At 71.6% G+C, this 55,458-nt stretch carries 53 protein-coding genes and 4 tRNA genes (2 of these 57 running past the window's edge); 23 read left to right on the top strand and 34 right to left on the bottom strand.

Translation table 11 applies throughout. The features are described 5' to 3' along the window. Together HDA43_RS36435 and HDA43_RS18010 are read left to right on the top strand one after the other, a co-directional pair. Positions 1 to 1,507 carry the 3' portion of a helix-turn-helix transcriptional regulator gene (locus tag HDA43_RS36435; protein ID WP_179822287.1) on the top strand. Its footprint begins 1,190 nt before the window's first position, so only the last 1,507 of its 2,697 coding nucleotides appear in the window; its start codon lies off the left edge, out of view; it ends in the stop codon at positions 1,505 to 1,507. Positions 1,508 to 1,510: 3 nt separating this feature from the next. Next, positions 1,511 to 2,389 carry an alpha/beta hydrolase gene (locus HDA43_RS18010; protein ID WP_179822289.1) on the top strand — a complete coding sequence of 293 codons (879 nt, stop codon included), beginning with the start codon at positions 1,511 to 1,513 and terminating at the stop codon, positions 2,387 to 2,389. Positions 2,390 to 2,469: 80 nt separating this feature from the next. On the opposite strand, the gene HDA43_RS18015 is transcribed toward HDA43_RS18010, so the two are convergent. Continuing rightward, positions 2,470 to 3,780, bottom strand: coding sequence for an MFS transporter (locus HDA43_RS18015; protein WP_179822292.1), 1,311 nt, complete (start codon positions 3,778 to 3,780; stop codon positions 2,470 to 2,472). 152 nt (positions 3,781 to 3,932) lie between these two features. Here HDA43_RS18015 and HDA43_RS18020 point away from each other — a divergent pair, with 152 nt between their 5' ends. Genes HDA43_RS18020 through HDA43_RS18030 form a run of 3 tightly spaced genes read left to right on the top strand, consistent with a single transcriptional unit; the run spans position 3,933 to position 6,239 of the window. Beyond that, entirely contained in the window at positions 3,933 to 4,850 is a 918-nt protein-coding gene (locus HDA43_RS18020) for a DUF6772 family protein (protein ID WP_179822294.1), read from the top strand. After that, positions 4,850 to 5,185 (top strand): hypothetical protein, encoded by a 336-nt coding sequence (locus HDA43_RS18025; RefSeq protein WP_218911765.1) that lies wholly within the window; start codon positions 4,850 to 4,852, stop codon positions 5,183 to 5,185. The genes HDA43_RS18020 and HDA43_RS18025 overlap by 1 nt, the downstream gene beginning before the upstream one ends. 16 nt (positions 5,186 to 5,201) lie before the next feature. Beyond that, positions 5,202 to 6,239 (top strand): LacI family DNA-binding transcriptional regulator, encoded by a 1,038-nt coding sequence (locus HDA43_RS18030; RefSeq protein ID WP_179822297.1) that lies wholly within the window; start codon positions 5,202 to 5,204, stop codon positions 6,237 to 6,239. 135 nt (positions 6,240 to 6,374) lie between these two features. On the opposite strand, the gene HDA43_RS18035 is transcribed toward HDA43_RS18030, so the two are convergent. The 4 genes from HDA43_RS18035 to HDA43_RS18050 all read right to left on the bottom strand — a co-directional run bounded on the left by HDA43_RS18035 (position 6,375) and on the right by HDA43_RS18050 (position 11,693). Continuing rightward, on the bottom strand, positions 6,375 to 6,527 hold the full coding sequence (locus tag HDA43_RS18035) for a hypothetical protein (protein ID WP_179822299.1): 153 nt from the start codon (positions 6,525 to 6,527) through the stop codon (positions 6,375 to 6,377). A 1-nt stretch (position 6,528) separates the two neighbouring features. Next, the gene (locus tag HDA43_RS18040) at positions 6,529 to 9,744 is read right to left on the bottom strand and encodes a DUF7824 domain-containing protein (RefSeq protein ID WP_179822301.1); all 3,216 of its coding nucleotides are present in this window, start codon (positions 9,742 to 9,744) and stop codon (positions 6,529 to 6,531) included. Then, positions 9,741 to 11,069: an SWIM zinc finger family protein gene (locus HDA43_RS18045; protein ID WP_179822304.1), complete on the bottom strand. Its 1,329-nt coding sequence runs from the start codon at positions 11,067 to 11,069 to the stop codon at positions 9,741 to 9,743. The genes HDA43_RS18040 and HDA43_RS18045 overlap by 4 nt, the downstream gene beginning before the upstream one ends. A gap of 258 nt (positions 11,070 to 11,327) precedes the next feature. Next, positions 11,328 to 11,693: a DUF5997 family protein gene (locus HDA43_RS18050; protein ID WP_179822306.1), complete on the bottom strand. Its 366-nt coding sequence runs from the start codon at positions 11,691 to 11,693 to the stop codon at positions 11,328 to 11,330. Positions 11,694 to 11,747: 54 nt separating this feature from the next. Here HDA43_RS18050 and HDA43_RS18055 point away from each other — a divergent pair, with 54 nt between their 5' ends. Continuing rightward, positions 11,748 to 12,461, top strand: coding sequence for a LysR family substrate-binding domain-containing protein (locus HDA43_RS18055; protein ID WP_312873360.1), 714 nt, complete (start codon positions 11,748 to 11,750; stop codon positions 12,459 to 12,461). Between the two features lie 94 nt (positions 12,462 to 12,555). Here HDA43_RS18055 and HDA43_RS18060 read toward each other — a convergent pair whose 3' ends face one another. The 10 genes from HDA43_RS18060 to HDA43_RS18105 form a co-directional block, all read right to left on the bottom strand. Next, on the bottom strand, positions 12,556 to 13,242 hold the full coding sequence (locus tag HDA43_RS18060) for a hypothetical protein (protein WP_179822308.1): 687 nt from the start codon (positions 13,240 to 13,242) through the stop codon (positions 12,556 to 12,558). Positions 13,243 to 13,370: 128 nt separating this feature from the next. Continuing rightward, entirely contained in the window at positions 13,371 to 13,562 is a 192-nt protein-coding gene (locus HDA43_RS18065) for a hypothetical protein (RefSeq protein ID WP_179822311.1), read from the bottom strand. Between the two features lie 52 nt (positions 13,563 to 13,614). Then, the gene (locus HDA43_RS18070; RefSeq protein ID WP_179822313.1) at positions 13,615 to 14,526 is read right to left on the bottom strand and encodes a D-alanyl-D-alanine carboxypeptidase family protein; all 912 of its coding nucleotides are present in this window, start codon (positions 14,524 to 14,526) and stop codon (positions 13,615 to 13,617) included. Positions 14,527 to 14,607: 81 nt separating this feature from the next. Further along, a complete protein-coding gene (locus HDA43_RS18075) occupies positions 14,608 to 15,876 on the bottom strand; it encodes a sensor histidine kinase (RefSeq protein ID WP_179822316.1) in 1,269 nt (422 codons plus the stop codon). Next, on the bottom strand, positions 15,873 to 16,571 hold the full coding sequence (gene cseB, locus HDA43_RS18080) for a two-component system response regulator CseB (RefSeq protein WP_179822319.1): 699 nt from the start codon (positions 16,569 to 16,571) through the stop codon (positions 15,873 to 15,875). Before cseB ends, HDA43_RS18075 begins: the two co-directional genes overlap by 4 nt. 15 nt (positions 16,572 to 16,586) lie before the next feature. Beyond that, on the bottom strand, positions 16,587 to 17,762 hold the full coding sequence (locus tag HDA43_RS18085; RefSeq protein ID WP_179822321.1) for an ABC transporter permease: 1,176 nt from the start codon (positions 17,760 to 17,762) through the stop codon (positions 16,587 to 16,589). 2 nt (positions 17,763 to 17,764) lie between these two features. Continuing rightward, complete coding sequence (locus tag HDA43_RS18090) at positions 17,765 to 18,439, bottom strand: ABC transporter ATP-binding protein (RefSeq protein WP_179822324.1); 675 nt, start codon at positions 18,437 to 18,439, stop codon at positions 17,765 to 17,767. After that, positions 18,432 to 20,162, bottom strand: coding sequence for a peptidoglycan-binding protein (locus HDA43_RS18095; RefSeq protein WP_218911766.1), 1,731 nt, complete (start codon positions 20,160 to 20,162; stop codon positions 18,432 to 18,434). The genes HDA43_RS18090 and HDA43_RS18095 overlap by 8 nt, the downstream gene beginning before the upstream one ends. Beyond that, the gene (locus tag HDA43_RS18100; protein ID WP_179822327.1) at positions 20,162 to 20,947 is read right to left on the bottom strand and encodes a hypothetical protein; all 786 of its coding nucleotides are present in this window, start codon (positions 20,945 to 20,947) and stop codon (positions 20,162 to 20,164) included. The genes HDA43_RS18095 and HDA43_RS18100 overlap by 1 nt, the downstream gene beginning before the upstream one ends. 446 nt (positions 20,948 to 21,393) lie before the next feature. Beyond that, entirely contained in the window at positions 21,394 to 21,858 is a 465-nt protein-coding gene (locus HDA43_RS18105) for a MarR family winged helix-turn-helix transcriptional regulator (RefSeq protein WP_179822330.1), read from the bottom strand. A gap of 30 nt (positions 21,859 to 21,888) precedes the next feature. Between HDA43_RS18105 and HDA43_RS18110 the strand changes: the two genes are divergently transcribed. Next, positions 21,889 to 22,995, top strand: coding sequence for a bifunctional NAD(P)H-dependent oxidoreductase/GNAT family N-acetyltransferase (locus tag HDA43_RS18110; RefSeq protein WP_218911767.1), 1,107 nt, complete (start codon positions 21,889 to 21,891; stop codon positions 22,993 to 22,995). Between the two features lie 447 nt (positions 22,996 to 23,442). Here the strand turns inward: HDA43_RS18110 and HDA43_RS18115 are convergent, their stop codons facing one another. Then, complete coding sequence (locus HDA43_RS18115) at positions 23,443 to 24,939, bottom strand: FAD-dependent oxidoreductase (RefSeq protein WP_179822332.1); 1,497 nt, start codon at positions 24,937 to 24,939, stop codon at positions 23,443 to 23,445. A gap of 502 nt (positions 24,940 to 25,441) precedes the next feature. On the opposite strand from HDA43_RS18115, the gene HDA43_RS18120 reads away from it, so the two are divergent. Continuing rightward, positions 25,442 to 25,930, top strand: coding sequence for a MarR family winged helix-turn-helix transcriptional regulator (locus HDA43_RS18120; RefSeq protein ID WP_179822335.1), 489 nt, complete (start codon positions 25,442 to 25,444; stop codon positions 25,928 to 25,930). 184 nt (positions 25,931 to 26,114) lie between these two features. Here the strand turns inward: HDA43_RS18120 and HDA43_RS18125 are convergent, their stop codons facing one another. After that, positions 26,115 to 26,489 carry a hypothetical protein gene (locus HDA43_RS18125; RefSeq protein ID WP_179822337.1) on the bottom strand — a complete coding sequence of 125 codons (375 nt, stop codon included), beginning with the start codon at positions 26,487 to 26,489 and terminating at the stop codon, positions 26,115 to 26,117. 79 nt (positions 26,490 to 26,568) lie between these two features. Between HDA43_RS18125 and HDA43_RS18130 the strand changes: the two genes are divergently transcribed. The 3 genes from HDA43_RS18130 (at position 26,569) to HDA43_RS36865 (ending at position 28,244) form a co-directional block, all read left to right on the top strand. Then, positions 26,569 to 27,072 (top strand): hypothetical protein, encoded by a 504-nt coding sequence (locus tag HDA43_RS18130; protein ID WP_179822340.1) that lies wholly within the window; start codon positions 26,569 to 26,571, stop codon positions 27,070 to 27,072. 504 nt (positions 27,073 to 27,576) lie between these two features. Beyond that, a complete protein-coding gene (locus HDA43_RS18135) occupies positions 27,577 to 28,062 on the top strand; it encodes a site-specific integrase (protein WP_179822342.1) in 486 nt (161 codons plus the stop codon). Beyond that, entirely contained in the window at positions 27,951 to 28,244 is a 294-nt protein-coding gene (locus tag HDA43_RS36865; protein WP_179822345.1) for a tyrosine-type recombinase/integrase, read from the top strand. Before HDA43_RS18135 ends, HDA43_RS36865 begins: the two co-directional genes overlap by 112 nt. A 106-nt stretch (positions 28,245 to 28,350) precedes the next feature. Here HDA43_RS36865 and HDA43_RS18145 read toward each other — a convergent pair. Further along, positions 28,351 to 28,426, bottom strand: a tRNA-Lys gene (locus tag HDA43_RS18145). 116 nt (positions 28,427 to 28,542) lie between these two features. Between HDA43_RS18145 and HDA43_RS18150 the strand changes: the two genes are divergently transcribed. Continuing rightward, the gene (locus tag HDA43_RS18150; RefSeq protein WP_179822347.1) at positions 28,543 to 29,169 is read left to right on the top strand and encodes a 3'-5' exonuclease; all 627 of its coding nucleotides are present in this window, start codon (positions 28,543 to 28,545) and stop codon (positions 29,167 to 29,169) included. A gap of 281 nt (positions 29,170 to 29,450) precedes the next feature. Here the strand turns inward: HDA43_RS18150 and HDA43_RS18155 are convergent, their stop codons facing one another. Beyond that, positions 29,451 to 30,608, bottom strand: coding sequence for an acyl-CoA dehydrogenase family protein (locus tag HDA43_RS18155; protein ID WP_179822349.1), 1,158 nt, complete (start codon positions 30,606 to 30,608; stop codon positions 29,451 to 29,453). 133 nt (positions 30,609 to 30,741) lie between these two features. Here HDA43_RS18155 and HDA43_RS34415 point away from each other — a divergent pair, with 133 nt between their 5' ends. Further along, positions 30,742 to 31,248: a PspC domain-containing protein gene (locus tag HDA43_RS34415; RefSeq protein ID WP_218911768.1), complete on the top strand. Its 507-nt coding sequence runs from the start codon at positions 30,742 to 30,744 to the stop codon at positions 31,246 to 31,248. 1 nt (position 31,249) lies between these two features. On the opposite strand, the gene HDA43_RS18165 is transcribed toward HDA43_RS34415, so the two are convergent. Both HDA43_RS18165 and HDA43_RS18170 read right to left on the bottom strand, forming a co-directional pair. Then, on the bottom strand, positions 31,250 to 32,545 hold the full coding sequence (locus HDA43_RS18165) for an MFS transporter (protein WP_179822350.1): 1,296 nt from the start codon (positions 32,543 to 32,545) through the stop codon (positions 31,250 to 31,252). A 190-nt stretch (positions 32,546 to 32,735) separates the two neighbouring features. Continuing rightward, positions 32,736 to 33,086 carry a metallopeptidase family protein gene (locus HDA43_RS18170; protein WP_218911769.1) on the bottom strand — a complete coding sequence of 117 codons (351 nt, stop codon included), beginning with the start codon at positions 33,084 to 33,086 and terminating at the stop codon, positions 32,736 to 32,738. Between the two features lie 32 nt (positions 33,087 to 33,118). Between HDA43_RS18170 and HDA43_RS18175 the strand changes: the two genes are divergently transcribed. The 5 genes from HDA43_RS18175 to lgt all read left to right on the top strand — a co-directional run bounded on the left by HDA43_RS18175 (position 33,119) and on the right by lgt (position 36,153). Beyond that, the gene (locus tag HDA43_RS18175) at positions 33,119 to 34,621 is read left to right on the top strand and encodes a metallophosphoesterase family protein (RefSeq protein ID WP_246424024.1); all 1,503 of its coding nucleotides are present in this window, start codon (positions 33,119 to 33,121) and stop codon (positions 34,619 to 34,621) included. 103 nt (positions 34,622 to 34,724) lie between these two features. After that, positions 34,725 to 34,797, top strand: a tRNA-Glu gene (locus HDA43_RS18180). A 106-nt stretch (positions 34,798 to 34,903) separates the two neighbouring features. Beyond that, positions 34,904 to 34,978: transfer RNA gene (locus HDA43_RS18185), tRNA-Asp, on the top strand. Between the two features lie 27 nt (positions 34,979 to 35,005). Further along, positions 35,006 to 35,082, top strand: a tRNA-Phe gene (locus HDA43_RS18190). Between the two features lie 189 nt (positions 35,083 to 35,271). After that, positions 35,272 to 36,153: a prolipoprotein diacylglyceryl transferase gene (gene lgt / locus HDA43_RS18195; RefSeq protein WP_179822355.1), complete on the top strand. Its 882-nt coding sequence runs from the start codon at positions 35,272 to 35,274 to the stop codon at positions 36,151 to 36,153. 162 nt (positions 36,154 to 36,315) lie between these two features. On the opposite strand, the gene HDA43_RS18200 is transcribed toward lgt, so the two are convergent. From HDA43_RS18200 to HDA43_RS18235, 8 genes are all read right to left on the bottom strand, one after another. Next, entirely contained in the window at positions 36,316 to 37,182 is an 867-nt protein-coding gene (locus tag HDA43_RS18200) for a GNAT family N-acetyltransferase (protein ID WP_179822358.1), read from the bottom strand. A gap of 73 nt (positions 37,183 to 37,255) precedes the next feature. Beyond that, positions 37,256 to 38,398 carry a serine hydrolase domain-containing protein gene (locus tag HDA43_RS18205; RefSeq protein ID WP_179822359.1) on the bottom strand — a complete coding sequence of 381 codons (1,143 nt, stop codon included), beginning with the start codon at positions 38,396 to 38,398 and terminating at the stop codon, positions 37,256 to 37,258. A 122-nt stretch (positions 38,399 to 38,520) separates the two neighbouring features. Next, on the bottom strand, positions 38,521 to 39,165 hold the full coding sequence (locus tag HDA43_RS18210; protein WP_179822362.1) for a response regulator: 645 nt from the start codon (positions 39,163 to 39,165) through the stop codon (positions 38,521 to 38,523). Continuing rightward, positions 39,156 to 40,241, bottom strand: coding sequence for a sensor histidine kinase (locus tag HDA43_RS18215; RefSeq protein WP_179822364.1), 1,086 nt, complete (start codon positions 40,239 to 40,241; stop codon positions 39,156 to 39,158). Before HDA43_RS18215 ends, HDA43_RS18210 begins: the two co-directional genes overlap by 10 nt. Then, on the bottom strand, positions 40,225 to 40,842 hold the full coding sequence (locus tag HDA43_RS18220) for a DedA family protein (protein ID WP_179822367.1): 618 nt from the start codon (positions 40,840 to 40,842) through the stop codon (positions 40,225 to 40,227). The genes HDA43_RS18215 and HDA43_RS18220 overlap by 17 nt, the downstream gene beginning before the upstream one ends. Positions 40,843 to 41,036: 194 nt before the next feature. Then, on the bottom strand, positions 41,037 to 41,795 hold the full coding sequence (locus HDA43_RS18225) for an iron ABC transporter ATP-binding protein (protein WP_179822370.1): 759 nt from the start codon (positions 41,793 to 41,795) through the stop codon (positions 41,037 to 41,039). Next, positions 41,792 to 42,724 (bottom strand): iron chelate uptake ABC transporter family permease subunit, encoded by a 933-nt coding sequence (locus HDA43_RS18230; RefSeq protein ID WP_312873362.1) that lies wholly within the window; start codon positions 42,722 to 42,724, stop codon positions 41,792 to 41,794. Before HDA43_RS18230 ends, HDA43_RS18225 begins: the two co-directional genes overlap by 4 nt. A gap of 131 nt (positions 42,725 to 42,855) precedes the next feature. Beyond that, positions 42,856 to 43,533 (bottom strand): iron chelate uptake ABC transporter family permease subunit, encoded by a 678-nt coding sequence (locus HDA43_RS18235; RefSeq protein WP_312873406.1) that lies wholly within the window; start codon positions 43,531 to 43,533, stop codon positions 42,856 to 42,858. Positions 43,534 to 43,839: 306 nt separating this feature from the next. Between HDA43_RS18235 and HDA43_RS18240 the strand changes: the two genes are divergently transcribed. Then, positions 43,840 to 45,912 carry a serine/threonine-protein kinase gene (locus tag HDA43_RS18240; RefSeq protein ID WP_179822375.1) on the top strand — a complete coding sequence of 691 codons (2,073 nt, stop codon included), beginning with the start codon at positions 43,840 to 43,842 and terminating at the stop codon, positions 45,910 to 45,912. A 142-nt stretch (positions 45,913 to 46,054) separates the two neighbouring features. Here HDA43_RS18240 and HDA43_RS18245 read toward each other — a convergent pair whose 3' ends face one another. Together HDA43_RS18245 and HDA43_RS18250 are read right to left on the bottom strand one after the other, a co-directional pair. Then, on the bottom strand, positions 46,055 to 47,026 hold the full coding sequence (locus HDA43_RS18245) for a TIGR03557 family F420-dependent LLM class oxidoreductase (protein WP_179822377.1): 972 nt from the start codon (positions 47,024 to 47,026) through the stop codon (positions 46,055 to 46,057). A 254-nt stretch (positions 47,027 to 47,280) separates the two neighbouring features. Then, on the bottom strand, positions 47,281 to 48,627 hold the full coding sequence (locus tag HDA43_RS18250) for a PAS domain-containing protein (protein WP_246424026.1): 1,347 nt from the start codon (positions 48,625 to 48,627) through the stop codon (positions 47,281 to 47,283). Between the two features lie 409 nt (positions 48,628 to 49,036). Between HDA43_RS18250 and HDA43_RS18255 the strand changes: the two genes are divergently transcribed. Then, positions 49,037 to 49,858: an NmrA family NAD(P)-binding protein gene (locus HDA43_RS18255; protein ID WP_179822382.1), complete on the top strand. Its 822-nt coding sequence runs from the start codon at positions 49,037 to 49,039 to the stop codon at positions 49,856 to 49,858. Positions 49,859 to 49,946: 88 nt separating this feature from the next. On the opposite strand, the gene HDA43_RS18260 is transcribed toward HDA43_RS18255, so the two are convergent. Next, on the bottom strand, positions 49,947 to 50,564 hold the full coding sequence (locus tag HDA43_RS18260) for a TIGR03086 family metal-binding protein (protein WP_312873363.1): 618 nt from the start codon (positions 50,562 to 50,564) through the stop codon (positions 49,947 to 49,949). A 77-nt stretch (positions 50,565 to 50,641) separates the two neighbouring features. Here HDA43_RS18260 and HDA43_RS18265 point away from each other — a divergent pair, with 77 nt between their 5' ends. Continuing rightward, on the top strand, positions 50,642 to 51,100 hold the full coding sequence (locus HDA43_RS18265) for a MarR family winged helix-turn-helix transcriptional regulator (protein WP_312873364.1): 459 nt from the start codon (positions 50,642 to 50,644) through the stop codon (positions 51,098 to 51,100). Positions 51,101 to 51,148: 48 nt separating this feature from the next. Here the strand turns inward: HDA43_RS18265 and HDA43_RS18270 are convergent, their stop codons facing one another. Next, positions 51,149 to 51,994, bottom strand: coding sequence for a dioxygenase family protein (locus HDA43_RS18270; protein WP_312873365.1), 846 nt, complete (start codon positions 51,992 to 51,994; stop codon positions 51,149 to 51,151). A 435-nt stretch (positions 51,995 to 52,429) separates the two neighbouring features. Between HDA43_RS18270 and HDA43_RS35995 the strand changes: the two genes are divergently transcribed. Together HDA43_RS35995 and HDA43_RS18280 are read left to right on the top strand one after the other, a co-directional pair. Continuing rightward, a complete protein-coding gene (locus tag HDA43_RS35995; protein WP_179822386.1) occupies positions 52,430 to 52,804 on the top strand; it encodes a DUF2267 domain-containing protein in 375 nt (124 codons plus the stop codon). 275 nt (positions 52,805 to 53,079) lie between these two features. Then, positions 53,080 to 55,002 carry a glycoside hydrolase family 15 protein gene (locus tag HDA43_RS18280; RefSeq protein WP_179822389.1) on the top strand — a complete coding sequence of 641 codons (1,923 nt, stop codon included), beginning with the start codon at positions 53,080 to 53,082 and terminating at the stop codon, positions 55,000 to 55,002. Here HDA43_RS18280 and HDA43_RS18285 read toward each other — a convergent pair. Then, positions 54,959 to 55,458 carry the 3' portion of a universal stress protein gene (locus HDA43_RS18285; RefSeq protein WP_179822391.1) on the bottom strand. It continues 346 nt past the right edge of the window, so the window shows 500 of its 846 coding nt (coding positions 347–846); its start codon lies beyond the right edge, outside the window — the gene reads right to left on this strand; the stop codon is at positions 54,959 to 54,961. The genes HDA43_RS18280 and HDA43_RS18285 overlap by 44 nt on opposite strands.

Consider the following 55,458-nt stretch of genomic DNA (forward strand, 5'->3'; position numbering starts at 1 on the left):
GCCGCGCGCCCGCGCCGTCCGCCTGAAGGACGCCGCCGTCGCGGCCTGGCTCGGCGGCCGTCCGGGACAGGCGCAGTCGCTGCTGGCCGAGGCGCGCGAACGGGCCGGTGAGGACGCCGCCCTCGCCATGGAGATCGCCCAGCTCCGGGGCCGGTTCGAGCTGAACTCGGGCGACGCCGCCGAGGCCGTACGGATCCTGGCGGCGGGCGACGGCCTTGACATGCTGGCCGATGCCATGGAGGCGGCCTCGTACGTCGGCGACACGGCGGCCGTCGCCGAGCTCGGCCGGCGGGCGGTGGCGTACCCCGAGGGGTTCCTGCGGGACACGGTGGCCGGGATCGGCCTGACGATGGACGGTGACGCCGCGGGGCCGGGCCTGCTGCGCCGGGCGCTGGCGCGGGCCGACGAGCAGGAGGACGCGACGGGATACCTGTGGGTGACGGCCGCGGCCAGCGCCCTGGGCGAGCCGGATCTGGCCGCCGAGATGGCCGAGCGGGCCGGGCGGGTGGCCAGGGTGTCCGGGATGACCGGTCAGCTCCCCGTCGTGCTGGAGTTCGTGGCGACCGCCGAGCGCATCGCCGGGCGGCTGGCACGCAGCCAGGCCGTCTCCGAGGAGGGCCTGGCGCTGGCCCGGGAGGCCGGGTACGAGAACACGGTGGCCGCGCACCTGGCCAACCTGGCGGTGCTGGCGGCGCTGCGCGGTGAGGAGGAGTCGTGCGAGCGGCAGGCCCGCGAGGCGCTGGCAATCGCGATCCCGCACCGGGTGGGACTGCGCGCGGGAGTGGCAGCGTACGCGCTGGCGATGCTCGACCTGTGCCTGGGCCGCCACGCGGCGGCGCGCGACCGTTTCACGGCGATCGCCGCGGCGGGACCGGGCGCCGGGCATCCGACCGTGGTGTGGCGGTCCGCGCCGGACCACGTCGAGGCCGCCCTGGGCGCGGGTGACGAGGCGGGCGCGAGGGCGGCGCTGGCCGCGTACGAGCGGTGGTCGGCGCACGCCGCGACGCCCGAGTCGCGCGCGCTGCTGGCCCGCTGCCGGGGCCTGGTCGACGCCTCCGAGGACGCCTTCGACGAGGCGCTGCGGCTGCACACCAACCCGTTCGAGGCGGCCAGGACGGCCCTGCTGCTGGGTGAGCGCCTGCGCCGCGCGCAGCGGCCGGGCGAGGCGCGGGCGCATCTGCGGACGGCGTGGGAGACGTTCGAGCGGGCCGGCGCGCGGCCGTGGGCGCGGCGCGCGCAGGACGAGCTGCGGGCGGCGGGCGAGAGCGGGCAGGCCCCGCCCGCGACCGCGCTCGACGCGCTGACCCCGCAGGAGCTGCGCATCGCGGGCCTGGTCGCCGACGGACTGTCGAGCAAGCAGATCGCCGCCAAGCTCTTCCTGAGCCCGCGCACGGTCGAGTACCACCTGTACAAGATCTATCCGAAGCTGGGCATCGGCTCACGTACGGACCTGGCGCGACTGGTAGTTCTACAGAAGGCGCCCATGACCGGGGACGGCATGCTGTGAGGCATGCAGAACGTGAACATCTGGAGTGAAGAGTTCGGCGCCGAGACCGACGCGCCGATCCTGCTGATCATGGGTTCGATGTCGCAGGGCGTCCTGTGGCCGGACGAGTTCGTCGGCCGCCTGACCGCCGGAGGCCGCCGGGTGATCCGGTACGACCACCGCGACACCGGCATGTCCGGCACCGTCGACTTCGAGGCGGAGCCGTACACGTGGGACGACATCAAGGACGACGTCTACCGCGTGATGGACGCCCACGGCCTGGAGAGCGCGCACCTGGTCTGCCACTCGGCGGGCGGGCTGCTCGGCCAGCTCATCGCCGTGGAGCGGCCGGAGCGGGTGCGCTCGCTGACCGTCATCGCCTCCTCGCCGCTCGGCGGCGGCGAGGGCGAGGTGCTCGTGCGGGCCCTGACGGGGCAGCCGCAGTCCGAGGACGCCCTGCCGGAGCCGACGCCGGAGTTCGTGGCCTTCTACCGCGCGCTGATGGCCGCCCCGCCGCCGCAGGACCGGCGCGCGGTGATCGACGGAATGATCGCCGAGCAGCGCGTGCTGCACGGCACCGGCCTGCCGTTCGACGAGGACGCGGCGCGCCGGCTGCAGGAGCGGATCCACGAGCGGGCCCGCGACCTGTCGGCGGTGGCCAACCACCGGCTGGCCGCCATGGCCAAGCCCGACTTCGAGCCGGTGGGCGTGCTGCACCGGGTGAAGGCGCCCACACTGGTCATCGAGGGCAGCCACGAGCCGGTCAAGCCGGGCCACGGCGCGGTCATCGCCGAGCGGATCCCGGGGGCGCGGCTCATGATCGTGGAGGGCATGGGGCACACGCTGCCGCCGGAGGCGCACGAGGAGCTGGCCGCCGCCATCCTCGCGCACACGGCAGGGTGACGATCACCCGGCGGGCGGAACACGATCCGCGAGGAGCCTCGCCGGTACGGCACGCCCGCGCCTCCGGGCCGGCGAGCGGGCTATACGATCGCGCCGCCGCTGCGCGCCGTCACCGGTGAGGGCTCCCGCAGGTGGGCGGGTTCGCTGATGAACCGGGTGCCGACCGCCGAGAGCAGGCACAGCAGGGCGGACACCGCCACGATGGGCCAGGTCTGGCCACCGGACCAGCCGTCGAGCCAGGCGGCCACGAAGGGGATGCAGCCGCCGACGACGGCGCCGGCGATCTCCCGGGTGAAGGTGACGCCGGTGTAGCGGTACCGGACGTCGAACAGCTCCGACATCATCGTGGCCTGCGAGGCGAGCGTCAGGTCGTTGCAGAGCGTGAAGATCATCACGAAGGCGGCCCAGATCACGACGGGCGTGCCGGTGTCGAGCATGAAGAAGAAGGGGTAGAACAGCACCGCCGCCGCGACCGATCCGGCGACCATCACCGGTCGCCGCCCGAACCGGTCGCACAGCCAGCCCGCGGTCGGCACGGTGACGATCTTGACGAAGTTGGCGATCACCACGCCGGTCAGGCCGATCCACGACTCGGCGTGCACATGCGTGGTCAGGTAGGTCAGGGCGTAGACGGACGGCAGGTAGCTGATCACGTTCGGCGCGACGCTGATGAGCATGCCGGGAATGATCTTGTGGCGGGAGGAGGCGAACAACGCCCGCAGCGGCGCCTGCACGCTGCCGCCGCTGTCCCGCGCCTCACGGAACTCGGGGCTGTCGGAGACCTTCAGTCGCACGATCACGCCGGCCACGCCCACCAGGACGCTGAGCAGGAATGGGATGCGCCAGCCGTAGGCGATGAACGCGTCGTGCGACATGACCGAGGAGACGAGGAAGAAGACGCCCGTCGCGACCAGCGAGCCGATCGCGTTGCCGAGGGTCGGCGTGCTGGCGTTCAGCCCGCGCGCCCGGGTCTCGGAGTGCTCGGCGGACATCAGCATGGCCCCCGCGTACTCGCCGCCCGCGCCGAGCCCCTGCACCACGCGCAGTGCCACGAGCATGATCGGCGCGGCCGGGCCGACGGCGGCGTAGGAGGGCAGCAGGCCGATCAGCGTGGAGGCCACCGCCATCAGAAGCAGGGTGACGAACAGCATCGTGCGGCGGCCGATGCGGTCGCCGAGGACGCCGATGATGATGCCGCCGACGGGCCGGGCGAAGAACCCGACGGCGAAGGTGCCGAGTGATGACAAGGTCGCCGCCACCGGGTCGCCGGCGGGGAAGAACACGAGTGGCAGCACCAGCGCGGCGGCGGTGCCGTACAGCGAGAAGTCGTACCACTCGAGCGCGGTGCCGACGGTGGAAGCGATCGTGGCCCGGCTGAGCCGCAGTGTCATCGTTGACTCCCTCATCACAGCTTGTCGATTGCGCCTCTGCATTCGAACCATTAACGTTAATGTGGCCGCAACATTACGAGTGGCCTGCTCCGCAGGTCAAGGGTTTCGGCTACTGAGCTGTTCACATGAGCGTTAATGAGAGAGGGCCGCACATGGGACCCACAGCGCCGGTCATCGACGCCGGCCTGTCGAAGTACGATCCGCTCGGCCGGATCCTGTGCTTCGACCGGTTCGACTCGACCACCCACGGCTGGACCGAGCTGATCGGCAACTACAACGGCCGGGGTGATCTCAGTACGGTCGACGAGCACATGCGCGACTTCCGGCCGCCGCAGCTCTCCTCCTGCTCCTTCTTCGATGTCGGCACGCACGGCACGCTCAGTGGGAACTACGCGCTGAAGCTCGCCACCCGCGCCCGCCGGGGGCACACGGCCACCGGCATCCGCCGGCTCACCATGGCGGGCCGGGGCCTGGTGCGCATCGAGGCGTACTTCGCGTTCAAGGCCGAGGCGACCGTCGGCCGCGAACTGCCCGCCAGCGTCGCCTGGGACGGCAACCGGCACCCGTCGGAGGCGCAGTTCGGCGCGTTCACCGTGGCCACCGACATCTGCGCGGACAACGGCGTGCGCTACCACAACGTGATCCGCTACCAGAACACGAACCTCGCCGGCGAGATGACCCAGCAGTGGATGTACCCGGTGGTGCCCGAGCCGACGCCGCGCGACCACCAGGAGGGCAAGTTCGCCCTGCCGTACGCGGCCGACTTCACCGCGCCCGACCCGGACGACTGGCGGTACTTCGACAAGCCGCTGGAGCTGTGCGTCAACGAGGTGCCCACCAAGATCAACTGGCACTACCTGCGCTGGGACATCGACACCCGCACGCGGTCGAACGTGGAGCTCCGGCTCAACGACCGGGTCATGGACATGAGGGACGTCCCGGTGCCGGTCTACCCCGACCGCTACAGCACCCTGGACAACCTGCTCAACTTCTACTTCTCCGTCCGGACTCACGCCGACATCCGCAACTTCCTCTTCCTCGACTCCGTGCTCATCTCGGTGGATTGGTGATGACGATGCGATCGACCATGACCGCGGTGCTGGAGCGCGCCGCACTGGTGAACGACGAACTCGCCACCGAGCCGTACGAGCTACCGTGGGCACAGGAGGCGCGCTTCTTCGTCCAGGCGCACGAGCTGACCGGGACGCTGGAGCTGACCACGGAGATCTCGCCGGACGGCCTGACCTGGTGCCCGGCCGACGTGCCGCAGGTTCGCGTCGAGACGCCCGGGATGACGAGCTGGCTGGTCACCGGCTTCGGCCAGTGGCTGAGGGTACGCTGCCGGGTTTCCGGCGACGAGACTCCGGCTGCCAGACTTCGCATCTACTTGGTCGGCAAGAGCTGAGCCGGAGGATGACGGGATGGCACGTTCGCAACGGGTGACGCTACGCGATGTGGCCGACCGGCTGGGCCTGTCGGCGAACACCGTGTCCCGGGCGCTGACCGGCAAGGACCAGGTCAGCGAGAGCACCAGGGCCCTGATCGTCGCCGAGGCCAAGCGGCTCGGGTACGTCCCGAACAGTCACGCCCGTTCGCTGGTGTCCGGCCGGACCATGGTCGTCGGCCTGGTCATCACCAACCCGTCGAACCCGTTCTACGCCGCGCTGATCTCCGCGGTCGAACGGCAGTGCCGCGCGGCCGGCTACTCTGTGCTGCTCCTCGTGACCGAGGACTCCGACGAGAACGAGGAGCGCGCGGTCCAGCAGCTCCTGCGGTTCGGCGTGGACGGCGTGCTGGGCGTCGCCACCCAGTCCAGGAGCGACGTGTGGGACGGGCTGAGCGAGGCGAACATCCCGGTGGTGCAGATCAGCCGCGACATCCCCGGCCGCGGGCTGGACTTCGTCGGCATCGACGTGGAGTCGGCCATCGCCGACGCGGTGGTCCGGGTGGCCCGTCCCGGCGTCCGGCGGATCTGGCTGCTGGAGGAGGACCTCCGCGTCAGCACGGTCGCCGCCAGGATCGCGGGTTTCCGGCGCGCGCTCGACGAACTGGGCGTCGCCCACGAGCAATCACTCGTGCTGAAGGTGCCCACCCGCCGTACGAGCGGCGCCAGCCTGCCCTGGCGTCCCGACGACGCGTACGCCCTGGCCGCCAACCTGATCACCCCGGACAACCACCCGGACCTGATGATCACCGCGAACGACTACTTCGCGCTGGGCGTCTACCGGGCCGTCCGGGAGTGCGGCCTGGCCGTACCCGAAGACGTGCGCGTACTCGGATACGGTGACCACCCGTTCGCCGCGTACCTCCAGCCGGCCCTGACCACGATCCGGCTGCCGGCCGATGAGGCGGGCACGGCCGCGGTCGACCTGCTGCTGCGCCGGATCGCCGACCCGGACCGCCCCCGGACCAGCACCCGGCTCCCCGCCGAACTGATCGAACGCCGGTCGACGGGGTGAGCGGATCCACGCCGGACCGCGTGGATCCGCTCACCACCGGCGCGGAGATCCACGATCGCCTGCCCGATCAGCCTGTCCTGACCACGGGAAGCACGGGGGCCGGCCTCCCGACGGCCGGAGCCCGGGCCGTGTCCGTCACCCCCGAGCAGGCGGCCCGGGTTCACCCGAGCCGCCGGCGACGGCGGTCCGCCCGACGCCGGCGAACCCGGGCGACCGCGACGCCGGACCCTCGGCGTCGCGGTCGAGCACGAGATCCCCGATCGCGGTACGGACATCGTCAGAGGTCATGTCATGATGCGGCCCCGGTGAGCTGGGTGTGGAGGCGCCTGCACTCGTGGACGAAGCGGATCGTCCGGCGGCTGCGCGCGAACTCGGCGACGACCGGGATCTCCCCGCGCGCGCCGACCCAGCGGGCCACGTCGGCGGCGAAGGCGACGAGTTCGGCATGGATCACGGTGATGCGCCGCCCCTCGCCCGGCAGCATCCCGGGCAGCAGAGCGCGCAGGATGCGCCATACCTCGTGGTGGCCGCCGGCGTCGGCCAGCTCGGTCAGGGCCGCGATGGCGGGGCGGGTCTCCCACCAGGTGCGGCGCAGCACCAGCGCGAGCTGGCGGCCTATCGCCTCGGCGGGCAGCTCGCCCCTGGCGGCCACGCCCAGGAACAGCGGGATGATGCCGGGCACACTGCCGGCCAGGAGATAAGCGAGGATCACCGCCGCGGACTCGCCCATCGGGCCCTGGGCGATCTCCAGACCGGTGATCTCTGTGGACGACACCCACGTGCCCCAGTAGTAGCCGCCCAGTAGGAAGGGCAGGAAGTTGACGGCCACGACCTCGCGATGCGAGGGCAGCATGGCGGGCCACGCCCGGAGCGTGTTGCCGGACTCGTCGACCGTCCAGTCGAACGGCTGACGCAGCAGCACCTCGTCGATCAGCCGATGGCCGGTCGGGGCCGTCACCCGCACCACCGGCTGCAGCCTGACCTCGGTGAAGTGCTCCGGTTCGCCGTCGCCGAACTCGACCATGGAAGCGTCCACCATGTGGCGCCACACGTGGCCGCACTCGGGGTCGGCCATGCCGTCACCGGCGAGCCAGCGGGCGGCCGAGCGTGCCGCCTCCGAGTCGACCTTGGCGGCCCGGTCGGCCGCGGCCTGGTGGCTGCCCCGGGGCAACCGCAGCAGCGCCTGCGCCAGGTCGGCCGGGGGCGGCTCCACCCCGGCGGCGGCGCAGGTCTCCAGTCGGTCGACCAGCACGTCGGGGTCGAGGTGGCCGCTCATCCAGGTCGGCGTGGCCAGCAGCACGGGCGGCAGGGCGCCGTTTCGGAGGGCTTCGGCGAGTTCCGCGTAGCGGTGCAGCAGGAAGTCATGGAGCGGGGAGACGCCGTTCGGGTGGGGCAGGTGGTTGCGCCGCCGCCACTCGTCGTGCTCGGACAACTCCTCGGGCATGAAGGAACGCAGCCGGGGCGGGACGAAGACGACGGTCACCTCCGCGAGCGGCTCGCCGGGGCCCGGCGGGGGCACCCGCCGCCCCGCCCGCATCGCCGCGATCCGGGCGGGGTCCACCCCGAGCTCGGCCATGCGCTCGTAGGCGAGGTCGAGGATGGAGGACGGCATCGCCTCCACGGAGTCGTCGTACAGGACACCGGGCCTCGTCCGCACCGGACGGAGGCGATCCGGCGGTCCGCCGTCGTAGTTCTCCGCGTCCGCGTCCTCGTCGGCGCCGGAATGCCCCGGTTGCTCGACGTCGGTGAGCGAGCCGTACAGGTGGATCCGGCCCCCGGCGAAGGGGATCCGCTGGTCGCCCTCGTGGGCCACCGCCCCGTCCGGGCCGTCGTCGCTGTTCCAGGTGATGAAGAAGGCGCGCAGCGGGGCGTCGTCGTCGAGATAGCGGCCGGGCCGGTAGAAGCCGCCCACCATGATCCGCCGGGGTCCCGGCTCCGGGTCGGGCTCCCCGCCACGGGGGAGGACGCGTACTCCCACGGAGTGGTTCGCGCTGTCCCAGAACCTCTCCGGTTCGATCGGCGGCGGCTCCGGCACGCTCCCGGGAGTGACGAGCTCGGCGGACAGTGCCGACTGCCAGTCGTCGGGGTCGACGCGCACCTCCCTGGTCCGCCAGTGGCCCCGGTTCCGCTCGACGTGGGGCTTGAGCTTGCGGCGCAGTTTCGCCCGGTCGTCGGCGATCCCGGCGACGAAGGCCGCCAGCCAGCGCTCCTGGCCGACCCAGCGCTCGCGGTGGTCAGGGAAGATCGACGGCTCGGGGAACCGCCGCGCCTCCGGCACCTCGGGCAGCGGCGGGAACTCCTTCTGCTCCAGCAGTTCATCGACCGGGGTCTCCCCGCCGAACCGCTCGGCCAGCTTCGCGCCCAGGTCGGCGGGGAGGTGGCGGACGCCGTCGAGGATCGCCCCGGTGTGGTCGGCGAACAGGTCGGCGTATTTCAAGGTCAGCTCGGTCGCGCGGTTGCGCACGTCGAAGGACTTGTGCGCGTACGCCGTGGTCAGCGCGGTCACGAAATCGGCGGCCGTCTCGGGCGTGGCCCGGATCGCCTGGTCGAGCCAGCGCAGGCCGGTGGCGGCGAGCTTGGCCTCGTCCCGGAAGGTGAGCGCGTCGACCGCCTCGACCAGGTCGGCGTGGTCGAGCGGCATCGCCCCGCGCACCTGCCCGGCGGCCAGCTCGGCGACCGTGCCCGGAGCCGACGGCAACAACCGCAGGTAGTCGCGCAGGCGGGGCGCGGACTCCGCGGGCGTGGGGTCGAGGAGTGTGTGCAGCCGGACGAAGAACCGCAGGTCCTGCGCCTCGCCGCCGCGCAGGAAACGGCTCACGCAACCGTCGAGCGCCTGCTCCCTGGGCAGCTCGCGGGCGGCGGCGGCCAGCCAGCGGGTCGGCCGGGGATCCAGCCGCTCGTCACGGAGGGCGCGGCCCGCGCCGTCGGCGTCGAAGACACGAGGCAGCAGCACGGGGGTCAGCGGGTCATCGGCCACGCTCGGCGCGGCCAGCCAGGCGGCCACCAGCGGGTCGTGGTCGGGCGGCGCGGCGCCGGACTCACGCAGCAGCGCCACGGCCAGCGGCGCGATGCGGTCGGCGGGACGGCGCACCCGCCGGGCCAGCCGGACCGCGACATCACGACGCCATTCCCGGGGGCGGGCGGCCGCCACCCGGCACACCTGGGCGACGTCGGGGTCATCGGCCCAGCGGCGGTTGACGTCGCGGCCGGCCATCCACGTCACCGCGGCCGCCGGGCCGGTGATGACGCCGACACCGGTCAGCAGCAGCGCGCCGGCCAGTTCGTCGAGCAGGTCACCGACCTCCCAGGAGGCCATCTCCTCGAAGTCGCCGGGATGACGGGCGCGCACCTGCTCGGTGCGGACACGGCGCAGCTCCTTGACGAGGCCGGGCAACCGCCCGCCCAGCTCGGCGCGCTCCTCCTCGGTGAGCGTGACCAGCCGATCGGCCAGGCGGTGGACCTGGTTGCGAGCGACCAGGTCGCGGATCTCCGTCCAGAGGGTCATCGGGAGACCTCCACGGCGGCGCGGGCGACGATCCGGGCGGCCAGCACGTGTTTGCACGGCCCACGGGAACCGCGATGGTCCCACCACCACTCGCAGGTGCAGGATCCGTCGGCCAGCGAGACCCGGCGCGCGCCGCCCGAGGTGTGGACGGTGGCCGACTCGCCTTCGAGGCGCACGGCGCCCGCGTCGACGAGCTTGCGCGCCTTGGCCAGCCGCGGGTTGAGCAGGATCACGTTGTCCTTGACATAGGGCAGCTCACGGTGGAAGTGGGCGGCCTCCGCCAGGTCGTAGCCGACCCGGCCGGCGACGCCGAGCTGCGTCAGCGCGGCCCGCACCCGGTCGGCGGGCATGCCCGCGCGGTCGGCCAGCAGGCCGATCTCGACCTCGGGCTCGAAGTTGAGCAGCATGCCCACCACGTCGGCGTCGTTCTCGGCCTCGTCGGTGGCCAGGTCGTCGAGCACCGCGCCCTCGCCGGAGAAGCCGCGCCAGCGCTCGGGCGAGAGGGTGAGCGTGTAGCGCATGCCCGGCAGCTCCAGCTCCCAGGCGCTGGAGGCGGCGTCGGCCGGGCCGTACAGCCGGAGGGACTTCGCGAAGCGCAGCAGCGGCAGGAGGGTGCCGAGCCGGTTGGGGCCGTCGAGCTGGACCGAGCCCGGAACCTGGCGGTCGAAGACCTTCAGCTCCCGCCCCGCCTGCGCCACCCACACCGTGCCCTTCCTGGGCAGCCCGCGCAGGAACCGTACCGCCGCCATTCCGGTCAGCTCACCGCGCTGGTCCATGCCCGAGGCGATGACCTGCACCTCGGCGAAGCCGCGTAGCCAGCGCTCGGGCAGCGGCACCTTCTTCTCCACCACCGCGCCGTCCATCGTGGTCACGACCAGCTCGTCGAGGCCCACTCCCAGGTGCAACGGGTCACGCGCGCCGATGCGCGCCAGCGCCTCCCGGAGCGGCGCGTTCACGTCGACGTTGGTGGTGCCCCGGTCGAACACCTCGCCGTCGAGCGCGCCGCTCAGCAGATCAAGCCGGGCGTACACGCCGCCGCAGGCCGAGAACGACTCGAACCGCAGCCGGTCTCCGTTGCACGTCACCACCGGGTCGCGCACCCAGCCGGGCCGCGCCTGCGGCTGGTGGTAGCGGGCCAGCGCCACATCGGCGACGCCGAGCAGGGCCGCCGCGGCGGGGGCCGCCTGGGTCACCACGCCGCTGAAGAACCGGGGGGCCACGGCCGGGCCGGACAGGGCCCGGCCGCCGGAGGTCGCCAATCCGAGACGGCCGTCGACGAGGGAGGAGGGCGCGGCGTACGTGTACGCCTGCGTCGCTGAAGTCATGGCCGGGACGTTAGATCGACGCACCGACAAATCGGCGCCGTCTTCCGCGCATGCCCTGTGTGGGTTTGAGATGTTCCACAACGAACACCGGCCACACCGGACTCAGCCGCTCATGCGCAGGGCCACGCCGGAAAGACTCGACGGCCGACCCGAACGGCGACGGACCGGATCACGCGCAGGGCCGCGCCGGAAAGACTCGGTGGCAGGCCCGAACGGCGACGGACCGAACCGGGCCGGAACGCCGCGTCCAGCGGCCGGCTAGCGCTGCTTGAGGCGCTGCGCCTCCTTGCGCACCTCGGCCTGAACCGACCGCTCACGCTGCAGCCACTCGGGGTTCTCCGCCTTGATGGCGTCGATCTCGGCGGTGGTGAGCGGCCCGGTGATGCCGCCCCTGGCCAGGCCCGAGTTGGAGACGCCCAGCTTCACGGCGACGACCTGCCTGGGGTGCGGCCCGTTGCGCCGCAGATCGGCCAGCCACGCCGGCGGATCGGCCTGCAGCGCGTTCAGCTCATCCCGGGAGACGACTCCCTCCTGGAACTCGGCGGGAGTGGCCGAGAGGAGCACACCCAGCTTCTTGGCCGCGGTCGCGGGCTTCATCGTCTGAGTGGTCTTGAGCTTGGTCATGATGTCAAGGGTATGGCGTGAAGCCGCTTCCCCTGACACCGGTACCGTGAGGAGGTGACTGACAGGGAGTTCCGGCTGGCTTACGTGCCCGGGGTGACGCCCGCCAAATGGGCGGGCGTCTGGGCCGAGCGTGTGCCCGATGTGCCACTCACCCTGGTCCCCGTCGCCGCCGCCGAGGCGGTGAGGTCCCTGCGCGACGGCGGCGCCGACGCCGGGCTCGTGCGGCTGCCCGTGGACCGCGAGGGGCTCAGTGTGATTCCTCTCTATGTCGAGACCACCGTGGTCGTGGTGCCGAAGGATCACCTGGTGACCGCGGCCGACGAGGTGACCGTCGCCGATCTCGCCGACGAAGAGGTGCTCCATCCGATGGACGACACCCTTGAGTGGACGGTCCTGCCCGGGTTGCCGGCTTTCACGCGCCCGGACACGACGGCGGAGGCGATCGAGCTGGTGGCGGCGGGGGCCGGGGTGCTGCTGGTCCCGCAGTCGCTGGCGCGCCTGTACCACCGCAAAGATCTGACCTACCGGCCGGTCGTGGAGGCGCCGCAGTCGCAGATCGCGCTCGCCTGGCCCACGGAGGCGACGACCGAGCTGGTGGAGGACTTCATCGGCATCGTCCGCGGGCGTACGGTGAACAGCTCGCGGGGCCGTACCCCCGAGCCTGCCCCGGGGAAGACACGAAAGCAGCCGCGGAGTCCCGCTCCGGACCGGTCGGGCCGCCGGGGCGCGCAAACCGGCCGGGGCAGGAAAGGCCACCGTCCCCGCTGAGCCGTGTACCGCATCAAAAGTGAGCCGCACCTCCGGGACGGGTCGTCGGTGGCGTCCGTGAAGCTCGGCACGAGTGCGACGATCGGCCGCGTGGTCAGGGCATGCGGACGTTCGGCAGCGGCAGATAGGGGCGGAAGTGGTCGGCCACGATGTCCGCCACGGCCTCCGCGTCGTCGAGTCCGTCGACCTCAAGGACCCGTATGCCCAGGCGACGAGCGGAGCGGGCGGCCTCGTCGGCGACGAGGCGGTCTCGGGCGAGTCGGTTGCGCCGGGCTCGATCAGGGTCGCTGACCGCGTGATCGACGGCGGCGGCACGGGGCAGTTCGCGGAGCTGACGCTCACGGAACTCCTCGGTCGGCACCATCACGATCATTCGACGGGGTGAGTCGATGATGGGGGCGACCAGTTCGGGACGCAGTCCCCAGCCTTCGGCGATGATGGGCCGCCCCGATACCAGGCCGCGCAGGTCGTCCAAAGCCCACTCGAACCGCGTGGGGAAACCGGCCAGGGTCTCGTCGGCCATCTCCTGAGGGCTGGTGTTCACCCAGACGCTGTCCGGGTCGGGGTCCGCGGTGGGCTCGCCAAGCCGTACCCGGTGTGCGATCCGACGGTCATTGTGCGCACGCGCGTCGTGATGGTCGTAGTGGTACGCGGTCAGCCCGTATCGGGTGGCCAGCAGCCTGGCGACGGTGGATTTGCCGGCCCATTGGCCGCCTCCGATCCACAGGGCGCCGTGCAGGGTGCCGAACGGATCCCAGACCTCACCACCTGTGGCGTTCATGGTCACAGCCTGACAGCCGTACAGGCCGAAGAAACAGTCTTGTTCCGCCTGCCCGGCCGGAAGATGATCGTAGAGAAGGGAGGCGGCCCCGGCCGTCCCCTTGAGCGGACGTCCGCGCGCCGACCCGGTTACGACCTCGACCGGCGCGTACGGATGAACGTCACCAGGAACAGCACCTGGATGCCGCTCTCGACCAGGTCGGCGATGACGTCGCGCACGCTGTCGTCGTCCACGCCGGGACGGGTCTTCGCGAAGTCGGCGCAGATCTCGTCGACGGTCCGGGTGCCGTCCATCAGGGCCACGATCGTGGTGATTTTCACCTTCTAGTGGCGCGACAGGCGCGGCCGGTGCCGGTGGGCGGGACGGGTCGTCTCAGCGGGTCGAGGACCAGGCGGGGCCGGGCTCTGACGCGAGAGCCGCTTGCCTGAGCAGCCACTGCTCGACCGCCGCGCTCATCCTCCCGCCCGCATCCAGCGCCGCCTCCTTGGCGGCGACCGGGTTGGTGCCCGCCGCCTGGCCGAGGATGACCCCGAGCACCAGGCGGCCCCGAACGCGGGAGGCCCACATCAGGTTGCCTCCCGCGGCGGTGCCGGAGCCGGTCTTGATGCCGATGACGTCGTGCCTGTTCAGCAGCGTGTTGGTGTTGGGCAGCTTTCTCGCGTCGCCGGGGACGGCGGTGTCCGCCTGCGCCACCACCTCGCGGAAGACCGGGTCGCGCATCGCCTCCCTGGCCAGCTTGAGCTGGTCGGCCGCGACGCTGACGGTGCTGTCCTCGCTGCCGCTGGCACCCGTGTACCTGGTGTCGGACATGCCCAGACGGCGGGCGGTGGCGTTCATCCGCTCGACGAAGCGCTCCTGCGAACCTGAGTCCCAGCGGGCCAGGAGGCGGGCCACGTTGTTCCCCGACACCACCATCATCAACTCCAGCATGCGGCGCAGCCGTATCCGCTGGCCCTCCCTGACCGGGACGGTGGACTCCTGCGGCACGTAGGACTCGTCGGCGGCCGTGCGATCCACCCTGATCAGCGGGCCGTCGTCGCCCGGCCGGAGCGGGTGACGGCGCAGGATCACGTAGGCGGTCATGACCTTCGTCACGCTGGCGATGGGCACCGGGTTCGGTTCGCCGCTGACGCCCAGGCCGCCCATGCCCTCCACCTCGACCGCCGCCTGGCCCTCGGACGGCCACGGCAGGGGCATACCGGGAACGGCGCCGGAGACGGGCGGCACCGTTCCGCAGCCGAACAGGGCGCTCGCCAGCAGGAGGAACACCAAAGAACGTCGCATATCGGACACGATGGGCTGCCCACGTGTCCGTCCGGCCGTGGCCGTGTCTCCACCCGCGCTTGGCTGAGTATCACCCGCGTATCAGCCCGACGGCTGACGGGGGAGGCGGAGGACGGCGACGGCGCCGTCGGGGGCGTTGGCCAGGGTCAGATCGGCGCCTATGACATGGGCCTGCCCCAGCGCGATCGTCAGCCCGAGGCCGTGACCGCGGCCGCGTTCGGCGGCACCCGTGCGGAAGCGTTTCGGGCCGTCGGCAAGGAGCTCCGGAGGGAAGCCCGATCCCCGGTCGCGGACCTCGATCACGTGGTCCCGGACCGTGATCTCCACCGGGGGCGCACCGTGGCGGTGGGCGTTGAGCACGAGGTTGGCGAGGATCCGGTCCAGGCGACGCGGGTCCGTCTCGGCCACCGGATTCCCCGAAGCCAGTACCCGCACCTCGACCCCCACCCGGGCCGCGGACTCCTCGGCCAACTCGGCCAGCGGCACCCGTACCCGCTCGGCGACCTCGGCGCCCGCGTCAAGCCTGGAGACCTCCAGCAGGTCCTCCACCAGCGAGCGCAGCACCCGCACCTGGCCGCGTACCAGATCGGTCGTCTCGCCCTCCTCCAGCAGTTCGACCACGGCGACCAGGCCCATCAGCGGGGTGCGCAGGTCATGGGCGACATCGGCGGTGAACCGCTGCTCGGCCAGCAGCCGGTGCTGCAGGCTCGCCGCCATGGAGTCCACGGCGGCGGAGATGTCGGCGATCTCGTCACGCCCGCCCCGGCGCGCCAGGCTGCCGCCCCGGCGCGGGGGAGCCGGGGCGACGCGGGCGTCCAGGTCGCCGTTCGCGATCCTGCGGGCGGTGCGGGCGACCCGCCGCAACCGCCGGTTGGCCGGCTCGGCCAGGCACACCGAGATCGGCACCACCACGGCGAGCGCGGTCAGCGCGGCCCGGACCATGGCTCGGTCGAGGGCACGCAGCCGGATCATGTCGGATCCCACCTCCATCCTGGAGGTGGCCACGAGTCCCCCGTTCACCCATTGCGCCGCCCACATCCACGGCTGGTCGGGCTTCCGGTCGTCGTACCAGGTGGCGGGCGACTCCACGGCCAGCCGTTCGCGCAGGGGCGAGGGCAGTTCATCCGGTCTCTTGATCGATTCGGTCCACGGGGCAGGCTCCTCGGGGGGAGTGCCCGCGCGGTACTCCTTGGCGACCATCGCGGCCCACACCAGCGCCCGCTCTTCACCCTGCCGCATCGTGCGCTCAAGCGTCGTGCGGTGGACCAGGACCCCGACCACGGCCGCGACCGCGCAGCAGGCCAGTGTGATCAGCGCCGCCACCTTCCACCGCAGCGAGCCCACCGTCATGACGTGCGCAACTTGTAGCCGAACCCGCGCACCGTCTCGATCCGGTCCGCGCCGATCTTCTTGCGCAGCCGCTGCACGCAGAGGTCGACGACGCGGCTGTCGCCGTCCCAGCCGTAGTCCCAGACGGTGCGCAGCAGTGTGGCACGCTCCAGCACGATGCCGGGGTGGGCGGCGAACTCCAGCAGCAGCCGCAGCTCGGTCGGGGTCAGCTCGACGCGTTGCCCGGCCCGCCGTACCTCCAGCGCGCCGGTGTCGATGCTCAGCTCGCCGAAGTCCAGTACGGCGAACGCGACGGCCTGCCCCGCCGTGGGTTCGGCGGGCACCGGCCGGGCGAAGGCGGCCCTGCGCAGCAGTGACCGGATCCTGGCCACCAGCACCGACAGGTCGACCGGTTTGACCACGTAGTCGTCGGCGCCACCCTCCAGTCCTGCGACGACGTCCAGTCCGTCACCGCGGGCCGACATCATGAGGATCGGCACCTGACTGGTTTCCCGGATCCTGCGGCACAGGCTGATGCCGTCCAGGCCGGGCAGCATCACATCCAGCAGCAGGAGGTCGTGGCCGCCCGCCTGGGCCGCCTCCAGGCCGCTCAGTCCGTCAGCGGCGGTGGCGGTACGGAATCCGTAGCGTTCCAGGGCCAGGCTGACTGACGCGCGAATCACCGCGTCGTCTTCGACGAGCAGCAGGGATGTCATGAAAAAGCACCATATCTACCGAAGTGCGTTGACAGGTTCCATGCGAGCGGCACGCAGGGCCGGGTACAGACCCGCGAGCAGCCCGACGACGGCACCGGCGGCAGGTGCCATGACGGCCAGCCGTACGTCCAGGACCGGGGTCCACTGCTTGGCGGCGCAGACCGCGACGACCACGACGATCCCCACGGAGGCGCCGACGACGCCGCCGGTCAGCCCGGTGAGGGTGGACTCCAGCAGGAACTGCGCGGCGATGTGACGGCGGGCGGCGCCCAGGGCGCGGCGCAGGCCGATCTCGGCGATGCGCTCCATCACGGTCACCAGGGTGACATTGGCGATGCCGACCGCGCCGACGACCAGGGAGACCAGCCCGAGGATCAGGAAGAGGGCGTTGACGTCGCCCTCCACCGCATCGCGCGCTCTGGTGGGGCTGGACGGCGAGATGACCTGGAGGAGGGCCTCGTTGCCGGGGCTGAGCGCGGCCGGCGCCTGCCTGGCGATCAGTTCGGCGGCGCCGAGGCCGGTGTTGACCAGGACCCGGGTCACGGTGCCCAGGCCGTAGCGCTTGCCGACGGCCGGTGGCAGCATGACGGCGCTCGCAAGGCTCTTCTCACGTTTCAGGTCACCGAGCACACCGATGACGGTGTACGCCTGGGTGCCGATGAAGACGGCCGGAGCCCGTTCCAGCCGGGTGATGCCCAGCATGTCGGCCGCGTGCCGGCCCAGCACGACGACCCTGTCCCCGCGGGCGATGTGCCCGGCGTCGAAGTAGCGGCCCTCGACCATCCTGCCTTTGACCGCGGCCGGCAGCCCCGGGCTGCTGGCGACCACCGTGAGAGTCTGGTCGGTGACCCGGGTGGGGTCCACCACGTCGTTGGAGCGGACGCTGAGGTTGGCGCTCTGGTCCGACTCTGCGAGGGCGGCGGCGGAGACCACCCCGCGCAGTCGGGTCACCCGGCCGACGTCGGCCCAATCGACCAAGGGGAACGGGTTCTCCGGGACTTCGACCGTGACGGAGGTGGCGGTCAGCTCGTCGAAGCGGCCGACGATCTGGTTGCCCGCCGTCGCGGCGACGCCCAGGGTGACCACGAGGGTGGTGATGCCCAGCACGGTGCCCAGCGTGGTCAGCACCGAGCGCACCGGGCGGGCCAGCAGGCCCGCCATGGCCTCGTTCAGCAGGTCGCGCGGGTGCACATCTACTCCTCGGCCAAGGTGCCGTCGGTGATGCGCACCCGGCGCGCGGCGCGCTCGCTCACCTCGTTCTCGTGGGTGATGACCACGATGGTCAGGCCCTGGGCGCGCAGTTCGTCGAACAGGTCGAGCACGGCGTGGGTGTTCCTGCTGTCGAGGTTGCCGGTGGGCTCGTCGCACAGCAGCAGCGCGGGCTCGCCCATCAGGGCGCGGGCGATGGCGGCACGCTGCCGCTCGCCGCCGGACATCCTGCCGGGCAGGAACCCCACCCGGTGCGACAGCCGTACCCGCTCCAGGGCCCGCAGCGCGCGCTCGCGCCGCCCCCTGCGCGACCCCCTGCCGTAGACCTCGGCCAGCATCACGTTCTCCAGCACGCTGCGGTGGGGCAGCAGGTGGAAGGACTGGAAGACGAAGCCGATACGGCTGCCGCGCACCGTGGTCCGCGCGCTGTCCTTCAGCGTGGTGGTCTCGATGCCGTCGAGCCGGTAGCCGCCGCTGGTCGGCCGGTCGAGCAGGCCGAGCATGTTGAGCAGGGTGGACTTGCCGGACCCCGAGGGGCCGACTATGGCGACATAGTCCGATCTCTCGACTCTCAGGTCGATGGCGGAGAGCGCTCTGACGGGGGGATCGGCGGGGAACTCCTTGGTCAGGTCGTCGAGCAGGATGACCGGCTCAGGCACTGTTGATCACCACCATGTCGCCCGGCTTGAGGTCGCCGGTCACCTCCACGGCTCCGTCGGCGGACAGGCCGGTGCGTACCTCGACCTCCTTGGTCCGGTCGGGCGCGGTCTCCACCTGCACCCGGGCCCTGCCGTCCGCGGCGGTGACGACCGCCGCGGCGGGGACCACGAGCACCTCCCGGTCGGTGGCTCCGATGGTGACGCGAACCGTGACGGGCGCGCCGGCGAGCTTCTTGAGGCCCTTCATCGAGGCAGGAGTGATCGTCACCGGCACGGCGCCCTTCGCGTCGCGCCCGCCGAGGGAGGTCACCGTGCCGGGGACGATCTTTCCGGCCTCGGTTTCGATGCTCGCGTTCAGACCCGCTTTCAGCCGCTCGGCCTCAGCCGCGTCCACCGAGCCCGAGACCACGAAGGTGGAGCTGGTCACCGTGGCGATCGACCTGTCCACCAGCTCGCCCGCCTTGACGGTCGGCCTGTGCAGCCGGGCGGGCAGTCTGGGCAGGAAGACGACCTCTCCCGGCGGGACGATGGTGCCGTAGGTGCGGGAGAACTCGGCCAGCAGCGCCCGCGCCGCGGCCAGGTCACTCCGGGCGTTGGCCACCTTCAGCTTGACGGGCGAGAGCTGTCTGGCCTGTCTGAGCGCCTGCTCGGCGGTGACGACGGCCTCGCGAGCCACCCGGACGTTCTTCGTCAGCTCGGTCAGCCGCTTGGCCCGCGCGGTCTCGGCCTCTTCCAGTACGCGCTCCAGAGCCGACCTGGCGGCGGCCAGATCGGCTCCGGCGTTGGTGACCCGGAGTTCGAGCAGGCGGGTGTCGGCAGGCGGCCCGGCCGTGGCACCCGCGGTGGGCTCTGTGGTGGGCTCTGTGGTGGGGCTGGGGCCGAGGGTGGGCGCGGGGGTGGGCGTCGCGGTGGCCTGGGCGAGCTCCTGCCGAGCCGCCAGCAGCTTCTCCTCGGCCGCCCGTACGGCGCTCTCGGCGGCCTCGACCTTGGCCTCGTCCTCGGTGGTGTGGTCCTGTGCCCGCGCGCTCTTCAGCGCCTGTTCGGCCTCCCTCAGATCCTGCCGGGCGTTGGCGAGCCTGACTCTCAGTGGGAGCACATCCTTGCCCTGGTCAAGGGCCTTACGCTCGGTCGCGAGCACTTCCTGCGCGGTCCGCACGGCCCGGCGCAGGTCGTCGTGCCTCTGCCGCAGTTCCAAGGTGGGTTGCTGCGCCTCATAGCCCCTCTTGGCGTAGAAGCGGGAAACCGCGGCGATGGTCGCCTGGTCGAACACGCCGGTCTCCGGTGCGCGGTAGCCGAGCCTGCGCAGCGCCTTCTGCAACTGCCGGACATCGGCCCCCTTGGCGCCGAGGACGATGCTGCGGTGCATCGGCACCGTGCCGGAGAAGACGAACACCGGGCGTCCGTTCACCTCCATCATCACCGCGCCCTCCGCGAGGGTGCCCCGCCGGGGAGCACGGGTGGCGCGCTGAGCGGTTTCGCTGCCGCCCACCACCCCGGCCAGCGACACCGGGTACGGCGAGCCGTACTCCAGCGTGCCGCTGACCACGACGGTGGCGACCAGCTCGCGCCGCTCGACCGCGACGGTGACCAGCGACGGTTCGGGCGGCTTGCGCGCCGCCGCCTCGTCGGCCGGAGAGCGCAGCAGGGTGCCCACCCCCCAGCCGGTCCCCGCCACCAGGACCACGGCCAGCACGAGCAGCAGCTTTCCACGAGGGGTGCGCATCACTGCTCTTGGAACCCGTACTTCACCCTGGCCTCGTTGGTGAGCCGCTTTTGCAGGGGGATGAAGGCGGCGTAGAAGTCCTTGCCGCACTCCAGGTCGACCAGCGCCGACGTGATCTCCTTGGCGAGGTACGGCCTGGCCGCCTCCGCCGTGACGGTGCCCGCCTTGCCGAGCCGGTCGATCTTTTCGCCCCACACATCCATGCCGCGGACGCTCAGTGCGAGCGGCCTCGTGGAGGTCACCCGCTCACCTTTGGACTTCAGGCACTCGGCGAAGGGCGCGGCGAGCTCCAGGAGCCCGGGGTCGCCGTCGAGCTCCTTGTCGATGTTCTCGATCTCCGTGCTCATCTGGTCCTGGTAGTCGGCGACCGAGGTGACTTTCAGGCCGTTCACCTGCCGGAGGGCGGTCACCCGGCACTCGTTCAGGGTCTTGAGGTAGGAGTCCCGTTCGGCGCCGGAGAGGCCGTCGATCGTCGCCTGGTTGGCGTCCGGCGTCCGCTTCTCCGGCGGCTTCGGATAGACGATGGCGGAGAAGACGCCGAAGCCGTTCCTGCTGCGGTCCGCCTTCATCGCCGCGTAGTCGGCGGGGTTCGCATCGGACCGCTTGGGCCGGCTGACCGAGGGGGTGTAGGAGAAACCCTTCTGCTTCATGCAGGTGGCGATGACGTTCTCCCGCTCGCGGGCCTTGTCCATCGAGGCGTTCCCACCGTCGGCCACGGGGACGGCGTTCGCACCGCACCCGGTCAGCACCGCGAGACCGAGCAGACAGCGCATCAGCACACGCATGGAGTACTCCTTCACCGTGACATGGCGGAACCGCGCCGCCTCTCGCGGCGCCGTGGCCACCTTGGCGGCCGTTCTCCTCCGCTCGGTGTTGGCTGGGTATCCATACGCGCTCACCCGTGTATCCGCCAGGTATCAACACCTGTTGCCGCGATCTCCGAGGAGGCGCACGCTCACCTGTCCGGCCCCGGTGGCTGATTCGATCAGCCGGGACATCGCCATGATCCAGCGCGGTCGTGTACCACCGGGGCGGCGGGAGCCGTACCCGGTACCGGAGCGGGTGCGGGTGACCGCCCGGACCCGCGCGTGCCTGGCGGTGGTCTACGAGCTGCGCGCGGGGGCCGGCCGGGGGTTCATCCGGCGGACGGGTACGGCACGACCAGGGCCATCGGCGCGTCAGGCACGGCTGTGGCCGATCGATGGGCGGCTCGTACACCGACGTGTGGTGCTCACGCGGGTCCTTCCAGTTTGCGGGCGATGTTCTCCAGGGCGGACAGGTCCGCGGGCGAGAGCCGGTCGATGACGTGGCGGCGGACCGATTCCAGGTGGATCGGGGCGGCGTCCTCGAGCGCTTCCAGGCCGTCCTCGGTGAGGACGAGATAACAGCCCCGGCCGTCGTCCGGGTCGGGCTCGCGCCGCACGAGACCGCGGGCCTCCATGCGGCTGGCGTGCCGCGACAGGCGGCTGCGCGACCAACCCATCTTGGCGGCCTGCTCGCGCAGCGTGCTGGCGCGGCCCGGGCGCTCGGAGAGCGTGCTGAGCACCTCGTAGTCGGGGTCGGACAGGCCGATCGCGGCCAGGTCGTGCGCGGTGCGCGACTGGATCGCGATCATCATCCGGCGCAGGGCGCGCCAGGCGCGTTCTTCGTCCGCGTCGAGCCAGCGCACCGCCTCGGAGGACCACTTCTTTGACATGTAAACAAGTTACCAGCTATGTTCGTTTCCATGTCAACGAAACCTGTGCGGATCCTTGTCCTCGTGTGCAGCACCCGTCCCGGCGCCCTCGGCCCGGCGGTGGGCCGGTGGCTGATCGACGCGATCGCGCCACGGGCCGCGGAACTGGGCGTGGATCTCCTGCCGGTGACCCTTGGCGACCTCGCCCTGCCGTTCCTCGACGAGGAGGACGAGGCGGCGTCCGGCGTCTACCGGAACGAGCACACCAAGCGGTGGAGCGCGATGGTGGACGCGGCGGACGGCTTCATCGCGGTCACCCCCGAGTACAACTACGGCATGCCGGCGGCGTTCAAGAACGCCCTCGACTACCTGGGCCGGGAATGGGCGTGGAAGCCGATGGGGTTCGTCAGCTACGGCAACACCTCGGCGGGCACCCGGTCGGTCCAGCACGCCAAGCAGGTGGTGACCACGCTGCGGCTGGTGCCGCTGGGTGCCACGGTCGCCCTGCGCATCGCCGACACGGTGGACGGCGGGCGACTCCGCCCGGACGCCGGCCGTGACAAGGCCGCTGTCGGGGTCCTGGACGAACTCGTCCGCCTCGCCCACGCTCTGCGGCCGATGCGCGAGCGAACCCGCTCGGGCTCGGGGGCGGGACCGCTGCCGGGGTCGTACGTGAGAGCACTGACCCCGGACGACGCCCCAGAGGTTCTGGTGCTCCAGCGTTGCTGCTGGATGGAGGAGGCGTCGGTCAACGACACCCTGGCCATCCCCGCCCTGGAGGAGTCGCTGGAGCAGGTGCGCGCATGGCTGGCCACCTGGCAGACCACGGGCCTGTGGCGGGACGGCCGGCTCCTGGGCATGGTGCGTACGCGCCGCGTGGAGGACGACTGGCACGTGGGCCGCCTCGGCGTCGTCCCCGACCTGCGCGGCCAGGGTGTGGGGAGCTGGCTGCTGCGCGAGGCCGAAGCCGCGGCCGAAGCCGGCTGCCACCGCATCGTGCTGTCCACCGGCGCCCGGAGCCGGCGCAACCTCCGCCTTTACCGCGCCCAGGGTTACCGCACGGAGTCGTCCGACGACGCGACGGCCTTCCTCACCAAGCCCGTGTCCGCGGACGGCGCCGCCGGGGTTCCCGACGGAGAGCCGGCGGTGGCGGGATGACGGGACCGCTGCCTTCGGGCGAACCCTGACGGAGCCGCGCCCGACCACGTCGTCGCCGAGCCGACATGGAACGTCCGGCGCCGCGGCCCTCGGCTCAGGCGCTTTTGACCTGGAGCACGTTGGCTGTGATCCGGTGCATCGCCACCAGCGGCGGCGCGGTGTCCGGCCTGCTTCGCCCATCCGATGCGCAGGGCGGTGGCGCCGACCAGCGACCCGGCCAGCCCGGCATGGGCCGCGACCACGAGTTTTCGCGTGAGGTGAGAGCTGTCCATGACCGGTAGGAAACCGGTGTGCCGTGTGGCCCGTACGAGCGAGAACGTGAAGCTTCCGCGAAGCACTCGGGTCGTTCCGGCGCCGGGATCCGCGACCACCGCTCGGTGTCCGCGTCGCCCGAACCGGCGATCCCGTCGTCCGGGCGCGGACCTGTCGTGCTCGGATGGAGACGCGTCACCGCACGGGACGGACGCCGACGCCGTCGAGGTAGGCCTCGATCGCGCCGAGTTCGGCGGTGCCGACCACGGCCGCGACGTATCCGTCCGGCCGGATGAGCGCCCACTGCTCGGGCGACAGCCCGTACGCGCTCTGGACGTGGCCTCCGGTGTCGAGGATGTCGCCGCCGATGACGTGGATGCGCAGGCCTCTGCGCGGCTCCGGGACCGGGGCGTCGCCGGGCTCGTAGCCGAGCAGGGTCCAGTGCGGTCCCTGGAACAGGCTGAACAACCGCGTGGCGAGCCCGCCCGCGCCGGTGACGGGAGCGTCGGGCGCGCGGTCGCCGGACGCCACGCCCTTGTAGGGCTCCAGGCCGGTCAGCGACAGGGACGAGTCCGGGTAGCCGACATCGAGCTGGGTCACCTCGCGGCCCCGGCGCATGTCGCGGTTCTTGGCCGCTTCGAGCAGCTTCTTGGACAGGCCGAGGACCGCCTCGGCGACCGGTCGGCGCTCCTCCTCGTAGGTCGCCAGCAGCGACTCCGGCGCGCCGTCGAGCACGGCGGCGAGCTTCCAGCCAAGGTTGTAGGCGTCCTGGATACTCGTGTTCAGGCCCTGCCCGCCGGTCGGCGGATGGCAGTGCGCGGCGTCCCCGGCCAGGAGCACGCGCCCACGCCGGTAGGCGTCGGCCAGCCGGGCCTGCATCGTGAACACCGACGCCCAGGACACCTCGCGGATCACGATGTCGTCGTGGCCGCCGCGCTCATGGAGCAGGGCGGTGAGCCCTTCGGCCGAGAGGTCGACGTCCACGTCGAGGGGGACCGGGGCCATGTACTGGAACATGTCGGTGCCGTGGAGCGGGCACAGCGAGACGCTCCGCTCGGGCTTCTCGTTGCCCCAGCGGTGCCAGACGCGCGATGAGGCGCCGTCGACCCGCACGTCGGCCACGAGCGCCCGCACGTCGAGGGACTTCCCGCGGAACTCGATGCCGAGGGCCTTGCGGACGAAGCTCGATCCGCCGTCGGCGCCGACCAGGTAGGCGGCTCGCACGGTCCGCTCCCCGTCGGGGGCGGCGATCCGCGCGGTCACGCCGTCGGCGTCCTGATCGAAGCCAACGAGTTCGCAGCCGTACTCCGGGGCGTGGCCGAGTTCGGTCAGCCGCTCCCGCAGCCGGCGCTCGGTGAGGAACTGCGGAACGAGCAGCGGGATCCGGTACGGCTCGGCATGCGTCGGCTCCGGCAGGATCCCGGCGTGCTTGTCGACCGGTCCGTCGTGGGTGTAGGTGCGCATGGGAGGGTACTCGCCCCCCGAGGCGACGATCCGGTCGACCACGCCGAGGTCCTCGAACACCTCCTCGGTGCGCGGCTGGATGCCCTTGCCGCGTGAGCCGATGAACGGGTGCGGCGCCTTGTCGATCAGCCGGAACGCGACGTTCCTGCGGGCGAGATCGATGGCGAGGGTCAATCCCGCCGGGCCGGAACCACAGATGATCACATCAAGGTCTTCGTTGCGTGTCACGGTTCACATCTCCGTCGGTGGCGGTCGGCCGGGCAGCCCATCCCGCCCGGTCCGAAATTATGTGCATTTAGCACGGAGTATGTTCCGCGACCGAAGCGGTCGTCAAGCCCTCCTCTATGGCCGACGCATCACCCCGGCAACTTCCCGGCTGTCGATAAAAGCGGGTTGAACTGGTCTTTCATGGCCCTCCACGCATGGAAGAAATCCTGATCCAGGTGTCGCGACCGTACCGTCCCAGTGGCGGAAAATTATGTGTATCACGAGCGCATATACACGGAGGTGATCGTCGTGACCATCCGTTCCCACGCCGGGCATGAGGTGACCGACCACCCATCGCGGGAACGGCGCGGCCCCCGCCACGCCTCGCCACCCGCATCCGCGTCCTCGCCATGCGAGGGCGGCGTCTCCGCCGGGCACCGCCGGCCTGCCGGAGGCTGCCGGTATTCTCGCCTTGGCACCTCCCCGTCCGTCCGCAAGGGCACGTAAGGCATCGGTGGCGAGCATGGCTTCCCAACACCGGCGGCACATCGCGTTCCGGCGCCTGCATGAATCGCTCGTCGACCTGATCGCGCTCATGAACCTGCCGCAACGCGACGAGGACCTCATGGCCGAAGCAGGCATCGATCTCGACCGCGCGTTGTTCAAACTGATCGTCGGAATCCGGCGGTTCGGGCCGATCGGCGTGGTCGAACTCGCCGAACGGGCAGGACGCGACCACACCACCGTCAGCCGGCAGGTGGCCAAACTCGCCGAGCTCGGCTTGATCGAGCGGCGTCCGAACCCGGCGGACCGACGGGTCAAGGAAGCCGTGATCACCAGTGCGGGCCGTCGCATCACGGACGCGCTCGAGGCGGCCCGGCAGAGGCTCCTCGACTCCGCGTTCGCCGAATGGAGCGACCGGGACCTCGTTCAGTTCGAGCAACTGATGCGCAGGTGCGTCGACGACATGCTCGCCATGTCCGCGGCCGACAAGGAAGAGGGCGGCCAGTAGCGCCGCTCAGCGCTGAACGGCATCACCTGGCATACCTCTGCTCAGCCCCGATCAGCATGGCATGGTCGGGTGGGTGCCGTCGGCGCCGGCGCGTTCGCTCCTGCGGGGGTGGGTCCGGCTTCGGCCTACGGGCGTTCGATGCGGACGGGGTTGCCGCGGATGGGCTCTGCGCCCGCCGATAATGTCATCCGGCCAGGTCATGGGTTTTCTGGAGATCACGTGACGCGTGTGATCCCCAGTCGTTCGGAGTGCGGCACGATGATCGTTCGTGCTCTTTCGTCTGGCCTGTCTCACCGTCACGAACGCCTTCGCCGCGCTGCGGTTGCCGCCGATGAGCGATCGGGACAAGGACGTCGAGATCCTCGCCCTCCGCCATCAACTCACCGTTCTCGAACGGCGGTTGGGTGCCGGCGCGCGGGTGGGATTCGCTCCCGAGGACCGTGCTTTCCTCGCCGCCCTGCTGACGTCGCCGCCCCGCGAGGTCCTGCGTCGGCTGCGGCTCCTCGTTCGCCCGGACACCGTCCTGCGCCGGCACCGTGACCTGATGAGACGGCGTCACACCCGTACCTGCCGGCCGAAAGGGAAGGGGCTGATGGTGCGCTCTATACAAGGTGCCATCGCCCCTGGATCATTTGCGTATGAACTGGGAGACGCTCAGTACAACTGTTCTACCCCTGCTCGGCGTGTTGCTGGGGACAGGTGGAACTCTCCTGGGCCAGCACCTGGCGACGCGTGTTGACAGGAGGCGCTTGGAACATGACCAGCTTGTCGCTATGCGCACTGAGCGGAAGGCCGCAATCCTTTCTTTTCTCGATGCGGCCCAGCGAATCGAGATGGTCCTGGACAAACGTGCTGAATCTAAGGATTCGCCAAGTGAAGTGGACGCTCAGGAGGGTCTTCATCAGTTATGGCTGGCCAAGAAAAGCGTTGAGCTCGTCTGTTCGCCCGAACTGGCACAGAGTGTGCATGACTACACGTACGCTCTGCACATCGGCCTGAGAAAGCCTGACCTCATTACTGATCCAAGCGTGAAGCGGCAGGCTCGATATCTTATGATGGAATCCGCAAGGCAAGATCTCGGAATTGCTGGACGCCCTCTTCGGCGTGAAATCCCTCCGGCCTCGACGTCCGGCGACGACTGAATCCACAGAGCGTCTGAGAGTGCCCCCCCTGGGCTGTCGCATCTGGATCGGGAGCGTCCTTTCTTGTCTGCGAGTCCTCATGATCCGCTCCTGCTCGCCCTGGTGGCGGGCGTGCAATAGGCTCAGCCGGCCTGGGCAAACAGGCGCGGCCGGTCTGCCTGGAGCGAAATGGAACGGCGATGAGCCGCACCCTATACTGCGGTCCGGATAAACTTGATCACCGAGCGTTCGATCACGAAAGCCTTTTACGGTCGAGGTCCTGAAGGCGCAAGTCAGGGCGTCACGCGGTCACGAAGCATCTCTTGATTCAGGCATCTATCCCCATGGGATGTGGGGATGATCACCAAGGGGCAACGGGATGCCGCGTCAGCAGGGTTCGATGCGGTGCCTGCGGAGCGGGCGTAAGTGAGGAAAAGCGCCGGATCAGGTTTTACGGCCGCCACCGTCAAGCAGATCCACGGGCTGATCCGGAACGCACCGGCCGATGCCCAGCGAGAGGAGCCGGTGCATCGGAACGCCGCCAAACTCGTCAAGCCTCCGGCCGTGCGCCGGGAAGAGGCGCGGGTCCTCACGATCGAGGAGGCCAAGCGGCTGCTCAGCGTGATCAGGGACGACCGGCTGGAAGCCTTCTGGATCTGCGCGCTGACGCTCGGCCTGCGGCGCGGCGAACTCCTCGGGCTCCGCTGGGATGACATCGACTTCACCGGCGGGCTGCTCGCCGTACGGCAGACGCTCCAGCGGGCGGACGGCTCCCTTCGGTTCGTCGATCCCAAGACGGACCGGTCCCGCCGGGTCGTCCCCGTGCCGGAACCGACCTTGGCGGCGCTCCGCAAGCACAGGCGGGCTCAGACGGCCGAACAGCTCGCCGCGGGCAAGCGGTGGCAGAACCTCAGGCTCGTCCTCCCCTCCACGATCGGAGCCCCATCGAGCCGGGCGACCCCGGTACCCGGTGGCGAACCATCCGGAAGCGGGCGGGGCTCGACCGGCTGAGGCTTCACGACCTGCGCCACGCCTGCGTCTCGTTCCTGCTCGCCTCCAGGGCCTCGCCGCGGACCGTGATGAAGACGCTCGGTCACAGCCGGATCGGGCTGACCATGAACACCTGCACGCACCTGCTCCCGGACATCGAACGCGCGGCCGTCGACGCGGTCGCCAAGAAGCCGTTCGGGTGACCCCAGAAAGCACAAGGGCCGGCCTCCTGATGGAGACCGGCCCTCTTGGCTGTCAAAGGCGGCTGTCACCGCCTGCCCAAACAAGACCGATGACTGCCGCTCCTGCTGGTAGGGCGCCTGGGACTCGAACCCAGAACCTACGGATTAAAAGTCCGCAGCTCTAACCATTGAGCTAACGCCCCGCTGGAGACAGCGTACCGAGAATAGTGTCCACTATCGTCCGTCGCCAGGCCCGTCGGGCCTCCCGGTTCGCCGAACGCCGCGTGACGACGGTCGCCCGCCCCATAGGCTGGCGTTCATGACAAGTTGGGGGTTGGAGTCGCTTCCGGGGCACCGGGTGTCCGCTCGGCAGGGATATGTCGTGGTCGACGTGGAGACCACCGGGTTCTCCCCGGCGAGGGGCGACCGCATCTGCGAGATCGCGCTCGTCTCCCTGGACACCGGCGGCGAGATCGTCGACGAGTGGCACTCGCTGATCAACCCCCTGCGGGACACCGGGCCCGCGCACGTCCACGGCATCACCAAGCAGATGGTCGCCGACGCCCCGGTGATCGACGAGGTGCTGGACGAGGTGTGGTCGCGGATCGCCGGGCGCGTCCTGGTGGCCCACAACGCCTCGTTCGACCTGCGTTTCCTGCGGGACCTGCCCGGGAGCCAGTGGCTGACCGAGACCCTGTGCACCCAGAAGCTCGCCCCCGAGTTCATCCCGCACGGCAAGTGGACGCTGTCGGCCTGCTGCGAGCGGGCGGGCATCCCGCTCTCCGACGCCCACCACGCGCTGGTCGACGCCCGCGCCGCCGCCGAGCTGCTCCGCTTCTACCTGCGCCGAGGGGTCTCCTGGGCGGAGAAGCTGGAGTCGGCGGCGACCCGGGCACCCGAGTGGCGTCCGCTGGGCCTGCCGCAGCGCCGGGCGCTCCAGCGGTAGTGCCGGCGGGTCCCTACGGCCGGGCGACCTCTATGGCCGGGCGGCCTCTACGGCCAGGCGGTCTCTACGACCGGGCCGGTGAAAACCGCCGGGCCCGATGAGAAACCCGGACGCCCGGACACCTGAGCGCCCGGACACCTGAGCGCCCGGACACCTGAGCGCCCGGACACCTGAGCGCCCGGACACCTGAGCGCCCGGACACCTGAGCGGCCGGACGCCTGAACGGCCGGGCGGACGGAGGCGTCCACCCGGTGCCCGTCTCCGGTGCGGATCCGGCCGGCTCAGTGGAAGGCGTCCAGCCCGGTGAGCGCCCGGCCCAGGGTGAGCAGGTGCACCTCCTCGGTGCCCTCGTAGGTCAGCACGGTCTCCAGGTTGTTCATGTGCCGGATCACCGGATACTCCAGCGTGATGCCGTTGCCGCCGAGGATCGAACGGGCCTCGCGGGCGATGTCGAGGGCGGCGCGGACGTTGGCGAGCTTGCCGAAGCTGACCTGCTGCGGGGTGATGGCGCCCGCGTCCTTCAGCCGCCCCAGGTGCAGGGCGGTGAGCTGGGCCTGTCCCAGGCCGACGTACATCCAGCCGAGCTTGCGCTGGGTGAGCTGGAAGGCCCCGATGGGGCGGTCGAACTGCACCCGGCTGGTGGCGTAGTCGAGGGCCGTCTCCAGGCAGGCCCGGGCGGCGCCCACCACGCCCCACAGGATGCCGTACCGCGCCTCCGACAGGCACGACAGCGGGCCCTTCAGGCCCCGCACACCCGGCAGTACGGCGGAGGCGGGCAGGCGGACGTCGTCGAAGTACAGCGACGAGGTCACCGAGGCGCGCAGGGACATCTTCCGGTGGATCTCCGGGGCGGAGAAGCCGGGCGTGCCGGTGGGGACCACGAAGCCGCGGATGCCGTCCTCGGTCTGCGCCCAGACCACCGCGACGTCCGCGATGGAGCCGTTGGTGATCCACATCTTGGAGCCGTTGAGGATCCAGTCGCCGGAGGGGTCCTGCTTGGCGTGGGTGCGCATGCCGCCCGGGTCGGAGCCGTGGTCCGGCTCGGTCAGGCCGAAGCAGCCGATCGCCTCGCCGGCCGCCATCCGGGGCAGCCACTCCTCCTTCTGCTCCGCCGAGCCGTACTTCCAGATGGGGAACATGGCGAGTGAGCCCTGCACGGAGACGAACGATCGCAGGCCGGAGTCGCCGGCCTCCAGTTCGCGGCAGGCGATGCCGTAGGAGACGGCGTCCATGCCGGCGCAGCCGTAGCCGTCCAGGTGCATCCCCAGGAGGCCGAGGGAGCCGAGCGCCGGGCCGAGCTCGCGCGCCGGGAAGACGCCCTCCTCGAACCAGTCACCGACGCGGGGCAGTACCCGCTCGGCCACGAACCGCCGTACCGTGTCGCGGATCAGGCGCTGTTCCTCGGAGAACGTGTCGTCGATGCGCAGCAGGTCGTCCATGGACTGTTCCCTTCTCCCTGGGGCACCCTGGGCCCGGTGTCAGGGTAATCCGGATGCCGCCGGATGGAAGGTCAGGGTCGTGCCAGGGCGAATCCCGATGGGATCGGGGCTCCTCGCGGGGCAGTCTGAAGACATGGAAGAAAACGACTTCTCGGGTGTCAAGCGGCTCTACAGGACCAGGGACGGCCGCATCGTCGCGGGTGTGGCGTCCGGCATCGGACGGTACGTCGGGATCGACGCGAACGTCGTCCGCGTGATCATCGCCGGTACCACGTTCTTCGGCGGCCTCGGGGCCGGCGTCTACCTCGTCGGGTGGCTGCTCATGCCCTCGGAGACCACCGGCACGTCGGTCCTGGAGCGCCTGATCGACAAGCACAAGGACGACCCGGTCTGGCAGGACGCCAAGGTCAAGGCCAGGGAGGGCTGGGCCAAGGCCGAGCACTGGGCCAGGACCACCGGCCAGAACCGCCCCCAGGGCCACCCCGGTCAGGGCCACCCCGGCTACGCCGACCCCACCCCCTACTACTCCGGCCCGGCCGCTCCGCAGGACGCCTACGCCACGCCGACCACCCCGGCCACCGGTGACGTCCACTCCGCGCCGACCGCCCCGCCGCGGCGGGGCGACGAGCCGCGGGCGTGACTCAGGCGGCCGCCTCGGCGCGGACCCTCTCGATGATCTCCTTGCGGGATCCCGACCACAGTACGGCCAGCGCGGCGGCGGCGACGAGCCCCGCCGCGCCGGCCAGCCCCACCACGGCCTCCGGGCCGAGCTCGGCGGCGGCGGCGCCGCCGATGAGGATGCCGATCCCCTGGACGGCGAGCAGGCCCGACTGCACGAGCCCGAAGGCCATGGCCCGGCGCTCGGCGGGCACGCACTGCACGAACGCGGCGTTCGCCGCGAGCTGGTAGGCACCGCCCACGCCGGAGGCGAACCACAGGGCCAGCACCGCGGCGAGCGGTGGTCGCGCCGCGCACAGGATCAGCGGCGCGCAGGTCAGCATCGCCATCCACCCCATGGACCGCAGACGCCGGGACGGGGTGACGTACCGGCTGAAGAAGAACGCGCCGACGACCGTACCGGTCGGCATCGACCCCATCAGCAGGCCCGCGACGAAGGAGATCCGCTCCGGATCGGCGGTCAGCGTGGCGGCGTACGGCGTCGCGATCCCCTCGGGCAGCACGTAGAAGCCGCACAGCCAGGCGAAGAGGACCAGCGTCCGCAGCCGCGGATCGCCGAAGACCAGTCGCGCTCCGGCTCGGGTCGTCGTCCACATGGAGGGGCGGCCGGTCTCGCCGTTCCCGGGCAGGGGGCGCCGGCGTACCCCGGAGGCGAGGATGAGCGCCGAGGCGAGGTAGGTGGCGGCGTCCAGGGCCAGCGCGCGGTACGGGCCCATCCCCATGATCAGCGCTCCGCCGAGCGCGAACCCCAGCATCTGGGCGCCCTGGTTGGTCATGTTCTGCAGGGCGGAACCCATGACGTAACGGTCGCCGGTGAGAAGCTCGGGCAGCAGCGCGGCCCGCGCGGCGGAGAACGGGGCGCTGAGCAGCACCACGCAGAAGACCAGCCCGCACAGCGCCGGGAACGGCGTGCCGGGGACGGCCATGAGCGCCACCATGACGGCCCGGAGCAGGTCACAGATGATCATTACCCGCCGCCGGGCGTAGCGGTCGGCCAGCCCCGCGAGCAGGGGACCGCCGATGATCGGCGGGAGGTAGGTCAGCGCGTAGACCGACGCGGTGGCCAGCGCCGACTCCGTACCCTGGAAGACCAGCACGGACAGCGCCACCCGGGAGAGCTGGTCGCCCAGGAGCGAAAGACCCTGGCCGAGCCAGAGGGCGCGGAACTCGCCGATGGCGATGACCTCGCCGTACGTTGCCCGGCGCTCGGCCGGACGGCGGTGCCGCCCGGGCAGCCGGCCGGGCGTGGTGGCCGCCATAGGACTCCGGTGGGCTCGCAGGCGCATTGACTGTGGGTGTTCAGTGTGTAACCTACGGTGCCTGTTCGAGCGCCCTGACGCAACTGAAAGCGTCCAACCGCGCGCAAGCCGTAATCAGAAACCGGGGAAAAGCCGCCGTCTTCCGTGAGGTTCGGGGATGATGGGCGTGGTCACCGACCGTCGCCGGCGGTCACCAGCCGAGTTCGTGGAGCCGGTCATCGTCGATGCCGAAATGGTGGGCGATCTCGTGAACCACGGTGATCCGCACCTCTTCCACCACTTCACTCTCAGATGCGCACATTGTGCAGATGGGGTGGCGGTAGATCTCTATCCGGTCGGGTAACACTCCGGCATACCAGTCGCCGCGTTCGGTAAGGGGGATGCCCGTGTAGAGACCCAGCAGACCGGGCTCGGGAGGATCGTCCACGACCACCACGACCACGTTGTCCATGACCCTGGTCAGCTCGGGAGGGATCGTGTCCAGTGCCTCGGCCACGAGCTCTTCGAACTTCTCTCTCGAGACCTCGATCACAACAGCCATTGTGCCCGCGTTTCCGGGTGTGAGGGAGCCGCATGGGTTTCATGAGCCGGACAAGAAGTCTCGTCCCCTCCGTCAGGGGGCCGTTCGCACGCGGGGTGGCGATCGTCGTGATCGCGATCGCCGGCGCCTGGCTGGGCATCTCGCTCGGCGGTCCGGTGCGTACCAGCGTCGGCCCGGTCGACATCGGCATGTCGGCGGCGCCGTCGTGGTCCGGGGAGACCGTCGTGGACGTCCACCCGCTGGGCACCCTCACCTTCGACACGCACGACGCCCCGGTCGCTCTGCGCGTCACCCTGGACAACATCAACCCCGCCCGCGCCGGCGCGCTGCTGGAGGACCCGCGGCTGTCCAGCCAGCTCCCCACCCTCCTGGAGAAGGAACTGCGCGAGGGGGTGAAGACGCTCGCGCTGCGCGCCCTGCTGTGCGGCCTCCTCGGCGCGCTGCTCGTCTCCCTGATCGTCTTCCGCCGGCCGGGGGCGGCCCTGGCCGGACTGCTGAGCGTCGTCGTCGCGATGGCCGCCACCGGCGCCGGCGCCGCCCTGACCTTCCGGCCGAACTCGGTGGTGGAGCCCAAGTACACCGGCCTCCTCGCCGGCGCGCCGTCCCTGGTCGGCAGCGCCGAGTCGATCGTGACGAGGTTCGAGTCCTACCGGTCCCAGCTCGCCAAGCTGGTCAACAACGTCTCCCAGCTCTACGACACGGTCTCCTCCCTGCCGATCTACGACTCCGACCCCACCTCGATCCGGATCCTGCACGTCTCCGACATCCACCTCAACCCGGTCGCGTGGAACCTCATCCGCTCGGTCGTCGGCCAGTTCAAGATCGACGCGATCGTGGACACCGGGGACCTGACCGACCACGGCACCTCCCCCGAGGACAAGTTCGTCGAGGAGATCCCCACCTTCGGCGTGCCGTACGTCTTCGTCCGGGGCAACCACGATTCCAAGGCCACCCAGCGGGCCGTGGCCAAGCAGAAGCACGCCGTCGTCCTCGACGACACGGTCAAGGAGGTCGCGGGACTGCGCATCTACGGCGTCGGCGACCCCCGGTTCACCCCCGACAAGTCGGTGGAGGTCGACTCCGCCGCGGAGACCCTGACGGCCCTGGGGCACGCTTACGCCACCCGGCTGGGCCAGGCGTTCAAGCAGCCGGTCGACCTGGTGGCGGTGCACGACCCCACGATCGCCCGGGCCTTCTCCGGCGCCGTGCCGATGGTCCTCGCCGGGCACGCCCACGAGCGGTCCACCGAGCTGCTGCCGTCCGGCACCCGCGTCCTCGTCCAGGGCTCCACCGGAGGGGCCGGCCTGCGCGCCCTGGAACACGACGAGCCCACGCCGGTCGCGGCCTCCGTGCTGTATTTCGACCGCAAGACCCACAGGCTCCGGGCCTGGGACGACATCACCCTGGGCGGGCTGGGTGAGCAGTCGGTACAGATCGAACGTCACGTCGAGACCGACCCGGGCCGTACAATTTCTCCTGGGCCGACGGTCACCCCCTCTCCGACGGGGGAGGCCGCCGACACCAAGGCTCCGTAAGTCCGTGGGCCGCCGGAACGCCGCTTTGGCATCGAGGGCAAAAGTCCCCTATGCTTCAGAGGTCTCCAGCGGAAGACGGCACGGAACGGGATGAGAGTCCCGAGCCCCCATCGTCTAGTGGCCTAGGACACCGCCCTTTCAAGGCGGCGACACGGGTTCGAATCCCGTTGGGGGCACGGCCGAGCGTAAGCTCACCGGGAAAACGGCAGGTCGAAGACCTCCGAAGAACTGGTAAGCTAGGCGGGCCGAGAAAAACGGAAGCGAAAGTTTCCGACAAAGCAAGGTCCTGTAGAGCAGTTTGGAGTGCTCGCCACCCTGTCAAGGTGGAGGTCGCGGGTTCAAGTCCCGTCAGGACCGCTCTGGTAGGTGTCGCACCACCATCCAGGTCAGGTAGCTCAGTTGGTACGAGCGTCCGCCTGAAAAGCGGAAGGTCGGCAGTTCGACCCTGCCCCTGACCACCACACCTGAGCAGCAGAGAAGCCCCGAGCGATGATCGCTCGGGGCTTTTTCGTTGAGCTTGCCGACAACGCTGACGATGCGGTCATCTCGCCGGGCATCAACGAGGAAGAGCCGCAGGGGGAGTCTCCGGCACCCTTGCGATCAGGTCACGAAGGCGGTCAAGCGGCCTCAGGCTGAGTAGCCTCGCCGGCATGGCCCTTGCCTTGATTCCCAGCCCTTCCCAGGGGGTCTGGTATCTCGGATTCGTCCCGATCCGGGCGTACGCGTTGTGCTTCATCCTCGGGATCGGCTTCGGCATCTGGCTCAGCGAGCGCCGCTGGCGCGACCGCGGCGGCGAGAAGGGCGTGATCGGCGACATCGCGGTCCCCGGGGTGGTCTTCGGCCTGATCGGTGCGCGCCTGTACCACGTCATCACCGACTGGCAGACCTACTTCGGCCCGCGCGCGGTCAAGGAGCCCTACCGGGCGCTGTTCATCTGGGAAGGCGGGCTCAGCATCTGGGGCGCGGTCGCCCTGGGAGGCGTGGGCGTGTGGCTGGCCTGCCGGCGCCGGGGGCTGTCCCTGGGCGCCGTGGCCGACACGGTCGCGCCCGGCATCGCGTTCGGGCAGGCGATCGCCCGCTGGGGCAACTGGTTCAACCAGGAGCTGTACGGCGGTCCGACCACGTTGCCGTGGGGTCTGGAGATCGACCAGGCGCACGGCGGCGAGCCGGGCGTGCTCTACCACCCGACGTTCCTGTACGAGTCGCTGTGGGACGCGGCGCTCGGTTTCGGGCTGATCCTGGCCGGCAGGCGGTTCACGCTGCGCCACGGCCGCCTGTTCGCCCTCTACGTCGCCGGTTACACGTTGGGGCGGTTCTGGATCGAGGGGCTGCGGATCGACCCGGTGGGCGGAGTGGACCACGCGGTGACGCTCCTGGGGCTGCGGATCAACCAGTGGACCTCGATCGTGCTGTTCATCGGCGCGTTGGTCCATCTCTGGGTGACGCGTGACAAGGGCGAGGACGAGGACACCGGACGGATCGTGGTGCCGGCCTCACGGGACGACGCCTCGCCCGGGGAGAACGGCCGCTGATCGTTCGGATCCGTTTCGATCTTCATGAAGCCGGGTCTGACGCCTCGCCCCGGCCCGCCGCCGTTTGATCTTCACGAAGCCGGGGCTGACGCTTCGCCCCCGGTCCGCCGCCGTTCTGCGGCGGGCCGGGGACGTGATCAGGTGGAGAGGCCATGGGAGGCGTCAGGCGTCCCGGTGTTTGTCCCGGACCTCGGGGAGCCGCTGGAAGCCGCCTGACACGTAGGTGGCGACGGCGCCGACGTTGGAGCTCGGGGTGCAGACGACCGCGCTCGACGAGCCCAGCTCCCGGAGCGCGGCCGTCGCGGCGACGGTGATCGCCGTGCCGTAGCCGCGACCGCGATGTTCCCGGTGCACGCCCATCGGTTCGAGCAACCCGGGCTTACCCGGACCGGCCGACCACACCGTCACCGCCGCCACCGCGTCGCCCCGGTCGTCGTGGGCGACCAGACAGCGGGCGTCGGCGTACGGCGGTCCGGCCGCCATCGCGTGCCAGCGGTCGTCCGTGAACGTCGACACGCCGAACGACGCCCGCTGTACGGCGGTCCGCACGTGCACCCGCTCCGGCCCGACCACCTCGATCCGCACGCCCGGGTCCTCCACCGGTTCCGTGAGGTCGCGGCGCAGCGGTGTCCACGGCTCGTCGGCGTTCCAGCCGGCCTCGGACAGCAGGTCCTGGACCAGCGCGCGCATGGGGGCTTCGATGTCCGCCTTCCCCGCGCTCAGCACGCCGCGCTCCGGCTCGGTCACGTCCTCGACCAGCCGCCGCGCCAGTTCCTCGTCCCGCTGGGCGTCCGGCGCGAACGCCAGCCGTAACAGTCCGGGGCCGTCCAGCAGCCCGACGGCGAGAATCCGCCCGCCCCGGCTCCACGTCCGGACCGCCGCGGCCGTCGCCTCCGCGCCGAACCGCCAGAACCAGCCCAGGTCCCCCGGGTGCAGCTGTATCGGCGCCCCGTCGTGCTGCCACTCCCGCAGCACGTCCACGACCTCGCCCAGCCCGTCGACTTCCGGCTCACCCAACACGATCGTCATGGCCCCGATCACACTCCACCGCGCCGGCGGTCCGCACCTGGTTTTCGGCCTGCCGGCGTCGTGGGCCGGAGCGTCAGGGGCGCGATGACGGCGCCGTGGAGACGGCGGCCGGCGAGCTCGCCGAACCGGACGGCGACGGCACGCCGCCGCCCTGGCCCGCCGATCCGCAGAACGTCCTGACGGCGATCCCCATGACCTCCTCCGTGGTCGGGTTGCGGGTCGAGGGGTTGATCGACAGGGTCATCGACGTGCCGGAGTCCGAGCGGAACGTGAACGTGAGGTAGCCGATCAGCTCGCCGCTGTGCCCCCACACCGTGCCGCACGGCAGCGGGTATGCCTGCAGCCCGAGCCCGTAGCCGAACCCGGCTCCCGTCTCGACGGTCGTGCGCATCGCCCTCAGGGACGCCTTGGTGATCAGCTTGCCGCCGAGCAGCGCGGACATGAACCGCTCCAGGTCCGCGGCGGTCGAGATCATCTCCCCCGCGGCCCAGTCCAGCGAGGGGTTCATCCGCGTCGCGTCCACCAGGCCGGGCAGCGGCTCGTACCCCTTGGCGTGCGGTGACGGCAGCCCTGCCCGGTCGCCCGGCACCACCGTGTGGCGCAGCCCGAGCGGGCGCAGGATGCGGCGGGTGACCTCCTCACCGTACGGGTGGCCGGTCAGCTTCTCCACCAGCAGTCCGAGCACCACGTAGTTGGTGTTGGAGTAGTGCCACTTCCCGTCGTCGGGGAGCTTCTTGGCGAAGGCCACCTTGAGCAGCTCGCGCGGCTGGTAGGAGCGGAACCGGGCGTCGCCGCGCCAGCGGTTGGTGGAGTATCCGGGCTCGCTCATGTAGTCGTACAGGTGGCTGGTGTGGTTGAGGAGCCGCCGGACGGTGATCCGCTCGCCGTCGGGCACCAGGCCGGGCAGGTACTCGTCGACGGGGTCGTCGAGCCGCACCTTGCCCTCGTCCACGAGCTGGAGCACCACGGTCGCGACGAAGGTCTTGGTGACGCTGCCGATCCGGAAGTGGCCGCCGGGCGACGGCCGTCCTCCGCGCTCGATGTCGCGCACGCCCGCGGCGCCGGTCCAGGTGCGGTGGCCGTCGGAGATCCGCGCCAGGGCGGCCGTCGCCCCGCCGCCCGACACGATCCTCTCCAGGTCGGAGCGTACGTCCACGGCCTGGCCGCCCATCGCCACAGCCGCCGCCACCAGCACGTTCATCATCGTCTGCATCATGTGCTCAACGCTATGGAGATCGACTTCGCGGCGGAATGCGGTGCGCCGCCCACCTCGGCTGCGGAAAACCACAGCCCCCATCGCGACTGCGGAGAACCGCGTCTGTGGAGGGCCGGGGCCGCTCAGGTGCCGAGGTAGCGCAGTACGGCCAGCACGCGGCGGCTGTACCCGGTGGTGTGCGACAGCGCGAGCTTGTCGAACAGGGCGTTGACGTGCTTCTCCACCGCGCTCTGCGACACGTGCAGGGTCTGGGCGATGGAGGCGTTGGTCAGGCCCTGGGCCATGAGCTCCAGCACCTGGCGTTCGCGGGCGGTGAGCCGGGCCAGCGGGTCGGCATGGCTGGTGCGGACCAGCAGCTGGCGCACCACCTCCGGGTCGAACGCCGTCCCGCCCGCGCCCACCCGTTCCAGCGCGTCCAGGAAGTCGCCGACCTGGGCCACCCGGTCCTTGAGCAGGTAGCCGACGCCGTCGATGCTGCCGCTCATCAGCTCGGTGGCGTACCTCTTCTCGACGTACTGCGACAGCACCAGCACCTTGATCTCCGGCCGGCGCCGCCGGATCTCCAGCGCGGCGCGCAGGCCCTCGTCGGTGTGGGTGGGCGGCATCCGCACGTCGACCACCACCGCGTCGGGCCGCCCGCCGTCCACCGCCTCCAGGAGCGCGTCGGCGTCGCCCACCGCGGCCAGGACGTCGTGACCTTCCTCCTTCAGCAGCCGCACCAGGCCCTCCCGCAGCAGGGCCGAGTCCTCGGCCAGCATCACCCGCACGGCAGCTCCGCCTCGATCACGGTCGGCCCGCCGGGCGGGCTGGTCACGGTGAACCGGCCGTCCAGCGCGGCCACCCGCCGCGCCAGTCCGGTCAGCCCGCCGCCGGTGGCGTCTGCTCCGCCCATGCCGTCATCCTCCACTCGCACGATGACCATGGTGCCTTCCCGGCGTACTCCGATGGTGACCAGGGTGGCCCCGGAGTGCTTGGCGGCGTTCGTCACGGCCTCGCTGGCCACGAAGTAGGCGGCGGTCTCCACCGCCACCGGGGGCCGTTCCGGCAGGTCGCAGGTCACCGTGACCTTGACCGAGGCCCGCTCGGCCACCCCGGCCAGCGTCTCCGGCAGCCCGTGCGCGTCCAGCCCCGACGGGTAGACCCGCCAGGCCACCTCGCGCAGCTCCACCAGCGTCTGCTGGGCCTGCTCGTGCAGCTGCTCCAGCAGCTCGGGGCGGCCCCGGCGGGCACGTCCCGCGAGCATGGACAGCGCCACCAGCCGCTGCTGCACCCCGTCGTGGAGATCCCGCTCGATGCGCCGCCGTTCGGCGTCGACCGCCGCGACGACACCGGCGCGGCTCTCGGTCAGCTCGTCGATCCGCCGCCGCAGCGCCTCGGCCGGGTCGGGAGCGAGCAGCCGTACGGCCAGCCGCCGATCCAGTGAGTCCACCCCCACCAGGCCGGTCGCCTCCAGGAAGAGCAGGACGGAGCCCGACAGGAACATGTAGGCCAGCAGCGGCGGGGTGGGCAGCATGCCGTCGAACGCCTCCCCCCGGCTCCACGACCACACCAGCCTGGTCGCCACGTCGATGCCGAACATCAGCAGAAACACCACCAGGCCGCCCAGGACGCCCACGGGCACCCGGGCGGCCAGGAAGCGCCGCTCATCCCCCTCGCGCCGGTCGGGGAGGTCCAGGCGCAGTCGCCGTAGTTCCAGCCCGGTCAGCCACGCGGCCGCCGCGCGTACCGCGGGACGGTCGGCGAACGGCGCCGTCACCAGGACGAAGAGCAAACCCAGAAGGGCGGTGACCGCACCGGCGGTCACCGCCCCGACGAGCCGCAGCCCGCTAGCCGTCCAGCGCATGCCGTCCCTTGCGTCGCTCACCCAGCCGCACGCCCACGAAGACCAGCACCGCCAGCGCCACCGCGGCGATGACCGCGTTGGTGCCCAGATCGACGTATGCCCGCACCAGCGACCAGTTCTCGCCGAGTGTCCAGCCGGCCAGCACGAAGACGGTGTTCCAGAGCAGGCTGCCGGCCGTGGTCAGGAGCGTGAAGACGCCCAGCGGCATGCGCTCCACCCCGGCGGGAACGGAGATCAGGCTGCGGAAGATCGGAATCATCCGGCCGAAGAACACCGTCTTGCGCCCGTGTCTGAGGAACCACGCCTCGGTCCTGGCGATGTCGGAGACCTTCAGCAGCGGGATCCGGGCGGCCAGGGCCAGCGTGCGCTCGCGGCCGAGCAGCGCGCCCACCTGGTACAGCGCCAGCGCCCCGATCACTGATCCGGCGGTGGTCCACAGCAGCACGGCGAGCAGGCCCATCTCCCCCTGGGAGGCGGTGAAACCGGCCAGCGGCAGGATCACCTCGCTGGGGAGGGGCGGGAAGAGGTTCTCCAGCGCGATCGCGATCCCGGCTCCCGGGGCGCCGAGCATCTCCATCAGGTGAATCAGCCATTCCGTCATGCGTCCGAGACTAGGAACGGTCAGGGTACGGCCACCATGAGGCGCGTGGCCGTTCAGGGGTGTGGAAAACCACAGACGCCGTGGCTCTTCGCGGCGGCAGGGGCGCGCCGTCAGGAGAGCCGGAGCGTGCCGCCGGAGAGCCGGCCGCGCCGTCAGGAGAACCGGGGCGTGCCGCCGGAGAGCCGGCCGCGCCGTCAGGAGAAGTAGACGCCGATGCGGTGGCCGCCGATCTCGTGGACGTCGATGTCGAGGTCGTACACCGCGTTGAGCACCTCCGGCGTCATCATCTCCACGGTCGTCCCCTGCGCGACCACCGAGCCGTCTTTCATGGCCACGATGGTGTCGGAGTGGCAGGAGGCGAAGTTGACGTCGTGCACGACCATGACCACGGTCTTGCCGTAGTCGTCGGCCATGCGCCGCAGCCGGCGCATCATCTGCGCCGAGTGCCGCATGTCGAGGTTGTTCAGCGGCTCGTCGAGCAGGACGTAGTCGGTGTCCTGGCAGAGCACCATGGCCACGTGGGCGCGCTGCCACTGGCCGCCCGACGGCTGGTCCAAGTGCCGGTCGGCGAGGTCGCCCAGCTCGAAGTGGTCGATGGCCTCCTCGACGAGGTCCCGGTCGGCGGCGGTGAGGCGGCCGCCCGAGTGGGGGAAGCGGCCGAAGGCGACCAGTTCGCGCACGGTGAGCCGTACCGACAGGTGGTTGTCCTGCCGGAGTACGGCCAGGCGCCGGGCCAGCCGGTCACCGGGCGTGGTGGCGACGTCCATGCCGTCCACGGTGACGGTGCCGCCGTCGGCGGGGACGAGCCGGCTGACGACGGACAGCAGCGTCGACTTGCCCGCATCGTTGGCGCCGATGACGGAGGTCACGCCGCCCGGGGCGATGGTCAGCGACACCCCGTCCAGGACGACGGTCTCGCCGTACCGTTTGGTGACGTCCTTGATCTCGATCACCGTCGTGACTCCCGGATGAGCAGGGCGATGAAGTAGACACCGCCGGCGAAGTTGATGATCACGCTGAGCGCGGTGTCCATGGTGAACACCCGCTCCAGCACCAGTTGCCCGCCGACCAGCACGGTCACCGCGAGCAGCGCGGCGGCTGGCAGTACGGTGCCGTGGCGGAACGTGCCGGTCAGCTGCCTGGCGAGGCTGGCGACCAGCAGGCCGAGGAAGGTGACGGGACCCACCAGCGCCGTGGACACCGACACCAGCACCGCGACGACGACCAGGACCCGGTTGACCACCCGGGCGTGGTGCACGCCCAGGTTGAGCGCGTGGTCGCGGCCGAGGGCGACGACGTCGAGCCGGGGAGCGAGTCTCGCGGTCCACACCGCCGCCGCGGCGACGAGCAGCGCGGAGAGGGCGAGCAGGTCCGGGTCGACCTGGTTGAAACCGGCGAACAGGCTGTCCTGCAGCACCACGAAGTCGTTCGGGTTGATCAGCCGGGAGGCGAGTGAGGACAGGCTGCCGAACAGGGTGCCGAAGACGACGCCGGCGAGGACCAGGACGTACAGGTCGCGCCCGCCGCGGCCGAACAGCAGGCGGTACAGGGCGCCGGCGAACAGCACCATCGCCGCGACCTGACCGGCGAACAGCAGCCGGGGGTCGGCCGAGCTGAGCGTCAGCGCGCCGAACAGGAACACGATCAGCGTCTGGATCAGGACGAAGAGCTGGTCGAAGCCCATGACGCCGGGTGTGAGGACGCGGTTGCCCGTCACGGTCTGGAACAGGACGCTGGAGCAGGCCACCGCGGTTCCCACCACGATCATCGTCGCGATCTTCCGGGTTCTGAGGCCCAGGGCGTACTCCCAGTCGCCGGTGAGCCCGATCAGGCAGAATCCCGCGACCGCGGCGACGGCGAGCAGCGCGAGGACGGCGAGCACGCGGCGTTCGCGGTGGCGCGCGGCCGTCTGCGCGGGGGAGAGCCCTCTCGGGGCCGCCGGCGGTGAGGTCCGTGCCGTGGCAGGGGAAGCCGGGGACACCGGGGCCGGGGCCGGGGACGGGGGTGAGGGCGTCATCGCAGCCCCATCCGCCTGCCGCCGCGCAGCAGCAGCGCCAGGAACAGGACGCTGCCGACGACGCCGACGACGGTGGAGACCGGGATCTCGTAGGGGAACCTGACGAGCCGGCCGGCGACGTCGCACAGCAGCACGAGCAGCGCTCCGGCGAGCGCGGTCGCGGGCAGCGCGTGGCGCAGGTTGTCGCCGAGTGCCAGGGTCACGAGGTTGGGCACGACGAGGCTGACGAACGGGATCTGCCCGACGGTGACCACGACGACGGCGGTGATGACCGCGGCGAGCACGAGGCCGGTGTTGACCACCCTGTCGTAGCGCACGCCGAGGTTGACGGCGAAGCCGCGGCCCATTCCGGCGACGGTGAACCGGTCGGCGTACAGGTAGCCGAGCGCGGTCACCGCGCCGGCGACCCACAGCAGCTCGTACCGGCCGCGCAGCACGCCGGAGAAGTCGCCCGCCGTCCACGCGCCGAGGCTCTGCAGCAGGTCGGCCCGGTAGGCGAAGAACGTGGTGGCGGCACCGATGACCCCGCCGAACATGATGCCGACGAGCGGCACGAGGATCATGTCGCGGAAGGTCAGCCGGCGCAGGATCCACACGAAGAAGAACGTCCCGAGCAGCGCGCACCCGACGGCCATGGCCATCTTGACGAGAACGGCCTCGCCGCCGGCGAACAGCGTGACCTAAGAAATGTGTACGCAGAGCGCACCTCTCGCATCAGGGCGTCAGTGGAGGTGATCTCCCGTGAAGGAGGGGACGGGGACGGAACCGATCGCCGCGTCGGCTCCCGTGAAGGAGGGGCGGAGCCGGTCGCCGCGTCAGGCCGGCGGTCGCCGCGCCCGTGGTCCGACGACGTCCGGCGGGCGATCCGTGCCGGCCCGCGGCGGCGTGCCGGGCCGTACGGCCTTACCGAAGGCTTTCCCAGAATCGGATCTTCCTCACTATTGTGATCTCCATCCGGTCGAGTGAGGGGAGGGCGGGCGATGGCGGCGGACGGGTCCGGGGCGTCCCTGGGCAGCCGGTACGTGCTCCTGGACGAGATCGGCGCCGGCGGGATGGGAAGCGTCTGGCGGGCGCGGCACCGGGACACCGGTGAGATCGTCGCGGTGAAGCTGCTGCGCGACGGCCTCGCCGGCGACGAGGACCTGGTCCTGCGGTTCGTGCAGGAACGCAACGTGATGCGGAGCCTGCGCCACCCCAACATCGTCACGCTGCGCGACTTCGTCATCGAGGGCGAGCGGCTCGCCCTGGTGATGGACCTCGTCGAGGGCGGGGACCTCCGCGCCCTGCTCCGGCGGCGCGGCACGCTGCCCCCGGCGGAGGCGGCCGGGCTGATGGCCCAGGTCGCCGATGCACTGGCGGCGGCGCACGCGCTGGGCATCGTGCACCGCGACGTCAAGCCGGGGAACGTCCTGCTCGACGGGACCACCGGGCGGACGCGGCTGACGGACTTCGGCGTGGCCCGCATCGTCCACGGCCCCGGGCTCACGCAGACCACCTCGATCATCGGTACGCCCTCCTACCTGTCGCCCGAGGTGGCCGACGGCGGGGCCGCCACCCCGGCGGTGGACGTGTACGCCGCCGGGCTGATCCTGTACGAGCTGCTCGCCGGCCGCCCGCCGTTCGTCGGCGAGCACCCGATGGCCCTGCTCCGGCTGCACGCGACGGCCGCGCCCCGGAGGCTGCCCGGGATGCCGGACCCGCTGTGGCGGATCATCTCGGACTGCGCCGCGAAGGACCCGGCGGGACGTCCGCACGCGGGGGAGGTGGCCGCGGCGCTGCGCGGGGCCGCGCCGTCGCTGGCCGGGCTGCCCGCCCTGCCCCCGGTGGCCAGGGAGGACGCCCCGGCCGTCACCTCCGAGCCCCTTTCCGCGCCCGCCGGTCGTCCGGATCCGGCCGTCCAGGGGACGCCTCCCGCGTGGCACGTCGCCGGTCCGGGTCCGGCCGCCCACGGGATGTCCGCCTCGCCGCACGTCACCGGTCCGGGTCCGGCCGCCCACGGGATGTCCGCCTCGCCGCACGTCACCGGTCAGGGTCCGGCCGCGCGCGGCGCCGCGGCTCCCCCCGGGAACGCGGTACGCCCGGGGCCGGATGCCGGCGGGGCCGTGCCCCCTCCGGCGGACGGCGCTCACCCGGGCGCCCGGGAGACCGCGGCGCCCGGGGCGGGCCCGATCGCCTCCGGGGGTGAGGGAGCCGGGACGCCGGCGCGGCGTGGGCCGTTCCGGAGGCCGGCCGTCCTCGCGGCCGTCGGCGCGGCGCTGGCGCTCACCGCCGCGGCGGTGGCCTTCGCGGCGCCGTGGCGGGCCTCCGACGCCGAGGCGGCGGGGGACGGGGTCGTCGCGGAGGCGGAATCGACCGGCGGACCGGTCGACGGCACGGTGACCGCCACCCTGGGGGGCTCGAAGGAGAAGTCGCCCGGCCCCTCGCCGAAGGACCCGAAGGACCCCAAGGACCTGAAGGACCCCAAGGACCCCAAGGACCCGAAGGGCTCGAAGGACCCGGAGGAACGGCCGGCGCGAAGCCGTACCACGGAGACGGCCGCTCCCACGCGGCCCGCGAGGCCGAGCCCGGAGAAACCCGCCGCGCGCCGTACCCCGAGTCCGGAGCCCCACACCGCCGAGCCGGAGCGGTCGAAGAGCGCGACCGAACCGGAACCGGCCGGCAAGCGTACGGCGGAGCCCCCGCGTCAGGTCACGGAACCGGGCTGGCGCTGCCGCCAGTGGATCTCCACCGGCACGGGCACCGGCACGGAGATGTCGCCCTGCATCACCATGGTGGGCGACGTCTTCCACCTCATGGGACGGATCAGGGGATCGAGTTCGGTCCGCTCGGACGTCCACGTCCAGCTGTACGACACCGACAACGACGGCAACATCTCCCAGCCCTTCATCTGCGCGGGCGTCGCTCCGCCGAGCGACGGCGCGATCGCCACGTGCGGGCCGTTCACCGTGACGGTCCCGCGCATCGGCACCAAGCACGACGTCCGCCAGCGGTGGAGGCGGGCGGGTACGGCCTCCTACAGCGGCGGCGTGGAGAGCCCCTGGATCCTGTGGTGATCCGAGGGGAGCCCTCGCCGGTCCCGCGTCTCGCCGGGACGCCGCGCGCCGCCGGGTGGAGCCCCGCGCTCCGGGTCCGGGAGCGGACCGGTGCGGCGGGGCCGGGCGCGCGGGTCAGTGCGAGGGGGTCAGGGCGCGCGGGTCAGCGCGACGGGGTCAGGGCGCGGAGCCGTTCGTCCAGTTCGTTCCGGTAGAAGTCGATGAAGCCGTCGGGGTCGGGCCCGGCGTTCTGCATCACCAGGTGGTCGAAGCCGGCGTCGACGAACCCCTGCGCCTTCTCGACGTACCGCGCCGGGTCCGGCCCGCAGGCGAACTGCGCGCGGATGTCGTCCTCGCGGACGGTGGCGCTCGCGGCCTCGAAGTTGACCGGGTTGGGCAGCTCGCTCATGACCTTCCAGCCGGTCACCGCCCACCGGGACGTCTCCAGGGCGGCCCTTACCGCATCCCCCTCGTCCGACGCCCACGCCACCGGGACCTCGGCGTAACGGGGACCGTCGCCGCCGGCCTCGCGGTAGTGCCGGACGAGGTCGGGCTTGTCCTCGGTGGCGAACAGCCCGTCCCCCAGCTCGGCGGCGATCCGGGAGGCGTGCGGGCCGCCGGACGCCACGATGATCAGTGGGGCCTCATCGGGCAGATCGAACACCCGGGCGTCCTCCAGCCGGAGGTACTCGCCCTCGTAGGACCGGTACCCGCCCTGCCACAGCAGCCGGATGATCTCCAGCGCCTCGCGGAGCATCTCGTGGCGCACCTGCACGGTGTCGGGGAACCCGAGGCCGACGACGTGCTCGTTGAGCCGTTCCCCGGACCCGATGCCCAGGGTGAAGCGCCCGCCGGACACCAGGGCCGTCGTCGCGGCGGCCTGGGCGATGATCGCCGGGTGGTAGCGGATGGTCGGGCAGGTCACGCCGGTCGCCAGCCCGATGCGCTCGGTCTTCGCCGCGATGGCGCCGAGCACCGTCCAGGTGAACGACGAGTGCCCCTGGACGTCCAGCCAGGGGTGGAAGTGGTCGCTCATCTCCACGAAGTCGAACCCGGCGTCCTCGGCGCGTACGGCCTGCCGGATGAGGTCGTTCGGGCCGAACGCCTCGGACGCGAGCTTGTAACCGATCTTCATCCGCACTCCACCCCCGGGGCCCGGCCGCGCCTCGTGGACCGATGCGGGCAGGTTCCTGCGCAGTCCTGTTTTCGCAGGTCAATTCGCAGATTAAGTGGTTGATGCGGGGGAGGACGGGTTCTTTCGCCGCGTGTCGCCCGGCCACTTTCGCGGTATGCCCACGGTCGCCTCGCCGCCGGCGCACGGCCATCTCAGCCGGGCGCCGACCGATCTCCCACGCCGGGCGCCGGTCGGTCGACCGCGTCGGCGTCGGCTCAGAAGGCGCCGCGGGATCCGACGGCTCCGGCCCGGATCCTGGCCACCTGCGCCTCCAGGGACCGGACGTCGAACGGCATGGCCGAGGCCTCGAACTGCCGGCCCAGGGCGCGCAGCATGTCCATCCCCTCCCAGCAGGCGGCGAACTCCTCGTCGACCGGCTGCACCAGGTCACCGAGGACGTCGTCGACCCGGTGGCGCACGACGAGGATCCGCCACTGCGCGAGGAACCGGCTGAACTCCGCCAGCCGTTCGCCCGCCTCGGCGACCCCGGAGACGAACTCGCGCAGCGCCTCGTTCACCTGCCGTCCCCTGGCCGACATCTCCCGCACGTTCTCGTGTACGGCATCGCAGAGCAGGGGCACCTCGTCCAGCGAGGTCGACGGTGCGACGCCGTCCACGACCTCGGCGGCGAACGCGGCGACCATGTCGTTGTGCAGGCTCGCCAGCGCGATGCGGAAGCGCAGGTCCGTGACGTCCGAGCGCAGCGCGGCGAGTCCGGACACCAGCCGCTCCAGCGCGGCCACCGCGGTGCGCGTCGGCGTGACCATCACCCGGGCGACGTTGCGCAGCACCGGCGCGGTGCCGGCCACCATCTCGGAGGCCGACTGGGCGGCGGCGACCGCGCGGTCGAGCCGGCGGGCGACGTCGAGCATCCGGGTGGACGACCGCACGAGCCGGTCGCTCAGCAGCCGGTACCCCTCCAGCCGTTCCACCAGGTCGGCGAGGAGCTCCTCCAGCGCTCCCGCGCCGGTCAGCACCTCCGCGATCGGTCCCCGGGCCATGGGCCGGGCGTAGACCGCGGAGGCCAGCCGGCCGCGCGCCGCGACCTCGGCGGACAGCGCCTCGGCCAGGAAGTCGTCGTGCGAGCCGAATCCGAGCCCGTCCAGCAGGTGTCCGAGCCGCTCCGCGCCTGCCGCCGCGACGTCGCGGCGGTTCGCCGCGGGATGACCGGCGGCCTGCCGCTCGGCGTCGGCCACCTGCCGGTACAGCCGCTTGACCTCGCCGAACAGCTCCGACCGCGGCGACATCCGGACCGACAGGAAGCCCTGCGCCAGCGGGGTCATGGTGGCGAAGACCCAGTAGTGGCTGCCGTCCTTGGCGAGGTTCCGCACGTAGGCCCCCGCCGGACGACCGGCGAGCAGGCGGTCCCACATCATCCGGAAGACCCCGGCGGGCATCTCGGGGTGACGCACGATGTTGTGCGGGGCCCCGGTGAGTTCGTCGAGGGGGAAGCGGGAGGTCCGGACGAAGACCGAGTTGCCGCTGCGGATGAGCCCGCGCCGGTCGGTCGTGGAGAAGAAGAGCTCGTCGGAGCCGATGACCTGCTCCGTGCCTTCGGGCATGGTCAACGTAGTGAGGCTCATCGCCCACCTCTCGGTTCGTCTGCCGAGAAGGACGCCCGGCGGGTCTGCTGTCTTCGAAACCTTCGAAATGCTACCGACGGTAGTGGAAGCCCTGTTCCCCGGGCGGTCCGTGACCGCTCGGGATATGTCTTGATCTGCGCCGATGCCGTGAGTGGGGATGTTCTCCCGGTGGCCCTGCGTAGCCGTCGTGCGGTGCGTCCAGGTCGTGTGTCCCCGCGGAGCCGTCCGGCGTGCGCCCCGGGCCGCGCCGGCGGGACGGTCGGACGTCCCCGGCCGGTCCCGTGGAACGATTCCTCCGGCCGGTCGCGCGAGGTGAATGAGGAAAGAATCCTTCCGCATTGCCTCGTATGTTCTTCGTTGTCAGCCCAGACGAGCGGAGGAGACCGCAATGACGTTTCTCGTGACCGGAGCGACCGGAACCGTCGGCCGCCACATCGTGGACGAGCTCGTCCGGGACGGCCGGCGGGTGCGCGCCCTGACCCGCGACCCGGGCCGGGCCGCCATGCCCGCCGGGGTGGAGGTCGTGGCCGGTGACCTCACCGTGACGGACAGCCTGGTGTCCGCGTTCGACGGGGTCACCGGGGTTCATCTGATCAACTTCGGCGGGGACGACTACGGGCTGCTGCGGAACGGCCGGGAGATCGCCGAGTTGGCGGTCAAGGCGGGTGTGCGCCGGGTCACCGTCCTGGGCGGCTGGGACCAGGGCACGCTGGAGCCCGCCGTACGGGCCGCCGGCCTGGAGTGGACCTTCGTGTGCCCGACCGAGTTCATGTCCAACGCGTTGGGGTGGGCCGAGCCGATCCGCACCGAGGGGGTGGTGCGCGAGCCGTTCGGCGACGCGACCACCGCCATGGTCCACGAGGCCGACATCGCGGCCGTGGCCGCCAGGGCGCTGGTGGAGGACGGCCACGCGGGCAGGACGTACGGCCTGACCGGTCCCGAGCGGTTGTCCATCCGGGACAAGGTCCGCGTCATCGGTGAGATGATCGGCCGGCCCGTCGGGTTCGTCGAGCTGACCGAGGAGCAGGCGCGCGAGCGGATGGCCGCCGAGGGGCAGCCGCAGGAGCTGATCGACTTCCTCATCGGCGTGTTCGCCAACGTGCCGGAGGAGCCCAACATCGTCAACGACACCGTGGAGCGGGTCACCGGCCGCCCGGCGCGCACGTTCGCCCGGTGGGTCGCCGAGCACGCCGACGCCTTCCGCCCCTGACGGGCGTCCGGACGCGACTCGCCATCCGGCCTGGGAACCGTCCGGGCGGGAATCGCCGCCCGGACGCGACTCGCCGTCCGGCCGGGAGTCACCGCCCGGACGGCTCCCAGGCCGGGGAGCGGCCGAGCATGCCGAGGATCACCTCGAAGCGGGAGGCGTCCGCGGGGGCGGCCAGGCCCGGCCGGAACGCCGAGCCCGGGGCGAGGCGCCGCTCGTCGTCCGGGATCGCCAGGGCGATCGGCCAGGCGGCCTCCACCAGGTCCGCGTCCGGGGTGAAGGGGACGCCGAGCGAGCGGGCGACGTCCCAGCCGTGCACGAGGTAGTCGATGAAGTGGAAGCCGATGGCCTGGGGCGCGGGGAACACCGCTCCCTCCCCGAACTCGGCCAGGGCGAAGGCGCGGTCCGGCACGCCGTCCGCGGCGAACGCCGCCGTCACCCGCTCGGCGGCCTCGACGTAGGCGGAGACGGCGCCGGCGCCGGGCGGACCGACCCGCCACACCTCCGGGTCGGCCCCGTGGCCCTCGGCCGCGGCGGCGAAACCGTGGTGCTGGGCGGTCATGTGGGCGAGCAGGTCCCCCAGTGTCCACCCCTCGCACGGCGTCGGTCGCGCGAGGTCGGCGGCCGACGCCCCGGCGACCAGGTCCATGCTCGCCCGGACCGCGCGCTCGTCCAGCTGCCGGATGTCCACGGCTTCTCTGATGTCCACGGTTGCCCCCAAAAGAAATAAGCAGATGCTTATAATCTACAGGGGCTTATCATCTGTCAAACGTATAGTGGGATGCCGTGACGGACCGCCCCGACCTGGCCGCGATGTTCCTCCCGCTGACCCGGGCGCTGATCGACGCCGAGCGGCCCGTGCTGGCCGAGCACGACCTGTCGATGTGGGCGTACGGCGTCCTGCTGGCGCTGGAGGAGGGGCCGCTGCGCACCCAGGCCGCGCTCGCGCAGTCCATCGGCGCGGACAAGACGCGCATCATCGGGGTGCTCGACGACCTCCAGCGCAGAGGGCTCATCGAGCGGGTCCCCGACCCCGCCGACCGGCGCGCCCGCCTCCTGTCACTGACCGCCGAGGGTCGCCGGCTGCGCGACTCCGCGCAGGCGGGCATCCGCCGCCGGGAGGAGCGCCTGCTGGCGCGCCTGCCCGAGGGCGACCGCGAGGGTTTCCTGCGGGCCCTGCGCGCGCTCGCCGCCCTGCCCCCCCACGAGATCACGGACCCCCCTCCTGAGGTCACGGACCCCTGAAACGGGACGGCGAGCGCGCCGGCGCCCTGAGCGCCCGTGGCCGGCGCGTCAGACGCGCTGCCACAGAGCAGGGACGTTCGGGGGCTCCCACCCGGCGTAGGCCGTGTGCGCCTGGATGCACCGGTAGGTGACGTCGCCGTAGGTGACCTGGTCGCCGGCCCGGTAGTTCGTCCCGGCCTTCCAGGTCCCGCCCCCGTTCGGCGGCGGGGTGATCGTCGGGGTCGGGCTCGGGCTGGGCGCGGCGACGTTGAGCACGAAGTCGAACGTCGCCTCCCTGCCCGACCCGACCGTGCGCACGGTCATGAGCAGAGCCGGGTTGTAGATCGTGTCGGTGTTGTTGCGGGGCTCACCGGGGAAGTAGAGCTGGGTGGTGAGCACCGGCCCGTTCGGCGCCTGGACCTTGACGTGGATGTGCCTGGTCCGGCCGGGGTACAGGCCCGGCACGATCGTGGTGAGCCGGAAGGCGCCCTGCGCGTCGCTGAACTGGTGGCCGCGGAAGGTGTAGCCCGTGTTGTCGTAGGCGCCGTTGTTGTCGGCCTGCCAGAAGTCCAGCAGCGCCCCTGCGATCGGGCGGCACGAGCGGCCGAACACGTATCCGCTGACGGTCAGCGGGACACCCGGCGTGCCGGGCCCGGCCAGTGAGGTCCGCAGCGGTGAGCCGGGCTTGAAGTAGGGGCCCTCGATCTGCTCGATCGTCGGGGCGTCGCCGTCGTCGCAGGCCGGGGTGAGGGGGAGCGGACCGTCCGTCACGGCGCTCGCCGGCGCCGTGGCCCGGCCGACCAGCAGCGGGGCGGCCGGTACGGCGACGAGGGCGGCCTTCAGCAGCGTCTTGCGGCTGATGCCCCCGCCTCCGTTCTCCTCGGCGTTCTCGGGTCGGGTGTTCTCGGCGTCCACGGTGGCCTCCTCGGGGGGTCGGGGAAACATGCCTCGCGTCCGGGCGGGCCCGCCTGCCCTGGCGGCACGCCGTACGGCCTGCCGGACGCGCCCGGCGCCGGAGGCCGGTCCGGACCGGCCCGGGTGTGACGGGGCCGTACGGTGACCGCGGGCCGGTCCGGACCCGGCGCTCCGGGTCGCCCCCAAGCTGTCATCGACTCCGGGGCCGGAGAACCCCACGATTTTGCATAACGTCGCCATATGCAGCCCCCGGCGGCGCCCTTCAGCGCCGCACGGCCTCGCCACGGGCAGCGCCGTGAGCGGCGTCCCTCTCGCCCGCCCGCGGCACGGCCGACCGTTCCCCTGCTGGGTTTCAAATCATTTTGGTTATTTCATGCCCGGTGTTCGTTTTCGGAGCGGCCGGGAACGCTAGCCGGACGACGAGAGGAGACCGAAGTGGAATACAAGGAGTTCGTCCAGACGGTCGCCGACCGCACGGTCCTGACGCGTGAGGAGGCGGCGGACCTCACCCGCGCGGTGATGCGGACGCTCGGCACCCGGCTGAGCTCCGGCGAGGCGCGCTACCTCGCCGAACGGCTGCCGGACTCCCTCGGGGAGCTCATCCCGGCAGAGGGCAGGAGCGAGCAGTTCGGGCTCGACGACTTCATCACGCGGGTGGCCCGGCACGCCGGCCTGAACACCGAGGCGGCCACCGAGGGCGTCCGGGCCGTCCTGAGGGTCCTCCGCGAGACCGTCAGCGACGAGGTCTTCGGCCACGTCGCCTCGCAGCTCCCCGGCGGCTTCGAGCGGATGGCCGGCTCCGCGACCTGACGGCCCGCGCCGGGCGACCGCCCCACCTTCCCTACCTGCGGTTTCATGCCTAAAGTAGTGATAAGGGCGTTCGTGATCAGCCGCTTCGGCCCGGCCTGCCGTACCGGTTGATCCCGGCGACGCCGTACGGGCGACGCCGTACGGGCGACGCCGTACGGGCGGTGCCACTCCGGCCCGCGCCGTACGGACGGGCCGCCGGGGTCCGCCCGGACGGCGGGCCCGCCCGAACGAGTCCCCGGGGAACGAGCGAGTCCCCGGGGAGAGCGGGGGCATCCATGACGACCGACCCGCCGCTGGGCGCCGGGCTCTACGAGTTCTCCCCCTTCCCGCACATCGCGGACTACGCGTTCCTGTCCGACTGCGAGTCCACCGCGCTCGTGGCGCCGAGCGGGAACGTCGAATGGCTGTGCCTGCCGAGGATGGACTCGCCCAGCGTGTTCGCCGCCGTGCTGGACCGGGACGCCGGGGGGTTCCGGATCGGCCCGACCGACCTCAGGGTGCCCTCCGCGCGCCGGTATCTGCCCGGCACCATGGTGCTGGAGACGAGCTGGGGCTCGCCGACCGGCTGGATCGTGGTGCGCGACGCGCTGCTCATGGGCCCGTGGCACCACGAGGACGAGCTGTCGCACACCCACCGCAGGGCCCCGACCGACTACGACGCCGCCCACGTGCTGCTCCGCACGGTGCGCTGTGTCAGCGGGGAGATGCAGGTCACCCTCGACTGCGAGCCGGTGTTCGACTACGGCCGCAGGCCGGCCCGGTGGGACTACACCGGCCAGAACTACCACCAGGGCGTCGCCCGCGCCGACGGGACCGATCTGGAGCTCACGCTGACCACGGACATGCGCCTGGGGTTCGAGAAGGCGCGGGCCAAGGCCCGCACCCTGCTCCGGGAGGGCGAGACACGGTTCTGCGCGCTCTCCTGGACCGCCCACGAGCCGCCCCGCACCTTCGAGGACGCGTACGGCAGGCTCGTGTGGACCGCCCATCACTGGCAGCACTGGCTCGCCAGGGGCAACTTCCCCGACCACCCGTGGCGCGGGTTCCTGGAACGCAGCGCCCTCACCCTCAAGGGCCTGACCTTCGCCCCGTCCGGCGCGCTGGTCGCGGCGGCGACGACGTCCCTGCCCGAGACCCCGGGCGGGGAGCGCAACTGGGACTACCGCTACACCTGGATCCGCGACTCCACCTTCGCGCTCTGGGGCCTGTACACCCTCGGGTTCGACTGGGAGGCCGAGGACTTCTTCGCCTTCATCGCCGACGTCGCCGAGCGCGACAGCGAGCTCCAGGTGATGTACGGCGTCGATGGGGAGCGCGACCTGAGGGAGCACGTCATCGAGCGGCTGGGCGGCTACGAGGGGGCCAGGCCGGTCCGGGTGGGCAACGCCGCCTACAAACACCGCCAGAACGACGTCTGGGGCGCCGTCCTGGAGTCCTTCTACATCCACACCCGGTCCCGGGACCACCTCGACGAGCGGATCTGGCCGGTCCTGAAACGTCAGGTGCAGTCGGCCATCAAGTACTGGCGGGAGCCCGACCGCGGCATCTGGGAGGTGCGCGGCGAGTGCCGGCACTTCACCTCCTCCAAGGTCATGTGCTGGGTGGCGGTCGACCGGGGCGCGCGGCTCGCCCGGCTCCGCGACGACCCGAAGCTGGCCGAGGAGTGGCGGGCGGTGGCCGACGAGATCCACGCGGACGTGTGCGCCCACGGCGTCAGCGAGCGGGGGACCTTCCGGCAGCACTACGGCACCGATGTGCTGGACGCGTCGCTGCTGCTCATCCCGCTCCTGAGGTTCCTGCCGCCGACCGACCCCCGGGTGCGCGCCACGGTGCTGGCCATCGCCGACGACCTGACCCTCGACGACCTCGTGCTGCGCTACGACCCCAAGGAGACCGACGACGGCATGGCCGCGGAGGAGGGGGCCTTCACGATCTGCTCGTTCTGGCTGGTGTCGGCGCTGGTGGAGATCGGGGAGTACACCCGGGCCCGCAAGCTCTGCGAGAAGGTGCTGTCCTTCGCCAGCCCGCTGGGCCTCTACGCCGAGGAGCTCGACCCCTACAGCGGGCGCCACCTGGGGAACTATCCCCAGGCGTTCACCCACCTCGCGCTGATCAACGCGGTCATCCACATCATCCGGGCGGAGCGGCGGCACGTCACCGAGAAAATGTGGCAGACCTCCGAGACGGAACCACTATGACCGTGCACGGCGCCTCGCGCAGCAGCGCCTGGCAGACCACGCCGAGGGGCAGCTCCACCGGGTCGTCGTCCCCGAAGTCGCCGATCACCACCAGGGCGGCGTCCTCGGCCGCCCGGTGCAGCAGCCGCGTGTAGGGGCGGGAGTCCACGGTGCTCTCGACCTCCACCCCGGGATACTTCTCCTCCCACACCGAGATGTCGCAGTAGAAGCGCTTGGCGAACGGCTTGGGGTCGTCGGTGCCCGCCGGGCACAGGCAGAACGCGGACAGCGGCACGCGCCTGATCCGTGCCGCCTCGAACGCGACCTTCAGCTCGCCCCGCTCCATGTGGGTGCTCTCCACACCCACCACCACGCGGCCCTCGCGCGGCCGGCGGAGGTTCTTGACGACCGCCACCGGGCAGTAGGCGTGCGCGGCGAGCTGCGCGGCGGTCGAGCCGATGCGCAGCTCCTCGAAAC

This window comes from Streptosporangium sandarakinum, from assembly GCF_013409935.1.
Taxonomy (GTDB): domain Bacteria; phylum Actinomycetota; class Actinomycetes; order Streptosporangiales; family Streptosporangiaceae; genus Streptosporangium; species Streptosporangium nondiastaticum.

What these genes read in the sequence shown, in the direction of transcription:
- HDA43_RS18010 (WP_179822289.1), top strand. Translation starts at nt 1,511, where the DNA reads ATGCAGAACGTGAACATCTGGAGTGAAGAGTTCGGCGCCGAGACCGAC.
- HDA43_RS18015 (WP_179822292.1), bottom strand. Translation starts at nt 3,780, where the DNA reads ATGACACTGCGGCTCAGCCGGGCCACGATCGCTTCCACCGTCGGCACC.
- HDA43_RS18020 (WP_179822294.1), top strand. Translation starts at nt 3,933, where the DNA reads ATGGGACCCACAGCGCCGGTCATCGACGCCGGCCTGTCGAAGTACGAT.
- HDA43_RS18025 (WP_218911765.1), top strand. Translation starts at nt 4,850, where the DNA reads ATGACGATGCGATCGACCATGACCGCGGTGCTGGAGCGCGCCGCACTG.
- HDA43_RS18030 (WP_179822297.1), top strand. Translation starts at nt 5,202, where the DNA reads ATGGCACGTTCGCAACGGGTGACGCTACGCGATGTGGCCGACCGGCTG.
- HDA43_RS18035 (WP_179822299.1), bottom strand. Translation starts at nt 6,527, where the DNA reads ATGACCTCTGACGATGTCCGTACCGCGATCGGGGATCTCGTGCTCGAC.
- HDA43_RS18040 (WP_179822301.1), bottom strand. Translation starts at nt 9,744, where the DNA reads ATGACCCTCTGGACGGAGATCCGCGACCTGGTCGCTCGCAACCAGGTC.
- HDA43_RS18045 (WP_179822304.1), bottom strand. Translation starts at nt 11,069, where the DNA reads ATGACTTCAGCGACGCAGGCGTACACGTACGCCGCGCCCTCCTCCCTC.
- HDA43_RS18050 (WP_179822306.1), bottom strand. Translation starts at nt 11,693, where the DNA reads ATGACCAAGCTCAAGACCACTCAGACGATGAAGCCCGCGACCGCGGCC.
- HDA43_RS18060 (WP_179822308.1), bottom strand. Translation starts at nt 13,242, where the DNA reads ATGAACGCCACAGGTGGTGAGGTCTGGGATCCGTTCGGCACCCTGCAC.
- HDA43_RS18070 (WP_179822313.1), bottom strand. Translation starts at nt 14,526, where the DNA reads ATGCGACGTTCTTTGGTGTTCCTCCTGCTGGCGAGCGCCCTGTTCGGC.
- HDA43_RS18075 (WP_179822316.1), bottom strand. Translation starts at nt 15,876, where the DNA reads ATGACGGTGGGCTCGCTGCGGTGGAAGGTGGCGGCGCTGATCACACTG.
- cseB (WP_179822319.1), bottom strand. Translation starts at nt 16,571, where the DNA reads ATGACATCCCTGCTGCTCGTCGAAGACGACGCGGTGATTCGCGCGTCA.
- HDA43_RS18095 (WP_218911766.1), bottom strand. Translation starts at nt 20,162, where the DNA reads ATGCGCACCCCTCGTGGAAAGCTGCTGCTCGTGCTGGCCGTGGTCCTG.
- HDA43_RS18100 (WP_179822327.1), bottom strand. Translation starts at nt 20,947, where the DNA reads ATGCGTGTGCTGATGCGCTGTCTGCTCGGTCTCGCGGTGCTGACCGGG.
- HDA43_RS18105 (WP_179822330.1), bottom strand. Translation starts at nt 21,858, where the DNA reads ATGTCAAAGAAGTGGTCCTCCGAGGCGGTGCGCTGGCTCGACGCGGAC.
- HDA43_RS18110 (WP_218911767.1), top strand. Translation starts at nt 21,889, where the DNA reads ATGTCAACGAAACCTGTGCGGATCCTTGTCCTCGTGTGCAGCACCCGT.
- HDA43_RS18120 (WP_179822335.1), top strand. Translation starts at nt 25,442, where the DNA reads ATGGCTTCCCAACACCGGCGGCACATCGCGTTCCGGCGCCTGCATGAA.
- HDA43_RS18130 (WP_179822340.1), top strand. Translation starts at nt 26,569, where the DNA reads ATGAACTGGGAGACGCTCAGTACAACTGTTCTACCCCTGCTCGGCGTG.
- HDA43_RS18150 (WP_179822347.1), top strand. Translation starts at nt 28,543, where the DNA reads ATGACAAGTTGGGGGTTGGAGTCGCTTCCGGGGCACCGGGTGTCCGCT.
- HDA43_RS18155 (WP_179822349.1), bottom strand. Translation starts at nt 30,608, where the DNA reads ATGGACGACCTGCTGCGCATCGACGACACGTTCTCCGAGGAACAGCGC.
- HDA43_RS34415 (WP_218911768.1), top strand. Translation starts at nt 30,742, where the DNA reads ATGGAAGAAAACGACTTCTCGGGTGTCAAGCGGCTCTACAGGACCAGG.
- HDA43_RS18165 (WP_179822350.1), bottom strand. Translation starts at nt 32,545, where the DNA reads ATGGCGGCCACCACGCCCGGCCGGCTGCCCGGGCGGCACCGCCGTCCG.
- HDA43_RS18170 (WP_218911769.1), bottom strand. Translation starts at nt 33,086, where the DNA reads ATGGCTGTTGTGATCGAGGTCTCGAGAGAGAAGTTCGAAGAGCTCGTG.
- HDA43_RS18175 (WP_246424024.1), top strand. Translation starts at nt 33,119, where the DNA reads ATGGGTTTCATGAGCCGGACAAGAAGTCTCGTCCCCTCCGTCAGGGGG.
- lgt (WP_179822355.1), top strand. Translation starts at nt 35,272, where the DNA reads ATGGCCCTTGCCTTGATTCCCAGCCCTTCCCAGGGGGTCTGGTATCTC.
- HDA43_RS18200 (WP_179822358.1), bottom strand. Translation starts at nt 37,182, where the DNA reads ATGACGATCGTGTTGGGTGAGCCGGAAGTCGACGGGCTGGGCGAGGTC.
- HDA43_RS18205 (WP_179822359.1), bottom strand. Translation starts at nt 38,398, where the DNA reads ATGATGCAGACGATGATGAACGTGCTGGTGGCGGCGGCTGTGGCGATG.
- HDA43_RS18215 (WP_179822364.1), bottom strand. Translation starts at nt 40,241, where the DNA reads ATGCGCTGGACGGCTAGCGGGCTGCGGCTCGTCGGGGCGGTGACCGCC.
- HDA43_RS18220 (WP_179822367.1), bottom strand. Translation starts at nt 40,842, where the DNA reads ATGACGGAATGGCTGATTCACCTGATGGAGATGCTCGGCGCCCCGGGA.
- HDA43_RS18240 (WP_179822375.1), top strand. Translation starts at nt 43,840, where the DNA reads ATGGCGGCGGACGGGTCCGGGGCGTCCCTGGGCAGCCGGTACGTGCTC.
- HDA43_RS18245 (WP_179822377.1), bottom strand. Translation starts at nt 47,026, where the DNA reads ATGAAGATCGGTTACAAGCTCGCGTCCGAGGCGTTCGGCCCGAACGAC.
- HDA43_RS18250 (WP_246424026.1), bottom strand. Translation starts at nt 48,627, where the DNA reads ATGCCCGAAGGCACGGAGCAGGTCATCGGCTCCGACGAGCTCTTCTTC.
- HDA43_RS18255 (WP_179822382.1), top strand. Translation starts at nt 49,037, where the DNA reads ATGACGTTTCTCGTGACCGGAGCGACCGGAACCGTCGGCCGCCACATC.
- HDA43_RS18280 (WP_179822389.1), top strand. Translation starts at nt 53,080, where the DNA reads ATGACGACCGACCCGCCGCTGGGCGCCGGGCTCTACGAGTTCTCCCCC.